Annotated in this window: 57 protein-coding genes, 1 tRNA gene and 1 pseudogene (1 of these 59 cut by a window edge); 32 read left to right on the top strand and 27 right to left on the bottom strand. The window is 70.6% G+C overall.

Annotation, left to right across the window (positions count from 1 at the left end):
* Positions 1-231: transposase (locus C4U03_RS23135; RefSeq protein ID WP_456119805.1), on the bottom strand; the 231-nt coding region annotated here is incomplete at its 3' end.
* A gap of 150 nt (positions 232-381) precedes the next feature.
* On the opposite strand from C4U03_RS23135, the gene C4U03_RS23140 reads away from it, so the two are divergent.
* Positions 382-843, top strand: coding sequence for a GNAT family N-acetyltransferase (locus C4U03_RS23140; protein ID WP_103940405.1), 462 nt, complete (start codon positions 382-384; stop codon positions 841-843).
* 222 nt (positions 844-1,065) lie between these two features.
* Here C4U03_RS23140 and C4U03_RS23145 read toward each other — a convergent pair whose 3' ends face one another.
* On the bottom strand, positions 1,066-1,542 hold the full coding sequence (locus C4U03_RS23145; protein WP_103939986.1) for a cupin domain-containing protein: 477 nt from the start codon (positions 1,540-1,542) through the stop codon (positions 1,066-1,068).
* Between the two features lie 373 nt (positions 1,543-1,915).
* Positions 1,916-3,112, bottom strand: a pseudogene (locus C4U03_RS23150) (RNA-guided endonuclease InsQ/TnpB family protein); the annotation flags it as partial.
* A 149-nt stretch (positions 3,113-3,261) separates the two neighbouring features.
* On the opposite strand from C4U03_RS23150, the gene C4U03_RS23155 reads away from it, so the two are divergent.
* A complete protein-coding gene (locus C4U03_RS23155; protein WP_103939990.1) occupies positions 3,262-3,900 on the top strand; it encodes a class I SAM-dependent methyltransferase in 639 nt (212 codons plus the stop codon).
* Between the two features lie 381 nt (positions 3,901-4,281).
* The gene (locus C4U03_RS23160; RefSeq protein ID WP_103940407.1) at positions 4,282-5,142 is read left to right on the top strand and encodes an LLM class F420-dependent oxidoreductase; all 861 of its coding nucleotides are present in this window, start codon (positions 4,282-4,284) and stop codon (positions 5,140-5,142) included.
* A 150-nt stretch (positions 5,143-5,292) separates the two neighbouring features.
* Here C4U03_RS23160 and C4U03_RS23165 read toward each other — a convergent pair whose 3' ends face one another.
* Positions 5,293-6,546, bottom strand: a complete 1,254-nt coding sequence (locus C4U03_RS23165; protein ID WP_103939992.1) for a YncE family protein — start codon at positions 6,544-6,546, stop codon at positions 5,293-5,295.
* Between the two features lie 260 nt (positions 6,547-6,806).
* Between C4U03_RS23165 and C4U03_RS23170 the strand changes: the two genes are divergently transcribed.
* The gene (locus C4U03_RS23170; protein ID WP_103939994.1) at positions 6,807-7,469 is read left to right on the top strand and encodes a TetR/AcrR family transcriptional regulator; all 663 of its coding nucleotides are present in this window, start codon (positions 6,807-6,809) and stop codon (positions 7,467-7,469) included.
* 220 nt (positions 7,470-7,689) lie between these two features.
* Complete coding sequence (locus C4U03_RS23175; protein WP_200827410.1) at positions 7,690-9,705, top strand: DUF7507 domain-containing protein; 2,016 nt, start codon at positions 7,690-7,692, stop codon at positions 9,703-9,705.
* A 90-nt stretch (positions 9,706-9,795) separates the two neighbouring features.
* Here the strand turns inward: C4U03_RS23175 and C4U03_RS23180 are convergent, their stop codons facing one another.
* Positions 9,796-10,635: an SDR family oxidoreductase gene (locus C4U03_RS23180; RefSeq protein WP_103939998.1), complete on the bottom strand. Its 840-nt coding sequence runs from the start codon at positions 10,633-10,635 to the stop codon at positions 9,796-9,798.
* Positions 10,636-10,814: 179 nt separating this feature from the next.
* On the opposite strand from C4U03_RS23180, the gene C4U03_RS23185 reads away from it, so the two are divergent.
* Positions 10,815-11,108: a hypothetical protein gene (locus tag C4U03_RS23185; RefSeq protein ID WP_103939999.1), complete on the top strand. Its 294-nt coding sequence runs from the start codon at positions 10,815-10,817 to the stop codon at positions 11,106-11,108.
* A gap of 364 nt (positions 11,109-11,472) precedes the next feature.
* Here C4U03_RS23185 and C4U03_RS40015 read toward each other — a convergent pair whose 3' ends face one another.
* The gene (locus C4U03_RS40015; protein WP_160147066.1) at positions 11,473-12,267 is read right to left on the bottom strand and encodes an IclR family transcriptional regulator; all 795 of its coding nucleotides are present in this window, start codon (positions 12,265-12,267) and stop codon (positions 11,473-11,475) included.
* A 103-nt stretch (positions 12,268-12,370) separates the two neighbouring features.
* Between C4U03_RS40015 and C4U03_RS23205 the strand changes: the two genes are divergently transcribed.
* From C4U03_RS23205 to C4U03_RS23250, 10 genes are all read left to right on the top strand, one after another.
* Complete coding sequence (locus tag C4U03_RS23205) at positions 12,371-13,141, top strand: SDR family NAD(P)-dependent oxidoreductase (RefSeq protein WP_200827411.1); 771 nt, start codon at positions 12,371-12,373, stop codon at positions 13,139-13,141.
* An 18-nt stretch (positions 13,142-13,159) separates the two neighbouring features.
* The gene (locus C4U03_RS23210; RefSeq protein WP_103940005.1) at positions 13,160-13,939 is read left to right on the top strand and encodes an SDR family NAD(P)-dependent oxidoreductase; all 780 of its coding nucleotides are present in this window, start codon (positions 13,160-13,162) and stop codon (positions 13,937-13,939) included.
* A gap of 44 nt (positions 13,940-13,983) precedes the next feature.
* A complete protein-coding gene (locus C4U03_RS23215; RefSeq protein ID WP_103940007.1) occupies positions 13,984-14,853 on the top strand; it encodes a fumarylacetoacetate hydrolase family protein in 870 nt (289 codons plus the stop codon).
* Positions 14,850-15,707: a fumarylacetoacetate hydrolase family protein gene (locus C4U03_RS23220; protein WP_103940009.1), complete on the top strand. Its 858-nt coding sequence runs from the start codon at positions 14,850-14,852 to the stop codon at positions 15,705-15,707. Before C4U03_RS23215 ends, C4U03_RS23220 begins: the two co-directional genes overlap by 4 nt.
* Positions 15,708-15,834: 127 nt before the next feature.
* A complete protein-coding gene (locus tag C4U03_RS23225) occupies positions 15,835-16,806 on the top strand; it encodes a TIGR03885 family FMN-dependent LLM class oxidoreductase (protein WP_103940011.1) in 972 nt (323 codons plus the stop codon).
* The gene (locus tag C4U03_RS23230) at positions 16,803-18,476 is read left to right on the top strand and encodes an alpha-amylase family protein (protein WP_103940013.1); all 1,674 of its coding nucleotides are present in this window, start codon (positions 16,803-16,805) and stop codon (positions 18,474-18,476) included. The genes C4U03_RS23225 and C4U03_RS23230 overlap by 4 nt, the downstream gene beginning before the upstream one ends.
* Positions 18,477-18,559: 83 nt before the next feature.
* Positions 18,560-19,150 (top strand): phosphatase PAP2 family protein, encoded by a 591-nt coding sequence (locus C4U03_RS23235; protein WP_146087483.1) that lies wholly within the window; start codon positions 18,560-18,562, stop codon positions 19,148-19,150.
* Between the two features lie 121 nt (positions 19,151-19,271).
* A complete protein-coding gene (locus C4U03_RS23240; RefSeq protein WP_103940016.1) occupies positions 19,272-19,982 on the top strand; it encodes a DUF3618 domain-containing protein in 711 nt (236 codons plus the stop codon).
* Between the two features lie 320 nt (positions 19,983-20,302).
* Complete coding sequence (locus C4U03_RS23245) at positions 20,303-20,659, top strand: OsmC family protein (RefSeq protein ID WP_160147067.1); 357 nt, start codon at positions 20,303-20,305, stop codon at positions 20,657-20,659.
* Between the two features lie 186 nt (positions 20,660-20,845).
* Complete coding sequence (locus C4U03_RS23250; RefSeq protein WP_103940020.1) at positions 20,846-21,592, top strand: hypothetical protein; 747 nt, start codon at positions 20,846-20,848, stop codon at positions 21,590-21,592.
* A 1,307-nt stretch (positions 21,593-22,899) separates the two neighbouring features.
* Here C4U03_RS23250 and C4U03_RS23260 read toward each other — a convergent pair.
* On the bottom strand, positions 22,900-24,042 hold the full coding sequence (locus C4U03_RS23260) for a methyltransferase (protein WP_103940024.1): 1,143 nt from the start codon (positions 24,040-24,042) through the stop codon (positions 22,900-22,902).
* A 723-nt stretch (positions 24,043-24,765) separates the two neighbouring features.
* On the opposite strand from C4U03_RS23260, the gene C4U03_RS23265 reads away from it, so the two are divergent.
* Entirely contained in the window at positions 24,766-25,722 is a 957-nt protein-coding gene (locus C4U03_RS23265) for a DUF418 domain-containing protein (protein ID WP_160147068.1), read from the top strand.
* Between the two features lie 187 nt (positions 25,723-25,909).
* Here the strand turns inward: C4U03_RS23265 and C4U03_RS23270 are convergent, their stop codons facing one another.
* Complete coding sequence (locus C4U03_RS23270) at positions 25,910-28,348, bottom strand: HelD family protein (protein ID WP_327373458.1); 2,439 nt, start codon at positions 28,346-28,348, stop codon at positions 25,910-25,912.
* A gap of 257 nt (positions 28,349-28,605) precedes the next feature.
* Here C4U03_RS23270 and C4U03_RS23275 point away from each other — a divergent pair, with 257 nt between their 5' ends.
* Entirely contained in the window at positions 28,606-28,842 is a 237-nt protein-coding gene (locus C4U03_RS23275; RefSeq protein ID WP_103940030.1) for a hypothetical protein, read from the top strand.
* A gap of 176 nt (positions 28,843-29,018) precedes the next feature.
* Here C4U03_RS23275 and C4U03_RS23280 read toward each other — a convergent pair whose 3' ends face one another.
* The gene (locus tag C4U03_RS23280; protein WP_103940032.1) at positions 29,019-30,182 is read right to left on the bottom strand and encodes an epoxide hydrolase family protein; all 1,164 of its coding nucleotides are present in this window, start codon (positions 30,180-30,182) and stop codon (positions 29,019-29,021) included.
* Positions 30,183-30,245: 63 nt separating this feature from the next.
* On the opposite strand from C4U03_RS23280, the gene C4U03_RS23285 reads away from it, so the two are divergent.
* Positions 30,246-31,229 (top strand): helix-turn-helix transcriptional regulator, encoded by a 984-nt coding sequence (locus C4U03_RS23285; protein WP_103940034.1) that lies wholly within the window; start codon positions 30,246-30,248, stop codon positions 31,227-31,229.
* Between the two features lie 84 nt (positions 31,230-31,313).
* On the opposite strand, the gene C4U03_RS23290 is transcribed toward C4U03_RS23285, so the two are convergent.
* On the bottom strand, positions 31,314-32,183 hold the full coding sequence (locus C4U03_RS23290; RefSeq protein ID WP_103940036.1) for an aldo/keto reductase: 870 nt from the start codon (positions 32,181-32,183) through the stop codon (positions 31,314-31,316).
* A gap of 299 nt (positions 32,184-32,482) precedes the next feature.
* Between C4U03_RS23290 and C4U03_RS23295 the strand changes: the two genes are divergently transcribed.
* Positions 32,483-33,481 (top strand): DMT family transporter, encoded by a 999-nt coding sequence (locus C4U03_RS23295; protein WP_103940038.1) that lies wholly within the window; start codon positions 32,483-32,485, stop codon positions 33,479-33,481.
* 97 nt (positions 33,482-33,578) lie between these two features.
* Here C4U03_RS23295 and C4U03_RS23300 read toward each other — a convergent pair whose 3' ends face one another.
* Together C4U03_RS23300 and C4U03_RS23305 are read right to left on the bottom strand one after the other, a co-directional pair.
* Entirely contained in the window at positions 33,579-34,370 is a 792-nt protein-coding gene (locus tag C4U03_RS23300) for an SDR family NAD(P)-dependent oxidoreductase (protein WP_103940411.1), read from the bottom strand.
* Positions 34,371-34,448: 78 nt separating this feature from the next.
* Positions 34,449-34,688: a hypothetical protein gene (locus C4U03_RS23305; protein WP_103940040.1), complete on the bottom strand. Its 240-nt coding sequence runs from the start codon at positions 34,686-34,688 to the stop codon at positions 34,449-34,451.
* 699 nt (positions 34,689-35,387) lie between these two features.
* Here C4U03_RS23305 and C4U03_RS41980 point away from each other — a divergent pair.
* The gene (locus tag C4U03_RS41980) at positions 35,388-35,507 is read left to right on the top strand and encodes a DLW-39 family protein (RefSeq protein WP_233358839.1); all 120 of its coding nucleotides are present in this window, start codon (positions 35,388-35,390) and stop codon (positions 35,505-35,507) included.
* A gap of 318 nt (positions 35,508-35,825) precedes the next feature.
* Here C4U03_RS41980 and C4U03_RS23310 read toward each other — a convergent pair whose 3' ends face one another.
* Together C4U03_RS23310 and C4U03_RS41205 are read right to left on the bottom strand one after the other, a co-directional pair.
* On the bottom strand, positions 35,826-36,572 hold the full coding sequence (locus tag C4U03_RS23310) for a peptidoglycan-binding protein (protein ID WP_235018062.1): 747 nt from the start codon (positions 36,570-36,572) through the stop codon (positions 35,826-35,828).
* Positions 36,572-36,739, bottom strand: a complete 168-nt coding sequence (locus tag C4U03_RS41205; protein ID WP_200827412.1) for a hypothetical protein — start codon at positions 36,737-36,739, stop codon at positions 36,572-36,574. The genes C4U03_RS23310 and C4U03_RS41205 overlap by 1 nt, the downstream gene beginning before the upstream one ends.
* Positions 36,740-37,110: 371 nt before the next feature.
* Between C4U03_RS41205 and C4U03_RS23315 the strand changes: the two genes are divergently transcribed.
* Positions 37,111-37,183, top strand: a tRNA-Ala gene (locus C4U03_RS23315).
* A gap of 59 nt (positions 37,184-37,242) precedes the next feature.
* Here C4U03_RS23315 and C4U03_RS41210 read toward each other — a convergent pair.
* The 10 genes from C4U03_RS41210 to C4U03_RS23370 form a co-directional block, all read right to left on the bottom strand.
* Entirely contained in the window at positions 37,243-38,598 is a 1,356-nt protein-coding gene (locus C4U03_RS41210) for a tyrosine-type recombinase/integrase (RefSeq protein WP_200827413.1), read from the bottom strand.
* Positions 38,598-38,750, bottom strand: a complete 153-nt coding sequence (locus C4U03_RS41985; RefSeq protein WP_235018063.1) for a hypothetical protein — start codon at positions 38,748-38,750, stop codon at positions 38,598-38,600. The genes C4U03_RS41210 and C4U03_RS41985 overlap by 1 nt, the downstream gene beginning before the upstream one ends.
* A gap of 103 nt (positions 38,751-38,853) precedes the next feature.
* A complete protein-coding gene (locus tag C4U03_RS23335; protein WP_327373463.1) occupies positions 38,854-40,509 on the bottom strand; it encodes a replication initiator in 1,656 nt (551 codons plus the stop codon).
* Complete coding sequence (locus C4U03_RS23340; protein ID WP_235018064.1) at positions 40,506-41,972, bottom strand: FtsK/SpoIIIE domain-containing protein; 1,467 nt, start codon at positions 41,970-41,972, stop codon at positions 40,506-40,508. The genes C4U03_RS23335 and C4U03_RS23340 overlap by 4 nt, the downstream gene beginning before the upstream one ends.
* An 86-nt stretch (positions 41,973-42,058) precedes the next feature.
* The gene (locus C4U03_RS23345; protein ID WP_103940044.1) at positions 42,059-42,385 is read right to left on the bottom strand and encodes a hypothetical protein; all 327 of its coding nucleotides are present in this window, start codon (positions 42,383-42,385) and stop codon (positions 42,059-42,061) included.
* A complete protein-coding gene (locus C4U03_RS23350) occupies positions 42,385-42,810 on the bottom strand; it encodes a plasmid replication, integration and excision activator (protein WP_103940046.1) in 426 nt (141 codons plus the stop codon). Before C4U03_RS23350 ends, C4U03_RS23345 begins: the two co-directional genes overlap by 1 nt.
* A 118-nt stretch (positions 42,811-42,928) precedes the next feature.
* Positions 42,929-43,660: a GntR family transcriptional regulator gene (locus C4U03_RS23355; RefSeq protein WP_160147069.1), complete on the bottom strand. Its 732-nt coding sequence runs from the start codon at positions 43,658-43,660 to the stop codon at positions 42,929-42,931.
* 103 nt (positions 43,661-43,763) lie between these two features.
* Positions 43,764-44,012 (bottom strand): hypothetical protein, encoded by a 249-nt coding sequence (locus C4U03_RS23360; protein WP_103940050.1) that lies wholly within the window; start codon positions 44,010-44,012, stop codon positions 43,764-43,766.
* 176 nt (positions 44,013-44,188) lie between these two features.
* A complete protein-coding gene (locus tag C4U03_RS23365; RefSeq protein WP_146087484.1) occupies positions 44,189-44,407 on the bottom strand; it encodes a hypothetical protein in 219 nt (72 codons plus the stop codon).
* Positions 44,400-44,723, bottom strand: a complete 324-nt coding sequence (locus C4U03_RS23370) for a hypothetical protein (protein WP_146087485.1) — start codon at positions 44,721-44,723, stop codon at positions 44,400-44,402. The genes C4U03_RS23365 and C4U03_RS23370 overlap by 8 nt, the downstream gene beginning before the upstream one ends.
* A gap of 430 nt (positions 44,724-45,153) precedes the next feature.
* Between C4U03_RS23370 and C4U03_RS23375 the strand changes: the two genes are divergently transcribed.
* From C4U03_RS23375 to C4U03_RS23390, 4 genes are all read left to right on the top strand, one after another.
* Positions 45,154-45,933, top strand: a complete 780-nt coding sequence (locus C4U03_RS23375; RefSeq protein WP_103940419.1) for an aminotransferase class IV family protein — start codon at positions 45,154-45,156, stop codon at positions 45,931-45,933.
* Between the two features lie 38 nt (positions 45,934-45,971).
* Entirely contained in the window at positions 45,972-46,949 is a 978-nt protein-coding gene (locus C4U03_RS23380; RefSeq protein ID WP_103940056.1) for an SUMF1/EgtB/PvdO family nonheme iron enzyme, read from the top strand.
* Between the two features lie 284 nt (positions 46,950-47,233).
* Complete coding sequence (locus C4U03_RS23385; RefSeq protein ID WP_103940058.1) at positions 47,234-47,701, top strand: hypothetical protein; 468 nt, start codon at positions 47,234-47,236, stop codon at positions 47,699-47,701.
* A gap of 305 nt (positions 47,702-48,006) precedes the next feature.
* Positions 48,007-48,498 carry a hypothetical protein gene (locus C4U03_RS23390; protein WP_103940060.1) on the top strand — a complete coding sequence of 164 codons (492 nt, stop codon included), beginning with the start codon at positions 48,007-48,009 and terminating at the stop codon, positions 48,496-48,498.
* A gap of 339 nt (positions 48,499-48,837) precedes the next feature.
* Here C4U03_RS23390 and C4U03_RS41990 read toward each other — a convergent pair whose 3' ends face one another.
* Entirely contained in the window at positions 48,838-49,209 is a 372-nt protein-coding gene (locus C4U03_RS41990) for a site-specific integrase (RefSeq protein WP_235018065.1), read from the bottom strand.
* 101 nt (positions 49,210-49,310) lie between these two features.
* On the opposite strand from C4U03_RS41990, the gene C4U03_RS23400 reads away from it, so the two are divergent.
* From C4U03_RS23400 to C4U03_RS23420, 5 genes are all read left to right on the top strand, one after another.
* Complete coding sequence (locus tag C4U03_RS23400) at positions 49,311-49,796, top strand: hypothetical protein (protein ID WP_146087486.1); 486 nt, start codon at positions 49,311-49,313, stop codon at positions 49,794-49,796.
* 248 nt (positions 49,797-50,044) lie between these two features.
* Entirely contained in the window at positions 50,045-50,308 is a 264-nt protein-coding gene (locus C4U03_RS23405; protein WP_146087487.1) for a hypothetical protein, read from the top strand.
* 357 nt (positions 50,309-50,665) lie between these two features.
* Positions 50,666-51,112, top strand: a complete 447-nt coding sequence (locus C4U03_RS23410; RefSeq protein WP_103940421.1) for a MarR family winged helix-turn-helix transcriptional regulator — start codon at positions 50,666-50,668, stop codon at positions 51,110-51,112.
* 108 nt (positions 51,113-51,220) lie between these two features.
* Positions 51,221-52,570 (top strand): Dyp-type peroxidase, encoded by a 1,350-nt coding sequence (locus C4U03_RS23415; RefSeq protein WP_103940068.1) that lies wholly within the window; start codon positions 51,221-51,223, stop codon positions 52,568-52,570.
* Positions 52,571-52,930: 360 nt separating this feature from the next.
* The gene (locus C4U03_RS23420) at positions 52,931-53,341 is read left to right on the top strand and encodes a DUF1330 domain-containing protein (protein WP_103940070.1); all 411 of its coding nucleotides are present in this window, start codon (positions 52,931-52,933) and stop codon (positions 53,339-53,341) included.
* Between the two features lie 72 nt (positions 53,342-53,413).
* Here the strand turns inward: C4U03_RS23420 and C4U03_RS40540 are convergent, their stop codons facing one another.
* On the bottom strand, positions 53,414-53,569 hold the full coding sequence (locus C4U03_RS40540) for a hypothetical protein (protein ID WP_160147070.1): 156 nt from the start codon (positions 53,567-53,569) through the stop codon (positions 53,414-53,416).
* A gap of 247 nt (positions 53,570-53,816) precedes the next feature.
* On the opposite strand from C4U03_RS40540, the gene C4U03_RS23425 reads away from it, so the two are divergent.
* Positions 53,817-54,491, top strand: coding sequence for a thiaminase II/PqqC family protein (locus C4U03_RS23425; RefSeq protein ID WP_103940072.1), 675 nt, complete (start codon positions 53,817-53,819; stop codon positions 54,489-54,491).
* Positions 54,492-54,615: 124 nt separating this feature from the next.
* Here the strand turns inward: C4U03_RS23425 and C4U03_RS23430 are convergent, their stop codons facing one another.
* Positions 54,616-55,642, bottom strand: the 3' portion of a protein-coding gene (locus C4U03_RS23430; protein ID WP_200827414.1) for a calcium:proton antiporter. Its footprint extends 14 nt past the window's final position; 1,027 of the gene's 1,041 nt are visible here — the last part of the coding sequence; its start codon lies off the right edge, out of view; the stop codon is at positions 54,616-54,618.

The following is a 55,642-nucleotide window of genomic DNA, read 5'->3' on the forward strand; positions in this document are numbered from 1 at the left end:
CGGCCCGACCTCGGTCGACACCGTCTTGGCCGAGCTGCCGTTGCGGTGATTGCCGGTCGGCGCGGCCGGGTGTTCACCGCGCTCATAGCCCAGATGCTCGGTCATCTCGGCCTCCAGCGCGGCCTGCAGCACGGTCTTGGTGATCCCGGCCAAGAGCCCGTCCGGGCCGACCAGCGACACCCCCTCGGCCTTGGCCTTGGCGACCAGCTCGGCGGCGAGCTGGACATCCAGCCCGCCCTGCGGCTCGTCCTCGTCGTGGTTGGTCACGTGTGATCCTTCCCGGCCGGGGCATCGGCCCCAGCCTTCCGGATCACCACCCCACCCACACGATCTTTAGGACAGTCCCGGTCCGCTCGTCCCGTGTGCTGCGACACTGCTCGGATGAACGTCAGACTCGCCTGTGGGCAGGATGTGCCTGGCTTTCTTGATCTGGCGGGGCAGGTCGAGCACTGGTTCGGCCCCATGGTGCAGGACCCGGGGTTTCACGCCGCCGTGGACAAGCACATCAGTCGGGCCACGGCGCTCGTCGCGGTGGACGGGGCGAACGTGGTCGGCGGTCTGCTCTTCGGTGCTGAACCCCCGACCTATCACGTGCACTGGCTCGTGGTTTGTGAGCAAGCGCGCGGGCAGGGGGTCGGCCGCGCCCTGATGGCGGACGTCATGGGCCGGTTCGTGCAGCGCCCTGCGACCGTGGAGGTCGTGACCTTCGGCGCAGACCACCCCGGCGCCGAGGAAAGCGGCGCCCGCGTCTTCTACGAAAGACTCGGATTCGTCCCCGCCGAGCCGGCGCCCCCAGGCCCTGAAGGCGGGTCCCGCCAGGTCTACCGCAAAAACGTCACCTGACCACGTGGTCCCAGCTTGTGGGCCAGGAGGGTGTCCAGGCCGAAGCGCTGACGGCAGTGACGGCGACACGGGCGAACACCGGCACACTCAGGAGGCCATCAGCGTCGGGACATCGACGCCGCACACCTTGTGATCACCTTGGGGCGGATCGAGCCGACAAGGGTGAGGCCGGTGGTCTCGTGGAGGTCGGTCTTTTGTTGGGCGTTGGAGTGCTCGGCCCGGTCAGAGGAATTCGCAGCCGTACTTGACGAGTGCGGCTTCCAACGTGGTGCGGGCGGGGATCTCGTCCTCCAAGCCGGGTGGGGGGAGGGCGGAGGGACCGGGGAGCGGGATGCCCGTCTCGAAGAAGTAGCCCTCGAAGCCGGCCGGTGTGCCCAAGACGAAGAAGCGGGCCTGCTGGGAGGTCGCGCGCCAGTCGTGCGGCAGGTGCCGGGGGGCGTAGGCGATGTCGCCCGGCCCCAGTTTCAGAGTCCGGTCGTCCACGCGTACGGTCAGCTCGCCGTCGGCGACCATGAACGTCTCGTCCTCGCGGGTATGCCGGTGCAGCGGGGCGGAGCTGCCCTGCGGGGCGGTGACGTCCGCGAGCCAGAAGTGACCTTCGGTCTGGTCGCCGGTGGCGATGAATCTCATCATCGAGCCCAGATGCCAGACGTGCTGTCCCTCGGCGGGGCGGACCAGGAGAGGCGCCGTGGTCGTCATCGGGTTCCTCCCTTCCTGTGCTTGGTGCGAGCCTGAAAGGGTCAGCGGCTTGCCCTCAACTCCGGTGGGGCGATCAGCCCAACGGCCGATGCCGTGTCCGATGACACTGCCCTACCCGTTTCCGGCACCGCCACCTGCCCGATGTCGCCGAGGCTCGTGCCCGGTGGACCACCGTCATGGTGCGCCTCTCGGCCAACCCGCCGCCCACCGCGGCGTCGCCGTGTCCGGCGGCGGTCTGAAGCCCGGCTTCCTCTGCTATGTCCGGCAGTACGGCACCTTCCCTGGATCCGCACGTTCTGCTGTGGTTGAGGCGGTGGGGGCTAGGGTGGCCCGTCTTGACCTCTTCCCCTGCCTGAAGGCGGGGGGTTCCAACCGTCGCCGGTTGGTCTTCCTGTTTCACCGCCGGTCGCCCCGCCCGAGAGGACTCTCGTTGAGGTCTTACACCAGCTCCACAGGCGTTTCAGCTCTCCGCCAGCCCGGCGGCGAGCACGTTCTTGGCGGCGTTGACGTCGCGGTCGTGGATGGTGCCGCAGTGCGGGCACTGCCACTCGCGGACGTTCAGCGGCATCGTCTCCTGCAAGGTGCCGCACGCCGAGCACAGCTTGGAGGAGGGGAACCAGCGGTCCACCGCCACCAGCGTGCGCCCGTACCAGGCGGCCTTGTACTCCAGCATCATCCGCAGTTCTCGCCAGGCCGCGTCCGAGATCGCGCGAGCCAGGCTGTGGTTGCGGACCAGGTTGCGGACGGTCAGGTCTTCCACGGCGATCACTTGGTTCTCGCGAACAAGCCGTGTGGTGACCTTGTGCAGGTGATCCCTCCTGCGATCAGCGATGCGGGCGTACACCCGCGCCACCTTGAGCCGGGCCTTGGCCCGGTTGTTCGACCCCTTGGCCTTGCGGGCAAGGGCACGCTGCGCCTTCGCAAGCCGCTTGCGGTCGGCCCGCTCGTGACGCGGGTTGACGATCTTCTCTCCGGTGGACAGCGTCGCCAGCGCCGTGACGCCCGCGTCCACGCCCACCGACTGCTCCACCGGGACAAGCGGGGCGATCTTCTCCTCGACCAGGATCGACACGAACCAGCGTCCAGCCGCATCCCGACAGACCGTCACCGTGGACGGCTCCGAACCTTCCGGGAGGGGACGCGACCACACGATGTGCAGCGGCGTGTCCATCTTCGCCAGCGTCAACCGGCCGTCCCGCCAGCGGAAGGCGGAGCGGGTGTACTCGGCGGACGCGCGGGACTTCTTCTTGCTCTTGAACGTTGGGTACTTGGCCCGCTTGGCGAAGAAGTTCGCGAATGCGGCCTGCAGGTGCCGCAGCGCCTGCTGCAACGGCACCGACGACACCTCACCCAGGAACGCCAACTCGGGTGTCTTCTTCCACTGAGTGAGCGCGGCCGAGGACTCCACGTAGGAGACGCGGCGGCCCTCCAGGGTGTAGGCGCGGGTGCGCTCCTGTAACGCCTTGTTGTAGACGAGGCGGACGCAGCCGAACGTCCGGGCAAGCTCTTCGGCCTGCTCGCAAGTCGGGTAGAAGCGGTACTTGTAGGCCCGCTTCACGATCTGCGCCACGCCTTACATCATACCGCTAGATCAGTTAAAGACTGCTCTGCCGTGGTAGACGGCGGTCCGCCTGGCGGCGAATCGCCTACCCCTGTCCTGCTCCGCAGGGGTCCGATTCCTCCCCCGCCTGAAGGCAGGGGCTTCCTCGGAGGTTTCTGATGACCGCGAGTTCCTCTTATCTCCGTGTGACGGCGGAGGCCTACGACGCCGTTGCCGCCCTCTATGCCGATCTCTTCCGGGGGGCGCTCGATGACCAGCCGCTGGATCGTGCGGCGCTGGCCGTGTTCGCCGAGGTCGTACGGACCGCCGGTGGCGGGCCCGTCGCCGAGCTCGGATGCGGCCCCGGACATGTGACGGCGTACCTGCGGAAGCTGGGACTGGACGTCTCGGGCCTCGACCTGTCGCCGGTGATGATCGACCTTGCCCGCCGGGAGTATCCCGACCTGCGCTTTGAGGTCGGTTCGATGGACGCCCTGGACCTGGCCGACGGGGAGCTGGGCGGCATCGTGTCCTGGTACTCGGTCATCCACACGCCGCCGCAGGAACTGCCGGCGTACTTCAGCGAGTTCTGCCGGGTCTTGGCCCCGGGCGGCCACCTGCTGCTCGGCTTCTTCGAGTCCGAGGGTGCGCCGGTGACGCCCTTCGACCACAAGGCGGCGCCGGCCTACCGGTGGCCGATCGACGACCTGGCCGCGCTGGCACGCCAGGCCGGGTTCGTCGAAGTCGGCCGGGTGCTGCGCGAGCCCGGCGAGGGGGAACGGTACCGCCAGGGCCGTCTGCTGATGCGCCGACAGTAGGTCCGGTCTGGGGCGCGACGACGTACCATCTCCCGGCCCGATCCTGCCGACAGTGACCGACCCGGGCTCCGAACGGGGCACTGAGACACCCCACCGCCGATCCCGATGGAGCAGACGCCTCCGGCGGGAGTGCTCCGGCTCCGGGAAGCCCGGGGCGGGCCGGTACCGGTGGAGGCTGCTGCCCCTGTCGGCGCTCGACGGGCTCTGAGGGCTCTGCGGGCTCTGCGGCGCGGCCGGGTGGATCGCCCACCAGGGCGGACACCCGTTCGGGTGATGCTTCAGCGGCGTGCCGGAGCTCTGGGGCTAGGGTCCTGTGCCAGGGCAGGTATCTGGGCCGCGGAGTGCGGCCGGGTTGGTGTCGTGGAGGAAAGGGGCGTGCTGATGGAGCTTTCGGGGGTCGGGATCTGGAGTCAGCAACTGCGGTACGGGGACCCGGGCGAGGCCGCTGAGGCAGCCGCGGAGCTGGAGGAGCTGGGGTTCAGCGCGCTGTGGGTGCCCGATGTCGGCGGGCCGTTGTTCGATGCGGTCGGCCGGTTGCTGGCGGCGACCCGCAGTGCGGTCGTCGCGACCGGCATCCTCAACCTGTGGATGCACGCACCGGCGGACGCTGCGGCGTCGTACGCGTCGCTGACGGACGCGCACGGTGCGCGGTTCCTGATGGGCATCGGGGTGAGCCACGCTCCGCTGATCGACGCTGACGAGCCCGGCCGGTATCGGCGGCCGCTGGCGGCTATGGCGGGCTTCCTCGACGGTCTGGACAGCGCGGATCCCCCGGTGCCCGCCACGGAGCGGGTGTTGGCCGCGCTGGGTCCGAAGATGACGGCGCTGGCGGCCGAGCGGGCTCGCGGAGTCCATCCCTATCTCGTGACGCCCGAGCACACCCGGAGCGCCCGTGAGGCGCTGGGCGAGGGGCCGCTCGTCCTGCCCGAGCAGACGGTCATCCTGTGCTCGGGGGCCGAGGAGGCGCGGGCGATCGGGGTCGACTGGCTGCGCGGCTATCTGGGGCTGCCGAACTATGCCAACAACCTGCTGCGTCAGGGATTCACGCCCGAGGACGTGGCCTCGGTGAGCGACCGTCTGTTCGACGCCCTGATCGCCTGGGGCGATGAGGAGGCGATCATGCGCAGGGTGGACGAGCATCGCGCCGCCGGCGCCGACCATGTCTGCGTGCAGGTACTCACGGCCGACTCCCGGACGTTCCCGCGGGAGCAGTGGCGCCGCCTCGCCGCCGCCTTGCGCTGATCCCGCCGCGGAGACTCCGGCGCCCTACCGCGGAGACTTCCGTGCCCCGCCACGGAGACTCCCGCGCGGACCGTGCCGAGGCCTCTCCTGGGCCGTGCCCGGTGGTGCCGGGACGGGGCGTTCCGCCGTCCCGTCCCGGCACCGGCGGGGTCAGCGGCCGGCCGGGCCGGTCCAGCCGGCCGGCAGGTGGGCCAGGCGGACCCGCTGGGGGTGGTCGCCGACGGGGACGGAAGTGATCTTGCGGCCGGTGGCGAAGTCGATGGCGGTGACCTGGTCGGCGCCGCTCTCGGAGATGACGCAGGCCCGGCCGTCGCCGCTGACGGTGGCCCAGTACGGCTTGGCGGCCGTCACCAGCGGGCCCTCCTGCAGGGTGGCGCGGTCGACGATGGTGGCGTAGTCGTCCATGGTCCCGGCGATGCACAGCTTGGTGCCGGCGGGGTTCATGGACATGCCGTGGTGGCGGGAGTCGTTGACGAACGTGGTGCGGTCGTCATCGGTGGCCGGGTTCTCCGGGAGGGTCTTCATCCGGGTGATCCGGTCGGCGGCCACGTCGTACTCGAAGAAGCCGTTGAAGAAGGAGACCTGGAAGTACAGCGTGGACTCGTCGGGGGTGAAGGCGACCGGCCGTACCGCGTCGGACATGTCGCGGCGGCCGAAGGCGTCCAGGCGCTGCCGCATGTCGATGACCTTGACCTGCCGGAAGGTCGCGGCATCGGCGATGGTGATCTTGCGGTCGCCCTTGAGGAAGTCCTGCCAGGGGGCGTCGAAGTCGTTGTTGACCTCGCCGATCGACATGTTCCAGATGTACCGGCCGCCGTTGGTGAAGACGTTCTCGTGGGGCTTGTCGCCGGTGGCGAAGGAGCCGACCTGCTGGCCGGTGTTGATGTTCAGGACGTGGACGGTGTTGCCGGTGGAGGCGGACACCGCCACCTTGGTGCCGTCGGGGGAGACGGCCATGTGGTCCGACCGGTAACCCGAGACGGGGAAGCGCCACTTCAGCGCGCCGGTGGCGGTGTCGATGGAGGCCACGTCGGCGAAGCTGGGGCGGGAGACCACGATGGCCGAGCCGTCGGGGGTGGTGTACATGTCGTCGACGTACTGGTCGTGGCCCTCGCCGACGGTCTCCCGGATGCCGAGGAAGAAGGCCAGCCGGATGGGGTTGAGGTAGATCTCGCGCAGCCGCTGGTCCTTGTCGGGGATGAGGTTGATCCGGCCGATCTTGGCGAAGTCGCCGGTGGACTTGATGACGTCGGCGGTGCCTTCCCAGTTGTTGCCGACGAGCATCACCTCCTGCAGCGCGGGAGCGGCGTTCACGGGAGCGGCGCAGACGCCGACGGCCGTCATGGCCGCCACGGCGCCGCCGAGCAGGGATCTACGCCAGCGCGCAGGGAGCGAGGCCTGCATGTTCTTCCTCCAGGGGGGTGGGAGGTACGCGGAACTGGAGAACGGTGCGGGGCCCGTGGGCCTCCACACGGAGGGAACACGGCGATCGGGCACGGCCGGCCGGAGAGCCCGCGGGCCTTGGGGCCTTGTGGGCCTGGCGCACGGACCCGGAAAGTCTGAATATGGAGATATTCAGACTTGTTACTCGATGGTAGGCACACGTGACGTCCACCACAAGACCCGATGGGCGAAAATCGGGACAGCGTGGAACGGAGGACACGGTGGCGGGCAGGATCACGCCGGCGGCGGGCCGGTACGGGGGCAGATCGGCGGCCGAACGGCAGGCCGAACGCCGCCGCCGCTTTCTGGAGGCGGGCCTGGACCTGTTCGGCGCCGGCCCCGGCTACCGTGCCACCAAGATCACGGACGTGTGCCGGGCCGCCGGGCTGTCCACCCGCCAGTTCTACGAGGAGTTCCGCACCCTGGAGGACCTGCTGGCCGAGTTGCACCTGTACGTCAACGACGTCGCCGCGCAGGCCGTGGTGGACCTCCTGCCGCAGGTGCAGCACCTGGACCCCATCGACCGCTACACCCGGCTGTTCCGCGCCTACGCCGCCGGGGTCACCGCCGACCCCCGCCACACCCGCATCGCCTTCGTCGAGATCATCGGCGTCAGCCCCCGCCTGGACCGCCAGCGCCTGGACCGCCGTGCCCGCTGGATCGACTTCCTGTGCGAGCAGGCCGAGGCCGCCGCCGCCCGGGGCGAGATCCCCGCCCGTGACTTCCGCGTCCCCGCCGCCGCGTTCATCGGAGCCATCAACGGCCTCATGCACGACTGGGCCGTCGGCTGGGTCGACGCCACCCTCGACCAGATCATCGACGAACTCCTGCAGATCCTGCTGGGCAGGCTCCAGTTCGCCGCCGGAGAAGGCCCCGCCCGCTGACCCCCGTACCGCCGTCATGCCCGCCGTGGTCGGGTCGGCGGGAGTCCAGGGGTGACGGCGGGTTCTTGGTGGAGGGTTGGCGGGGGCGGTGTGTTGGCCTTCGCCTCGTGGAGCACGCGTTTGCTTAACAGTCGGTACCCGTGCAGATGCTGTGGGTATTCGCGGGGTGGGATGTGCCGGACCCGGTGCATCAGCCGTTCATGCATGGAAGGAGATGGTCGTGTCCGGCAGTACCGACACCGTCCCTCAGCAGTCCCCGATCGTGCAGCAGCCGGTGGTGGCGACGCCGGCGCGGCAGTACCCGAGCGCGCAGGACGTCCCGCTGCGGGTGGCGCTGGTCAACGGCGGCTTCGAGGAGCCCGCGATCACCGCCCGGGAGGACTGGCAGTACTTCGGGGAGGACCAGGTGCCGGGCTGGCGCACCACCGCCGTCGGTCGCCAGATCGAGTTGCGCAGGTCGGGGGCGGAGGGGGTCGAGACCGAGAGCGGCGCGCAGTACGGCGAGCTGAACGCCGAGGAAGCCGCCACGCTCTACCAGGACCTGCCGACCACGCCGGGCACCAAGCTGTACTGGAGGCTGTCGCACCGGGGCCGGCGGGGCATGGACACGATGGCGCTGGACATCGGCGCCCCCGACAACCCGGTCCAGCAGCGGACGATGACCGACGGCAAGGACAGGTGGGGCCACTACTCCGGCGAGTACGTGGTGCCTCCCGGGCAGACGATCACCCGGTTCGCCTTCCGTGCGGTCTCGGCGGCGGGCGGCCACCAGCACGAGGGCAACCTGCTGGACAACGTCGTGTTCGGGACGGCGCCGTGCGTGGTGGTCACCAAGACCGCCGAGCCGGTCTCCGGGGCCCGGGTCGGGGAGATCGTCACCTACCGGGTCAACCTCAGGAACGAGGGCGGCGCCCCGGCCGGCAACGTGATGCTGATCGACGGCATCCCGGACGGCACCAGCTACGTGCCCGGCTCGTTGCGCATCATCGACGGCCCCGGTGGCGGTGGGCTCGGCGGCTACGACCCGCACGCCCGCCAGTTGACCCTGCCCGTCGGGGAGGGCGCCACCGCCAACCGTGGCGGCTCGCTGCCCTCCACCATCGACGTCCCCAACGGCGTCACCGCCGAGTTCCGCGTCCGTGTCGAACGTGAGGGCGCCGGTCGTACCATCGCCAACCAGGCGACCGTCACCTACGACAACACCCTGGGCAAGCAGGTGGAGCACCTGCACTCCACCTCCGACGCCGCCGCCTTCACCACCGCCCAGCCCGTCACGCTGGCCCTGGTGAAGGCCGCCGACCGGTCCAATGCGGGACTGGGCGAAGTCGTGACCTTCCACCTCAGTGTCACCAACCAGGGCCCCACCCCGGCCACCGGTGTCACCGTCACCGACCGCCTGCCCGCCGGCAGCCTGGCCTTCCTGGGCGCCACCGCCAGCCTGGGCCGCTACGAGGCGGCGGGCGGTCAGTGGACCATCGGGGACCTGCCGGTCGGGGGCACCGCCAGCCTGCAACTGCAGGCCAAGGTCACCGCGCTCGGCCCGATCCGCAACACGGCCATGGCCACCGCCAACGAGACCAGCACCGAGGCGACTGGCACCGTCGAGGTGACCTTGTGCGGGCAGCCCGCCGCCACCGCCTGCCCCGTCCCCATGTCCCTGCCGATGCCCGGCCCGGTTCCCGGTCCGATGCCACAGCCCGTTCCCATGCCGGGGCCTGGCCCGTACGGTTCAGGAGGGTGGCCATGGCCCGGGTACAGCCTCTACCCCGGGGCCTACGGCCAGGAGATGCAGCACGGCGGTCAGCAGCCGGGTGGACCCCAGCCCGGCGGGCAACAGGCCGGCGGACAACCGCACGGCGGTCAGCAGCACGGATACTGGGCCTGGTACGGCCCCGCCCCTGAACAGCACGGCCACCCCGGCCCTGGCCACGAGGCCCCTCAGGAGGCCGCCGCCGGACCGCCGTACTACCCGCAATACCAGTGGTACTGGGTCGCCAACGGCGGATCGGGCCACCACTCCGGCCCCGGCTCCACCCCCACCGGCCAAGGCCAGGCCCCCGGCCAGGCTTCCGGCCAGGGTCAGGGCCAGGGTCAGGGCCAGGCCGCAGGTCAGGGACAGGCTCCCGGCATGTGGTCGATGCCGGCCCATGGACCCTGGGGCTGGTACCAGCCCGGCCCCGCCCCGTACGGGTCCGGCCCCGGCGGCGCCATGAACTGCTCCTGTTCCTGCTCCTGACACCAGCCCATCCACCCCTGTACGCCCGGCTCCGCTTTGTGCGAAGCGGTACATCGAGCGACGCGAGTGCGAGAGGAGGGGGCCGGGCGGCTAGCCGTTCCCGGTGGCCTGGCGGTGTACGGCGGCGCACACGCCACCGTCGATGAGGATGTCCGTGCCGGTCAGGAAGCCGGCTTCGGCCGACAGCAGGAAGGCGACGACGGCGGCGACCTCCTCGGGGCGGCCCGCGCGGCCGAGAGGGGTCTGCTGGACGAGCCTGTCCATCGACGGGTGGTTCGCCGCCTCCTGCCGTCCTTGGGGCGTGTCGATGATGCCGGGGGAGACCGAGCAGACGCGGGCGCCCACCGGGCCGAGCCTCGTGGCCTCCTGCTGCACGAAGCGGTGCACGCCGTGCTTGGCGAACGCGTAGGCGGCTCCGGGGTCCTCGATGGCCGGGCCGAGGGCCTCGTGGAGCCGGTCGAGGAACCGTTCGTGCAGCGGGGCGTCCAGGATCGCGGCGACGGCCGGATCCGGCCGGGTACGGGCGAGCACCGGTGCCATCGAGGCGAAGCACACCATCGCCGTCCCGGCGGTGGCCAGCGGGCGGAGCGCCTCGGCGAGCAGCGCGGTCCCGACGAGGTCGACGGTGAGGATGCGGCGCCAGTCGGCCATGGTGGGAGAGATCCCGGCGGCGTGGGCGACGGCGCGCAGCGTGCCGAGTTCCGAGACGCGGGCGGCCAGCCGGGCGAGGCCGTCGCGATCGGTGATGTCGAGGACGAACGGCTCGACGGCCGTGCCGCCGCCGGAGGCCGACAAGTCCTCGGCGGCCGCGGCCACGGTCGCCTCGTCCCGGTCCACCAGTAGCAACGTGTCGACCATGCCGGTGAACCGGCGGGCGCATGCCAGCCCCATCCCGCGCCCGGCTCCGGTCGCGATGCCCACGGTCGTCATGCGTTCTCTCCTCCGGCGGTTCGTTCGGCGGACGCGCAGGCCCGGTACCGTTCCAGGCTCGGGTTTCGGCGGCGGACGGTGGTGGCCGGCCGATCGGCCCTTCCGCTCGCGACGGCCGAACCCGACGGCGGGCACGCGACTCTCATCCTTTGTCCGGAATGAGACCCCAAAGGAGCCGTATGTCCTCCGACTATCCCGACGCGGTCGTGGCGATACTGGCCGAGAGCTTTCCCAGGCTCGCCGAGCCTGCCGCCGCACAGGCCGCGGCCGAGGCCATCCGGCGCCATACCCTGCAGCCCGACGAGGCGTTCGAGTACATCGTGGACGATCAAGAACAGGCGGACTGGCGGATCCACGCCGACCGGCGGAACCCCGGACGGGTGATGCTGTCCTGCTTCCGGTACACGCTGACGGCCTTCGACTACCACCGCGAAGAGCGCGTGAACACCGCCTTGGCCGAGTTGCCCCTCTGACCCGACCGCAGACCCCGGCCTTTCGAGCCGGCGGTGTTCTCCCGAGCGTGACCCCGGCCCTGAAGTGACGGCGAGACAGGCCACGGTTGCCGGCCGACCACATCCATGACGTCGGCGAGCCCGGCCCGGAAGACGTGGCGGCCTGGAGAGACCGTCGAGGGTGAGGAGGCCCGAGCCGCTCACCCCTGCCATCGCGTCTCCCTCTCGCCGCGGCCAAGGCCAGAAGACCGTTCGGAGAAGTGAGAATAACCCTCTCCTTGGCAAGAGTGATATTTCCATAGGCCAGGCGGGGTCGCAATCCCTCAGGGCACGGCCGGACGGGTGCTCGCCGCCGGGCCGGCGGGGTGAACGGACGCGGCCAAGGTCAGCGGGTCCGTAGTTTCGCACTGATGTCGGCGGCGGTGCCGCGGAGCCGTTCCAGGATGGTGCCGTGCAGGGCGCTCTCCGGGTGCCGGGCGGTCGAGACCGCCACGTTGACCGCGGCGACCGGCAGGTCGTCGGCGCCGAAGACCGGCACCGAGACCGACCGGAGGCCCTGGGCGAGCTCCTGGTCCTGGATCGCGTACCCGTCCCGCCGGATCTGTTCCAGCCGGTCGCGCAGCTCCGGGACGCTGGAGACGGCGTTGGGGCCGGCACCCGGCGTGAAGGAGGCCGCGGTGATCCGGCGGTCGAACTCGTCGGGCGGCAGGTAGGCCAGCAGCAGCTTGCCCATGGAGGTGTACGGGGCGGGCAGCGTCGAGCCCACGTGCACGTTCGCGGTGACGAGGTCGGCGTTACGCAGCCGCGCCAGGTACAGCACGCGGTCCTCGACCAGGACGCCGAGGTTGACCGTCTCGCCGGTCGCCTCGGCCAGCAGCCGCAGCGGGCGGTCGCTGAGCTGCACCAGACCCGAGCCCCGCATCGCGGCGGAGCCGAGGGTCAGCACCTTCACCCCGGGCTGCAGCGCGCCGTCGTGCGTGCGTTCGAGATAGCCGAGCTCCTCCAGCGTGGAGACGATCCGGAACGTCGTGGGCATGGGGATGCCGGTCCGGGCCGCGATGTCGCTGGTGCGCAGGGACAGCGTGGTGCCGTCGAAGAGGCTGAGCACCTGCAGGCCCTTGGCCAGCGCCGCGATGTGGTACCGCGACCTGTCGCCGTCGGCGGTGCCGCGAGCGCCCATGGTCCCCCCGAGCCCGGATGCGTTGACGAGATCATCTGTGTCCCACAATACTCTTCCTGGGTGAAAGTAGCTTTCATGTAGTGAAAGTCGTAGGGAGTCGCGGGTGGCGCAGGCATCACCGGACGGGACGGCGGGCTGGCTGGGCCTCGACGGCGCTCGGGTCCTCGTTCTCGGGGCGGGCGGCATCGGCGCGGAGTGCATCCGCGGCTACCTCGACGCCGGGGCGCACGTACTGGCGGTGGACCGGGACGCGGCCCGCCTGGACGAGCTGCGCGTACGGCACCCGGAGTTGCACGGCCGCACCGCCGACCTCACCGAGCCGGGCGCCGGCGCCGACGTCGTCCGGCAGGCGCTGGAGACGCTCGGCGGGCTCGACGTGCTGCTGCACTGCGTCGGCGTCAACGACCGCCGGCCGATCCTGGAGTTCACCGAGGACGAATGGGACCGGGTGCTGCGCGTCAACCTGTCGACCGCGTTCAGGGCCGCGCAGGCGGCGGGACGCCACATGGTGGCGGCCGGCGCCGGGCGCATCGTCTTCCTGTCCTCGGTCTCGGGCCACCTGGCGCACCGCGATCACGGCCCGTACGCCGCCTCCAAGGGCGGGCTGAACCAGATGATGCGGGTGATGGCCGCCGAGTGGGCCGCCCACGGGGTCACCGTGAACGCGGTCGCGCCCGGCTACATCGAGACGCCGCTGACGGCCGCCCACCTCGCCCGGCCCGGAGTGCGCGAGGGCCTGGTGCGCCTGGTCCCGGCCGGCCGGCTGGGCACCCCGCAGGAGGTCGTGGGGCCGGTGCTGTTTCTTTCCTCACCGCACGCGGCGTTCATGACCGGCCATGTCATGTACGTCGACGGCGGACGCACGCTCGTCTGAGCAGGGACGGAGAACACGATGAGTCGGATCTTCCCCCGGTTCGCCGGGAAGTCGGTGCTGGTCACGGGGGCCGGTACCGGGTTCGGCGCCGAGATCGCCTTCCGTGCGGCGCAGGAGGGCGCCCGGGTCGGGGTGCACTACAACCGCTCGAAGCAGGGCGCCGAGCGGACCGCCGAACGCATCCGCGAGATCGGCGGCGAGGCGTTCACCGTGCGGGCGGACATCTCGTCCTGGGAGGCCATCCAGCGGCTGACCGAGGAGGTCTTCGACCACTTCGGGGTGCTGGACGTCCTGGTCAACAACGTCGGGGACGTGGCGACCGAGCAGATGTCGTGGCGTCAGCTCACCCAGGAGTCGCTGGACCGCGTCATCGACGTGGACCTCAAGGGGACCCTGCTGATGACGCACGAGTTCGGGTCCCGGATGCTGGAGCAGGGGCACGGCTCCATCGTCAACATCGGGTCGACCGTGGTGGTCCGAGGCAGTGCGCGCGCCCCGCAGTACGCCGCCGCCAAGTACGGGCTGCTCGGCGTCACCAAGTCGTACGCCGCCGCGTTCGCGCCGACCGTGCGGGTCAACACCTTCGCCCCCGGCTTCATGGAAACCGGGGCCACCCTGGAACGCGAGGACTGGAAGTCCGGGCGCCGCGAGAAGCTCATCGCGCAGACCCCCATGGGGACGATCCCCCCGCCGGAGGCGGTGGCGGGCACCGCCCTCTTCCTGGCGACCGAGGAGGCCTCGCACATCACGGGCGCCTACATGCTCGCCGACGGCGGCTTCAACATGGTCGGCGCCTGACGGCGCGGCCGGCCACGACCCGTCCAACGACCGGAAGGACCCGCATGAAGCTGATCACCTTCGACGAGGGCCGGGTCGGGCGCCTCGACGGCGACGACGTCATCGAGCTCGACGTCCCCTCCACCCGCGCGTTCTTCGAACGCGAGGGCCGAGTCGGCGAGACCGGCGAACGGCTGAAGCTCGACCAGGTGAGGCTGCGCGCGCCGATCCGGCCCCGGAAGTTCTTCCACACCGCCGGGAACTTCGCCGACCACCACGAGGAGCTCCAGGCGGTCAACTGGTCGCACCCGGTGCACAAGGGCATCGTGTTCTTCCAGAACGTCGACGCGATCATCGGCCCGGACGAGCCGGTCGTGCATCCCGAGCACCTCACCGAGGAGCTCGACTACGAGATCGAGCTGGCCGTGATCATCGGCAGGCCCGGCAAGTTCTTCGGGCCCGAGCAGGCCACAGAGCACATCGCCGGTTTCACCGTCTTCAACGACATCACCGCCCGCGACATCCAGCGCCGCGAGATGGAGTCCGGGGTCTTCTCCTTCAGCAAGGCCATCGACACCTTCTGCCCGATCGGCCCCTGGATCGTCACCGCCGACGAGATCGAGGACATGCAGGACCTCGCGCTCCAGCTCAGGGTGAACGGTGAGGTCCGGCAGACCGGGCACACCGGCCAGATGCGCGTGTCGATCCCACACCTGGTCGCCTACCACTCGCCGCAGGTCTACAGCGCCGGCGACATCATCACCACCGGCACGGTGTCCGGTGTCGCGGCCGTCCAGCCGAACCCGTTCGACTTCTACCTGCGTCCCGGAGACGTGATCGAGGCGGAGATCGAGGGGGTGGGGGTGCTGCGTAACCCCGTCGTCTCCTGGCAGGACGCCTACGGCGAGCCCGCTCCGGAGCGGGTCGGCTGGTGAGGACGGCCAATCTCGGCGGCCGGCTGGCCGTCATCGTCGGGGACCGGGCGGTGGACGTCGCCCGGGCCAGCGAGGGCCGCTTCCCCGCCGACCCGCAGGCCGTCTTCGCCGAGTGGGACGCCTTCGCCCGCTGGGGCGGGGACCTGGACGCCGCGCTCGGGAGGCCGTTCGACCCGGAGGAGCTGGGGCCGCCGGTGCCCCGGCCCGCCCAGGTCTTCGCCATCGGCATCAACTACGCCGAGCACGCGCGCGAGGCCGGCTATCCGCCCGAGTCGCCGCCGGTGACGTTCACGAAGTTCCCGAGCTGCCTGGCCGGGCCCGTGTGCGAGGTGGAACTGCCCACCGGCACGGTGGACTGGGAGGTCGAGGCGGTGGTGGCGCTGTCCCGGCCGGCCTTCCGGGTGAGCCGGCAGGACGCCTGGGACCACGTCGCCGGCATCACGCTCGGCCAGGACCTGTCGGAACGGACCTCGCAGCTCGCCGGTGCCAAGCCGCAGTTCAGCCTGGCGAAGTCGTTCCCCGGGTTCGGTCCCACCGGGCCGTGGCTGGTCACCCCCGACGAGTTCGACGACCCGGGGGACCTGGCCATCTCGTGCAGCCTGTCGGGCGAGGTCGTGCAGAGCGCGCGCACCTCCGCCATGATCTACGACATTCCCGAGCTGGTGTTCCGGCTGTCCCACGTGTGCCGGCTGTACCCGGGAGACCTCATCTTCACGGGCACGCCGCCGGGCGTCGGCAACGCCCGCTCCCCCAAGCGCTTCCTCCGGCCGGGCGAGGTCCTGGTCAGCGAGCTGGAGGGGGTCGGCTCCATCACCCAGCGGTTCACCGCGCCTCGGCACGGCCCGGACACCTGATGCCGTTCCGGCTCGACCGGCCGCACCGCGGGCCGAACGAGCCGATCCCCGACGGCCTGGCGTGCGGGAACGCGGCAGACGCGTTCTTTACCCGGGTATGAGGATTTTTTGAGGGTAAGGGGCGCGCATGACCGTCTACGGGATTCATGCGTCCCACGAGCAGATCGCGCCCGGTGCGCTGCTGGCGGCCATGGTGCACGCCGAGGAGGCCGGGTTCGCGGCGGCGATGTGCTCGGACCACTTCTCGCCGTGGAGCGCGCGGCAGGGGCAGTCCGGGTTCGCCTGGTCGTGGCTGGGGGCCGCGCTGCAGGCCACCGGCCTGCCGTTCGGCGTGGTCAACGCGCCCGGCCAGCGGTACCACCCGGCCATCATCGCGCAGGCCATCGGAACGCTGGGGGAGATGTTCCCCGGCCGGTTCTGGGCGGCGCTCGGCAGCGGCGAGGCCAGCAACGAGCACATCACCGGCGAGCCCTGGCCCCGCAAGGAGGTGCGCAACGCGCGGCTGCGCGAGTGCGTCGACATCATCCGGGCGCTGCTGGCCGGGGAGGAGGTCAGCCATGACGGGCTGGTCACCGTGGACCGCGCCCGGCTGTGGACCCGCCCGGACACCGTACCGCCGCTGATCGGGGCGGCGGTCAGCGAGGCCACCGCCCGCTGGTGCGCCGAGTGGGCCGACGGGCTGGTCACCGTGAACGCCCCGGCCCCCACGCTCCGGCGCATCGTCGCCGCCTACCGCGACGCCGGAGGCCGCGGGCCGCTGGCCCTCCAGGTGCACCTGAGCTGGGCGCCGGACGAGGAGGAGGCCGTCCGCATCGCGCACGAGCAGTGGCGCAGCAACGTGTTCCCCCCACCGGTCTGCTGGGACCTGGAGATGACCGACCACTTCGACGCGGTCTCCGAGCGCGTCACCGCCGGGCAGGTCGCCGAGGTCGTCAACATCTCCTCCGACCTGGGCCGGCACACCGCCCGGCTGCACGAGTACGCCGAACTCGGCTTCGACCGCGTCTACCTCCACCACGTCGGCCAGGACCTGGGCCCGTTCATCGACGCCTTCGGCGCCAAGGTGCTGCCCCAGCTCACCGGGGACCGTCCGTCATGAAGCTGACCCGCACGGCCGACCTGTGGTGGAAGACAGCGGTCGTCTACTGCCTGGACGTGGAGACGTTTCGGGACGGCGACGGGGACGGGTGCGGTGACTTCCGGGGACTCACCCAGAAGATCGACTACCTTGACCGGCTGGGTGTCACCTGCATCTGGCTGATGCCGTTCTATCCGTCGCCCGACCGCGACGACGGCTACGACATCACCGACTTTTACGGGGTGGACCCGAGGCTGGGCACGCTCGGCGACTTCGTGGAGTTCGTCCGCACCGCGCGGGACCGGGGCATGCGGGTGATCGCCGACCTGGTCGTCAACCACACCTCCGACCGGCATCCGTGGTTTCAGGACGCCCGGTCCGGCCGCGACTCGCGCCACCGCGACTGGTACGTGTGGGCGGACGAGCCGCCCCCCGACGGGCCCAAGGGCGTGGTCTTCCCCGACAAGGAGGACAGCCTGTGGCAGTACGACGAGCACACCGGGCAGTACTACCTGCACCGTTTCTACAAGCACCAGCCCGACCTCAACGTCGCCAACCCCGAGGTGCGCGACGAGATCGCCCGGATCATGGGCTTCTGGATGGAGCTGGGGCTGTCGGGTTTCCGGGTGGACGCGGTTCCGTTCATGCTGGAGACCGACGGCCAGGCCGACGCCTCGCGGCTGCCCGACCCGCACGACTACCTGGCCGACCTGCGAGCGTTCCTGTCGCGCCGCAACGGTGAGGCGGTGCTGCTCGGCGAGGTGAACCTGCCCTACGCCGACACGATGGCCTTCTACGGCGGCGAACAGGGCGACGAGCTGACGATGTGCTTCGACTTCGTCGGCATGCAGAAGATGTACCTGGCGCTGGCCCGCCGGGTCGCCCGTCCGCTGGCCGAGGCCCTGCGGGAGCGGCCCGCGCCGCCCAAGGACGGCCACTGGGCCACGTTCGTCCGCAACCATGACGAGCTGACGCTGGACCGGCTGTCGGACGCCGAACGCGAAGAGGTCTTCCAGGCGTTCGGCCCCGAGGAGAACATGCAGCTCTACGGCCGTGGCCTGCGCCGGCGCCTGCCGCCGATGCTGGACGGCGACCCGAAGCGCCTGAAGATGGTCTACAGCCTGCTGTTCTCCCTGCCCGGCACTCCGGTGCTGTTCTACGGCGAGGAGATCGGCATGGGCGAGGACCTGCGGGCTGAGGGCCGTCTCGCGGTACGTACGCCGATGCAGTGGCGGCCGGGCCCGGGGGCGGGCTTCTCCGACGCGGACCCGTCACGGTTCCCGGGCCAGGTGGTCGAGGGCCGGTACGGGCCCGACAGGGTCAGCGCGGCGGCCCAGCGCCGCGACCCCGGTTCGCTGCTGTCGTGGATCGGCATGCTCACCCGGCGCTACCGGGAGAACCCGGAACTGGCCTGGGGCGATCTCGACATCCTCGACACCGGGACCGATCAGGTGCTGGCCCACCGGTGCTCCCGCGAGGGCGGCACCGTCGTGGCGCTGCACAACTTCTCCCAGGACCCGGTGGAGGCCCGCCTGACGCTGGACGAGCTCGACTCCTCCTGGCTGCTGACCGACCTGCTGGTGGACGGCACCACCGAGGTCGCTTCGGACGGCACCGCCGTGGTCCGCCTCGACGGCTACGGCTGCCGGTGGCTGCGCCCCGTTCCCCGCGACCAGGCTCTGCCGGACTGATCGCCGTGTCCGTATCGAGGGCCGTGCGTTCGGGACGCCACGGGGCCGGCGCGGCGGTACGCGAGGCGACCGTGGACCTCCCCGTGCCGGACGGTGTACGTTCGACCGCCGACCTGGCACGACGCGTCGACCGGCGGCTGCTGCTCTGGGTGGTGGGGCACTCCCGCCCCGTCCTGGACCGGTGGATGCCGCGAGCCTCACGGGCCACCGACCACCTGCTGGGATGGTGGGCGGTGGCGGCGGTGATGACCGCCGCCGGCGATCCGGCCGTACGGTCGGCCGCACGGCGTGCGGTGGCCGCGATGCTGCTGGCCGAGCCGGTGTGCAACAAGGCCGCCAAACGGGTGGTGGACAGGTCCCGGCCGCCCCGCTCGTTGCGTGGCCGGCGGCCCGGCCGGATCCCGGACACCGGAGGGTTCCCCTCGGGTCACACCGCCGCCGCGGCGGCCTTCACCACGGCGGTGATTGCGACCACACCCCGGGTAGGGGTGCCGGTGGGGCTGCTGGGCGCCGTCGTGGCCTATTCGCGTCTCTACACCGGAGCCCACTACCCCAGCGATGTGGCCGCCGGTGCGCTGGCGGGGGCCACGACCGCGCTGGCCCTGCACTGGAGCGTCACACGAGGGTGGCCGGACCGGATACTTCGCCCGCACGTTCGGGGTGCCCACGTTTAGGACGCCAAGGCCGGGCATGGACTTGTCCTGAGACAAGCAAACCGGACTGCCGACAGTCCAAGGCACCGCCAGGACGGACGACCGTGCAGGTCATTGCGGAGATCGAAGGGGAGAGACACCGATGGCGACCAGTGAGTCGAGACCGACGGCGGCACGTTCCCAGCAGAACGGCAGCGCGGGTGCCCACCAGGCCGAAGCGAAGGACGGCGCCCAGGAACTGCGGACCGACATCGAGCGCACCCGCGCCGAACTCGGGGAGACCGTGGAGGCGCTGGCGAGTAAGGCCGACGTGAAGACCCGCGCCAAGGACAAGGCCGGGCAGTTCAAGGAGAACATCACCGCGCAGGCCCAGCACGGGATCGAGACCGTCCGGGACAGGACCGCCCCCGCCGCGCAGAAGGCCCAGGAGAAGACCCGCGAGTTGGCGGCCAAGGCCCGGGAGACCTCCTCCTCGGAGGAGGTACGGGCGAAGGCCGCCCCCGGCGGCGCGGCCGCGGCCGCCGGCACCGGTGCGGCCGCGGTGGCCGTGTGGCTGTGGCGCCGCCGCCGGGCCCGCCGGACGACCCGCTGGCAGGCCGCGATGCAGACGGCCCAGCAGGCCGGCGTCCAGGTCCGCGACCAGCTCCGGAGCGGGGCCGCCGGCATCTCCAGCGCCTCCGGCGACCTGATGAACGCTCAGGTGCCCGCCAAGGTGGCCGCCCAGGCCCGTACCGCCATGTCCTCGCCGACCACCCGACCGCGGGTCCAGGGTGCCGCCGCGGCGGCGCTGGTGCTGCTGGCGGCCGGCCGGATCCGGCGGCGCCGCGCCCGCAAGGCCGCCATGCCGAAGTGACCGAAAGCCCGGCAGACGGCTGACGCCACCCGTTCACCGAACGGGTGGCGTCAGCCGTTTTACGACACCCGCCTCAAGGAACCGCTCTCCTCTCCGCTCTCGCCTCACCGGCGCCCGGCACCGCCACCTCAAGGCGCCGCCCTGCTCTCCGCCGTCGGCTCACCGAACGGGCGGCGCATGCGGAGCGTGGAGCGGGTATCCCTCTCCCGGTGGGGCGCCGGTCACCGGTATTTCGGGGAGAGACCATGAACAGCACCGCCCTTCAACTCACCGTCCGCTCGCGGTGCGGAGAACATTGCGAAGCACGGATCCGCCGGCATGTGATCCACATCGACCAGCCCCCGGACGTGCTCGATCACGACACCGGCCCGACCCCGGTGGAGCTCTTCGTAGCGGGGGTCGCGGCCGACCTCGCCCAGCACGCCCGGCGCTACCTGAACCGACTCGGCCTGCCGGCCTGCGTGTCCGTCACCGCCCACTACCGAACGGAGCTGCAGCCCGCCCGCCTCGGCGGGATCGAGATGGAGGTCGCGGTCACCGACCTCCCCCTCGGCCTGCGCGCCTCGCTCCTCAACGTCCTGGAACGCTGCACCCTCTACGAAACACTCCGCCTCCAGCCGGACCTGTCGATCAAACTCACCTCCACCACCCCGCACATGGCCACTGAGAAGACCTAGGCGGTGGTGGCTTGACCGGGGTAGGGGGCGCTTACGCGGCGGCTGCTGTGGGCGGGTGGCGGCCGGAGTTAGGCTGCCGGTGCAGGTGTTACAGGCGGGATTTGTAGGGCATGCGGACCAGGCGGCCGGATGTCGGCGGCCGGATCGTTCGTTCTCCATGGCGGCGCTCGTTCAAGCGGAGAGACCATGCCTCGCAGCGGCGGAGTGCCGGCGGCCAGGGCCGCCGGAGTCCTGGTGGGATTCCTCGGTGCCGCCGCGTTGCTGCCGGGCTGCGGCGGTGCCGGCGGCGGTGACCCGCAGGGCGGGATCACGACTCCCGGCGTCTTTAGCCCGGCGGTGACCCAGGCTCCCACGACGGCGCCGAATCCCCCGGTGGCGCCGGACACCTCGAAGACGGGACGAGACGACGGGGACGACGCCCGTTACACCTACTTCGGCCTGCGTCTTCGGCTGCGGCCGGAATGGCGGGTGGCCGGTGCCGACCGGCGTGGCCGCGGGTATTCGGTCGAGGTCCGGACCGGTGACTGCGTACGGACCACCAAGGGGGACGAGAAGTGCCCCGGCTTCCTGCTGGTCGGCCCGGAGGGCGTCCAGCGTGCCTACGATGACGACGACGTGACGCGCAACCCCTACACGCCGGCCCGCCCGTACCATCCCCGGACGGACGTGCAGGTCTGCCTCGATCGCAATGCCGCTCCCGCGCTGGAGGCCGGACCTGCCCGGCTGACCAGGGCTTCCATGGCGAAGGTGGCGGGCAGGGAGGCGACCTACCGGCAGTGGCGGGTTCCCTGCCGGGACGAGAGCACGGGCCGGGTGGGAGAACGGTTCTACGTCCAGCGGGAGTGGTATCTCGCCGCGGAACGGATACTGATCGTGGACCGCTGGCAGACCCCGGGGCTCGACGAGGCGCTGGCCGGAGCCGACTGGGGGTGACGGAATTGGCGTTCGGAGTCGCCGCCGAGCGGAGGGCAAGGCGTAACCGGGGAGTGGCCCCGTATTCAGCTTCCGCTGCGAAGAGAACGGCTGGAAAGGCGCCCGGTCAACGGCCGGATACGCCTTGGCCAGGGTGTCCGGTCACGCGCTTCGGCTCGGCCGCGACCGTATGCTCTGGGCGGCCTTGCGCTGGGCGGCGGCAAGGCGTGCCCGGACCATGCTTTCCCGTACCTGGGCCGCGCCCCGGGCCGCCGTGGAGGCGTCCTTGACCCGATCCGCATAGGCGGCCAGCACCTCCCATACGGGAGGTGGAGACCATTCCTCCCGGACGGGCAGTGCCGGCGAGTTCCCGTTAGCGGTGGCGAGCGTGAGTGGCGTGCGGCAGTGGGGGCACCGCACGCCCGATTGGGCTTCTCTGCTCATACCACGAATCATTCCCCGGGGGTCTGACAAAACAACCCTTTCCCATACCGGTGGTCGTCCGGCCATAGGACGTCATGTGCGGATTGCGCGACGCGGGTGAGGGCGCCGCGACGGGGCCTGCCGGGGAACGACGAGTTCCGGGGCTCCGGCCGGTCCGTACCGCGGAAGGGCAGAGGACGAACCGAAGGAGACCATGGTGGCTCAGGAGCCAGTGACCGAGGCGGGCCCCAGGTTCAGCGATGCGAAGGCGACCGCGACCCGCTGGCGGTTCCGGACCTGACGTCCTCGGCCAACGGAGGTCCGGGCGAAGACCCGGCGGTGCCGGAAGGCGCCGCCGGCGGTCCATTTGTGAACCAGTGCGTTGAAGAACCGGTCAAGCCGGTAATCGCCTGGTGTCTTCATCTTTGCGCCGGGCCGGTCCGATGCCGACGAGGCCACGGCGAGGTGGGCCCTTCCGGGCGCACCACCGTGGCCTCGCTCCCCCGGCCCTGTTTTCGGCTCACCGATGCGGGCGTTGGGACCGTCGTGCGATCCCATCCCCCGGTCACCCGCCATCGAGCGCCCCCACTGGGTGCGAAAAAGCTAACTCCTACTCCTGTGTAGGTTCGCCCCAACGACAGGGGCGTCGACGAGCGGTCGGCGCCCTGCGACGAGCGGGCCGAGACCTGCCACGAACGTCGGCCCGACACCTGCGACGAGCGGCAGGCCAAAGCCGTGCCGCGAGTGTCGGACCGAGACTTGCTGCGAGTGCCGGGCCGCGGCCTGTCGCGAGCGCCAGGCCGGAGTCGTGTCGCGAGCGGTGGCCGAGGTCTGCTGTGACGAGCGGCGGGCCGGAGCCGTGCCCGAGCGCCGGTCCTGAGGAGTGACCCGGGCAAGTGCGGGTGTCAGGTGGCGGCCAGGCGCCACAGGGAGGTCGTCTCCGCAGCGCGTGCCGCGTGCAGGGGGTCGGTGCTGTCGGAGACCTTCGGGTGACGGGGCCTGATGTCCAGCCGGTCCACCGGGGTCAGTCCTGCGGTGGTGAACGCGGCCATGAGTTCGGCGCGGGACCGTAGCCCGAGGTGTTCGGCGATATCCGACAGCACCAACCAGCCCTCGCCGCCCGGCTCCAGGTGATCGGCCAGCCCCTCGACGAAGCCGCGCAGCATACGACCGTCATGGTCGTAGACGGCGCGCTCGATGGACGTGGTGGCGCGGGCGGGAATCCAGGGCGGATTGCACACCACCAGCCGCGCCCGGCCCGGTGGGAACAAATCCGCCCGGACGAGTTCCACCCGGTCGGCCAGTCCCAGCCGGTCGAGGTTCTCCCGGGCGCAGCCCAGCGCACGCGGGTCTGCGTCGGTGGCCACGACGCGTGCGACGCCCCGGCGGGCCAGGACGGCGGCCAGCACGCCCGTACCGGTGCCGATGTCGAACGCCGGGGCCGGCGCAGAGGGCAACGGCGCCCGCGCGACCAGATCCACGTACTCGCCCCGGACGGGGGAGAACACGCCATAGTGCGGGTGGATGCGGTCGCCGAGCGCGGGCACCTCGACGCCTTTCCTGCGCCACTCGTGGGCGCCCACCAGGCCGAGCAGCTCCCGCAGGGACACCAGCGACGGCTCGTCCGCCGGTCCGTACGCCTCCAGGCACGCCTGCCGCACGTCGGGGGAGCGCCGCAGCGGGACGCCATAGCCGGAGTCGAGCGGCACCAGGAGCATGCCGAGCGTGCGGGCGCGCTGCGCCTGCGCCATCCGGTGCAGGTGGAACGCCTGGGCCGGGGAGGGGACTTCGGACGCGCCCGGCCGGCGTCGGCGCCTGGGCCGGTCGAGACGCCGGGACATCGCCTGCAGGAGCTGGCGTGCGTTGTGGAAGTCGCCGCGCCACAGGATCGCCGTGCCCTCACAGGCCAGCCGGTACGCGACATCGGCCTTCATCCGGTCGTCGGCGATCGTCACGCGCTTGGGCGGCGGCGCCCCGTTCTCCGAGCGCCAGCGAGCGGAGCGGGCCTGGCCCGCTTCGGTCCAATGAACGAGCTCTTCGGTGCGCACAGGGGCTCCCCGGCAGGTTGCGACCGAACCTACCCGGATTCTCTCCGCCGACCGAGACCTTCGTACGGCGGGTCCTGCCCTGTACGGGCCGCGTCGGCGGTTGAATCAGAGGGTGGAAAACCGGGGCCTTTCTGGGGATCTCCCTGGGGACATCCGGTGTACGACCACGACTCTCCGCTGGTCGAGCCCTGTGCAGATCGGTTATCCACAACCTGTGGACATCGCTGTCGCCTCCGAGTATCCACAGCGCCTTCCCCAGGGCGACGCCGGGGCGTGGACAACCACTGCGAATCTGGGGACTGCCCTGGGGAAACGCAGTGGACACCCGGGGGGTTCCGCAGCTCACCTACTGTGGGCGAACGTTGTCCACTGCCTGTGGATAACTCGCACCCCGGTCCGGGTCGCTCCCCGCAGGAAGCACCTGTGGATATCCCTGTGCATTGACGCCCGCCCGCGCAGCGCGTTACCTGTCCTCCGATGCCCGATATCCCCTCCCCCCTCCCCAGACGCCCCGAACGCCCCGACGCCCGCCCGGCACAGCCACCTCCGGACGGCCTGCAAGCCGCCCACCGGCAGGACGGCCACGAGCAGGACGATCATCGGCGGGGTGGTCGTCAGCAGGACGGTGACCGCCAGGGTGATCGGCAGGACGGCTCTGGGCGGGGTGATGGGCGGTGGAGCGATCGCCGAAAGGACGGTCGGGGCCGGGTCGGGGAGATCGACGTGGTGCGGGGGCTGGCGTTGTGCGGCATCCTGTCGGCCAACATCGTCGCCATCACCGGAATCCAGGTGTGGGGGACGGCCGGAGCCGATCCGGGGCTCGTCGGTCATCTCTACGAGACCCTTGTGCACCAGCGGTTCTTTCCGGTGTTCTCGTTCCTGTTCGGCCTCAGCGCCGTGCTGTTCTTGGGCGCCGCGCGGGGAGGGATGGAGCCGCCGCGCACCGTGCTGTTGGCCAGGTTCGGGTTCCTGCTTCCGTTCGGGCTGGCCCACCAGGTCCTGCAGCCGGGCGAGGTGCTCGTGTCCTATGCCGTCATCGGGATCGTGTTCGGGCTGCCCGCCTCGTTCCTCCCCCGGCGGGCCGTCCTGGCCGGCGGGACGGCCGCCACGCTCGCCTCTCTGCTCATCGCGGAGGGCGGCGTCACCCTCATCCCCGGCCTGTTCCTGCTGGGGATGGCCGCGGGCGCCTATGACGTGCCCGGCCTCATCGCACGCAGGAGCGGCCGGATAGCGGCGGCCTTCTATCCGACGGCGCTCCTGGCGGCCGGGCTGAACGTCTGGCAGGTGACGATGGGCGCGGCGGCCTTCGACTCACCGCTGCCCGCGGCCGCCGGAGCCGTCACCGGGGCCGCCTATGCCATCGGGCTGCTGATGCTGTTGAGACGCGAACGCCTGCACGCGGCCCTCTCGTTCGTCCTGCAACCGCTGGGCAGGCTGGCCCTGACCAACTACATCACCGCCACACCCCTGGTGATCGCGGCCGACCACCTGCTCGACCTGGGCGGCCACCCCCGCGTCGCCGCCGTGGTCGGCACCGCCCTGGCGATCCTCGCCCTCCAGGTGCTGTTCAGCCGGGCATGGCTGCGCCACCACCGCTACGGCCCACTGGAATGGGCATGGCGCTGCCTCACCTGGTGGCGCCTCGTACCCAACCGCCCCCGGCCGGCAGCCGAACGCTGATCTTTCGGTGGGCGTCTGCCCGGCCGTCTCCCCCGGCGCGTTCCGGCGGCGGAGGTGACTCGGCGGACTCCTCCATGTGAACGATGCCCGGCCGCACCGGATCAGGGCGGCGGCCGGGCGCTGATTCATCGGACTCCTAAAGCTGTGGAGACCCCTGCCTTCAGAGGGAAGCCAATCGGGCGACCGCTCAGATGGGTGGGAGCAGTGCGGCGAGGGCGGTGGGCAGCGGATGGCCGTCCGTGTGGACGATGCCGAGCCGCTTCGTCGCCCGCGTCAGGGCGACGAAGAGATCGTTGGCTCCGCGTGGGCCCTCGGCCAGGATCCGGGCGGGCTCCACGACCAGGACGGAGTCGAACTCCAGGCCCTTGGCCTGGCCGACCGCCAGCACCACGACCTGGTCACGCAGCTCCGGGTCTTCGCCCGGTTCGGGGGAGGGGACGGCGACCGCCCGCGCCAGCTCGTCCCGCAGGCTTCCCGGCGTCAGCACCGCAAGGCGTCCCTCGCCCAGTTCCGCGACCTCGGCGGCCACCAGCTCGGCCAGACGTCCGGGCAGTTCACCCGGGGAGACCTCCAGACGCCACGGGTCCGAGCCGATCTCACGTACCGACACGAGCGTCTCCGCCGCGAGGCGGCCCGACGTCTCCTCGGCGGAGGGGAGCCCATGACCGTCTGCCGGGTCGTCCCGATGGCCGTTCGGCAGGTCGGGGGCGGTGGTCAGCTCGGCCCGTACGGTGGTGGCGACCTTCAGGAACTCGGCGGGCATCCGGTAGTTGACGGTGAGCCGCTCCAGGCGCCAGCGGCCCGGGACATGAGGGTCGAGCACCTGTTCCCAGGAGGACGCCCCGGCGGCGTCGCCGGTCTGAGCCAGGTCGCCGACGAGCGTCATCCAGCGGGTCGGGCAACGCCGGAACAGCAGCCGCCAGGCCATCGGCGACAGCTCCTGCGCCTCGTCCACGATGACGTGCCCGAACGCCCACGTCCGGTCGGCCGCCGCGCGTTCGGCGGTGGTCCGCGGGTCGTGCTCGTCGTGGCGGCCGGCCAGCATCTCGGCGTCCACCAGGTCGCCCGGCATCAGCGCGGCCTCCTCGTCGTCCTCCAGGTCGATGGAACGCGAGCCGAACGCGACGTCCAGCACGCCCTGCGCGTAGGCGATCCGGCGGCGGTGGGCCGCCTCCGCCTGCGCCTTCGCCGCGCGCTCGTCCTCGCCCAGCAACTCGGCGGCCTCGTCGAGCAGCGGAACGTCGGCGGGCGTCCAGGGCGCGGCGGGATCCCGCAGCAGCAGATCCCGCTCGTCCTGGGTGAGCTCGGGTGCGGCCGAGGCCAGCCGCTCGGCGGAGGAGTACAGGCCGGCCAGCAGCTCCTGTGGGGTCAGCGCGGGCCACACCTGGTCGAGGGCGGCATGGACGGCGGGGTCGTGCGCGAGTTCCCGCCGGAACGCCGCCACGTCGTCGGCGTCGAACAGGTCGGTGACCTCCTCCTCGCCGGGCTCCAGACCCAGGTCGGCGAGCACCTCGGGCAGCAGGATGCTCGCGTTGAGCCGGTCGGCGGCCTGGCGGGCGAGCACGTCGAGCAGTTCGCGGACCACGATCGGCCGGGCCTGGTTGTGCAGCAGCCTCGACCGGCGGGCCAGATCCCGGACGCGTTCGCAGGTGGCCCGGTCGAGGTGCAGTGTGCCCTGCTCGGCCTTGACCTCCAGGACGTCCGGCGGCACCCACTGCCGGTCGCGCACGGCGGCGGCGACCACGTCCACCATGACGGCTCGGCCCTTGATGGCGGCGGCCTGTGGGGACTCAGTCCCATCCGCCCGTACCCCGGGGAACAGGCCGCCGATGGTGGACAGCAGCACCCCGGTCTCGCCCAGCGCCGGCAGCACATCCTCGATGTACCGCAGGAACGTGGTGTTCGGCCCGATGACCAGCACCCCGCGCTTGGCCAGCAGGTCCCGGTACGTGTAGAGCAGGTACGCGGCACGGTGCAGGGCGACGACGGTCTTGCCGGTGCCGGGGCCGCCCTGGACCACCAGCACGCCCCGGTGCCCGGACCGGATGATGACGTCCTGCTCGGCCTGGATGGTGGCCACGATGTCGCCCATCCGGCCGGAGCGGTCGGCGTTGAGCGCCGCCATCAGCGCCGCCTCGCCGATCAGTTCGGTGTCGGCGGGCTGCCCGTCCTCCCGCAGGTCGAGGATCTCGTCGTTGAGGTCGATGACCTGGCGCCCCTTGGTCCTGATGTGGCGGCGTCGGCGTACGCCGTCGGGGGCGAGTGCGGTGGCCAGATAGAACGGCCTGGCCGCCGGTGCCCGCCAGTCGAGCAGCAGGGGCTCGGCGTCCTCTTCGGTGTCCTCGCCGTCCTCGGCGGGCAGGCCGATCCGGCCGACGTAGCGGCTGGGCCCGTCGCGGAAGTCGAGCCGGCCGAAGCACAGCCCCTGCTCGGCCGCCGCCAGCCGGGCCAGCCGCTCGGTGTGGCGGGCGGCGGTGGCCTCGCGCTCCCACAGCTCCGTGGCGGTGCCGTCGGAGTGCCTCAGCGTGCCCGCCAGCCGGGCCGAGGCCTGCTCCCGGAGCCCGTCCAGCCGCCGGTAGAGCCGCGACACGTACGCCTGCTCGCGCTCCATTTCGGCATTCGACAATTTCTCCTCCATCTGCTATAATGGAGACAGAGGATTTGAATCCTCTGAATATGGCGACGAAATAACGAGAATATCCCGCCGTGTTGTTCCCGGCGGCCCAAAAGGGGCGTCGTCGCCGTGGCCGATCGCCGCACAGCAGCTCTTACCAGGGCAAATGCTGTTCGTCCGGTTCCGGCCAGCTGGCTCGGCGACACGAAGGTAAAGCCCGGCCCGTCGAGTCGAATACCAGTTCGATCATCCGATAGGGTCCGGTGCGCATGGGCCACCTGTACAACGAGTCGATCGATGCCGAGACGGACCCTTCAGGGCGGCTCACCGCCTATCGGTGGCGCGGACTGCGCTACACCGTCCACCAGGTCCTGAAGGCGTACGGCCCGGAGGAGGACGTCCGCGTCTACCGCGTCAGAGTGAGCGGCGAGGACGAGGCCGTCGCGGTAGCCGAACTCGCCCGCGACGCCGACCGGTGGCGGTTGCGCCACCTGTTCTCCGCCTGACCACGACGGCCTCGGGAACGCCCGTCGAGGTGCGTTCCCGAGGCCATGCTTCCCGATGGCCGGCGAGCCCGACCGCCTCCCCGTCCGGTACGCGTGGACTGCCGGGCAGCCCCTCGGCGGTCCGGCGTCGGTGCCTGGGCCGGACCCGGTTCGGGGAAGTCCCGCCCGGTCGGGGGCTACCGGGTGAGTGTGCGGAAGAACTCCCGGATATCGCCGGCCAGCAGGTCCGGGGCTTCCAAAGCGGCGAAGTGACCGCCGCGGTCGAACTCCGACCAGTGCACGATGTTGTGGGCCTTCTCGGCGAAGCGCCGGATGGACACGTCGGTGGTGAAGACCGCGACCCCGGTCGGCACGGGCGAACGCCCGCTCGGAGCCCACATGGCCGGGTCGTTGAACCGCTCGTAGTAGGTGTGGGCGGCCGAGCCCGCGGTCCCGGTGAACCAGTAGACGCCGACATCGGTGAGGATCCGGTCGCGGTCGACGGCGTCCTCGGGCAGGTCGGCGGCCGGGTCGGTCCAGTCCTTGAACTTCTCGACGATCCACGCCAGTTGCCCGGCCGGCGAGTCGGTCAGCGAGTGCGCGAGGGTCTGCGGCCGGGTGCCCTGCAACTGCAGATAGGCGCCCATCTTCTCCTGCCACTGCTTCATCAGGGCCAGCCGTTCGCGCTCGGCCCCGGTCAGCGCGGCCATGTCGGCCGGGTCCCCGGTCGGGAACGTGACGAGCGCGTTCACATGGACGCCAATGACGTGCTCCGGGGCGACCCGGCCCATCAGCGGGGCGACGAACGCGCCCACGTCCCCGCCCTGCACCCCGTACCGCTCGTACCCCAGTCGGGACATCAGCTCGGTGAGCGCGGTGGCGGTGCGTCCATCCGTCCAACCAGGACCGGGCAGGGGGCCGGAGAATCCGTAGCCGGGCAGGGACGGGATGACCAGGTGGAACGCGTCGGCGGGGTCGCCGCCGTGCGTGGCCGGGTCGGTGAGCGGCCCGATCAGGTCCGTGAACTCCACGACCGAGCCGGGCCAGCCGTGCAGCAGCATCAGCGGGGTGGCCTCGGGCTCGGGCGAGCGCACGTGCAGGAAATGCACGCCCGCCCCGTCGATGGTGGTGGTGAACTGGGGGAGGTCGTTCAGCGCGGCCTCGTGGACGCGCCAGTCGTAGTCCCCGGCCCAGTACTCGGCCAGCTCCCGCAGGTAGGCGGTGGGCACCCCGCGCTCCCAGCCGGTGCCCGGCAGGTCGGCGGCCCATCGGGTGCGGGCCAGGCGCTCGCGGAGATCGTCGATGTCGGCCTGCGGGATCTCGATGCGGAACGGGCGGATGGCGGTGTCGTTCGTCGTCATGCCCCTGACGCTAGGAACGATTGGTGACAGGTCCCGGCACCGATCGACGACAGAATCTCCTTCATGCTGGAAACCTCGGCGAGGCTGTTGCGCTTGCTGTCCCTGCTCCAGTCACGCCGCGACTGGACCGGCGCCGAACTGGCCGAACGCCTGGACGTGGGATTGCGGACGATACGGCGCGACATCGACCGCCTGCGCGACCTCGGCTATCCGGTCGACGCGACCCCCGGTGTCGCAGGCGGCTACCGGCTCGGCGCCGGAGCGGCCCTGCCTCCGCTGCTCCTAGACGACGAGGAGGCCGTGGCCACGGCGATCAGCCTCCGCGCCGCCGCCACGGGTCCGGTGGCCGGCCTGGCGGAACCGGCCGTACGAGCACTGGCCAAGCTGGAACAGGTGCTTCCGTCCAGGCTGCGGCACCGGGTGACCGCGCTCCAGGCGGCCACCGTTCCGCTGACCGGCCCGGCGGGCGGGGATGAGGCGGTGGACCCCGGGCTGCTGGCCGCGATGGCGGCCGCCTGCCGGGACCACCGGCGGCTGCGGCTGCGCTACCGGGGCAGGGACGGCTCCACCACCTTGCGGACGCTGGAACCGCATCGCCTGGTGCACACGCCGCGCCGCTGGTACCTGCTGGCCTGGGACGTCGACCGCGAGGACTGGCGGACGTTCCGGGTCGACCGGTTCGACGGTCCGCCGGGTCCGCCGGGCGCGCGCTTCACCGCCCGCACACCACCGGACGAGGACGTCGCCGGGTACGTGTCGCGCTCCATCTCGTCGGCTCCGTACCGCTACCGGGCGCGAGTCCTCATGCACGGGCCGATCGAGGAGGTCGGCCGGCACGCCTCCCCCACGGCAGGACGGCTGGAGGCGGTCGACGCTGACACCTGCATCCTGCACACCGGCTCCGACTCCCTGGAGGAGCTGGCGATCTACATCAGCGCCAAGGGCTTCGACTTCGAGGTCCTCGACCCTCCCGAACTCACCGGCGTCCTGCGTGCGATGTCCGACCGCCTGCGCCGAGCCGCGAACGCCTCGCGTCCCTCCCCATGAGCCACCGACGATCCGTGGTCACGTGCACGGCCCGGCCTCGTGCGCCGGCCGCCCGTGCCGGATCGCGGCCTCCCGGAGAGGGCGTCAGGCCAGGTCGCCGAGCTGTTCGACCTCTTCGGGGGTCAGCGAGATGGTGGCGGCGGCGACGTTCTCCTCAAGGTGGGCGACCCGGGACGTACCGGGGATGGGCAGCATGACGGGGGACCGGTGCAACAGCCAGGCCAGCGCCAGTTGCGCCGGGGTGACCCCGTGCCGGGCCGCGGCCTCGGCCAGCCTGCCGCCGGGCTCGGCCAGCTTGCCGGTGGCCAGCGGGAACCAGGGGATGAACCCCATGTCGTGCCGCTCGCAGTACTCCAGCACCGGCTCGGCCTGACGGTGCGAGAGGTTGTAGAGGTTCTGCACGGAGGCGATCTCCACGATCCGCCGGGCGGCCTCGATCTCCTCCACATCGACCTCCGACAGCCCGATGTGCCGGATCTTGCCCTCGTCGCGCATGTCGCGCAGCACGCCGAGCTGGTCCTCCAGCGGCACCTCGGGGTCGATCCGGTGCAGCTGGTACAGGTCGATGCGCTCCAGCCGCAACCGGCGCAGGCTCATCTCCACGCACTGGCGCAGATACTCCGGCCGCCCCACCGGCTGCCAGATGTTCGGCCCCTGCCGGGTGAAGCCGCCCTTGGTGGCGATCACCAGATCCTCGGGATACGGGTACAGCGCCTCGGCGATCAGGTCCTCGCTGACGAACGGGCCGTAGGAGTCGGCCGTGTCGATCAGCGACACACCGAGCTCGACGGCGCGGCGCAGCACCCGGATCGCCTCGTCACGGTCGGCGGGCTCGCCCCACACCCCGGATCCGGTGATCCGCATCGCGCCGAAGCCGAGTCGGCGCACCCGCAGGTCACCGCCGATGGCGAACTCGCCGCTCTGCGCGGCGGGACGCTCGGTCAACTCTGTCATCTCTCTCCGCCCCCTGCCTCGGCCCCGCGAACGGGGAAGATCATCAGTGTTACAGGAAGATCATCAGTGTTGCAGCCCGTGGACGGAGGACCACCGTCCACCCCGCCCGGACGGACGGCAACACCGGACGTTATGGGCTTCCCCCGGCAGCGAGGAGGTATCGCCTCAAGCGGCGATGACCGGGAGGCGCGGGAGGGCGCGGTCCGGCTGACATTGGTGCCCGGCATGTCCGGAGTGCGAGTGTTGGTGCTCGCCGTTCTCGCGCTGCGACGGGGTCCGTCCCCGGCTGGAGGTCGTCCGTGAGCCGCCGTGGCTGGGTGCTGTTCGCCCTGATGAGCGTGATCTGGGGCATCCCCTATTTGATGATCAAGGTAGCGGTGGAGGGCGTCTCGGCGCCCGTGCTGGTGTTCGCGCGGACCGCGGTCGGCGCGGCGGTGCTGCTGCCGCTGGCGCTGCACGCGCACGGCCCGCGTGAGCTGCGGGACCTGCTGCGCCGGTACTGGCTGCCGATGCTGCTGTTCTCCGTCGTGGAGATCCTCGCCCCGTGGCTGCTGCTGGCGGACGCCGAGCGGGTGCTGACCAGCTCGATGACCGGGCTGCTGATCGCCGTCTCCCCCGTCGTCTCGGTGCTGATCGTCCGGCTGACCGGCGGCGCCGAACGGCTCGGCGCCTGGCAGTGGGCCGGCCTGGCGGTCGGGTTCGGCGGCGTCACCGTGCTGGCCGCCCCCGAACTCGGCGGCGGGGACACCTGGTCGATCATGGAGGTGCTGCTGACCGCCTGCGGCTACGCCCTCGGCACGCTCATCACCGCCCGCTGGCTCAAGGACGTCCCGGCGCTGCCGATGACCGCGCTGTGCCTGACCTTCGCAGCCCTGGTCTACACGCCTCCGGCGGTGATGACCTGGCCGGACGCGGTGCCGTCCGGACGGGTGCTGGCGGCCCTGGCGGGCCTGGCGCTGATCTGCACGGCGCTGGCCTTCCTGGTGTTCTTCGCCCTGATCAGGGAGGTGGGGCCGTCCCGGGCGCTGGTGTTCACCTACGTCAACCCGGCCGTGGCGGTGCTGGCGGGTGTACTCCTGCTCGGCGAGCCCCTCACCGTCACCATCGTCGTCTCGTTCGTACTGATCCTCGGCGGGTCGATCCTGGCCATGACCCGCCGGCCGGACCCGGACACCACCGACCCGCAGCCGGAGCCCCGGGCCGCGGCCCCCGAGGCGGCGATCTCCGCAACGGCGACTTCCGAGCACGTGGACTCCGAGAATGGGGGTTCCGAGGCGGTGGACTCCGAGACCCGCTGACGGTCGTCCGGCCCGGCGTCGATGGCCGCAGTAAGTCTCGTCGACGTCGGACCGCCGGGTTCGCCGACGGCGCCGGGCCCGCCGGCGGGGGACGTGGTCAGCGTTTGGTGCGCTGGCCCTTGGCCAGGGCGCGGGTGACCTCGGCTCCGCCGAAGTGGCGTTGCACGAAGGCGTTCAGGCCGGGGGAGACCTGGGCGACCAGGACGCCGAGCCGCAGGCCCAGCGGGGCCACGTCGACCTCGGCCCGGTTGCGCTCGACGGCCCTGATCGTCGCTCGCGCCACGTCCTGCGGTGAACGGGTGCCGACGCCGCGCGGCAGGGTGACGTTCGCGTCGGCGAACATCCCCGCCTCGCGGATGAACCCGGGGAAGACGGTGGAGACCCCCACGCCGCGGGGCCGCAGCTCCTCCCGCAGCGCCAGCGCGAAACCGCGCATCCCGAACTTGGTGGCGTTGTAGAGGGACGCCCCGCCCGACGCCGACTTGCCCGACAGCGAGGAGATGAACACCAGGTGGCCGCGGCCTCGTTCGGCCATCCGTTCCCCGGCCAGCCGCGCCATCACGATGGGGGCCCGCAGGTTGACGTCGAGCGCCCGGTCGATCTCGCCGACCGTGAAGTCCGGCAGCCGCCCGGAGGCGGGCAGCGCGGCGTTGGCGACCAGGATGTCGATCTCGCCGGCCCGGTCGAGCAGGTCCCCGATGACCGACCGGTCGGTCAGGTCGGCCACGACGGCCCGGCCGCCGAGCCGCTCGGCGAGCGGCTCCAGCACGTCGGCGCGCCGCCCGGTGAGTATCACGTGCGCGCCTCGGGCGGCGAACGCGGCGGCCAGCGCCTGCCCAATCCCACCGCTCGCTCCGGTCAGCAGCACCCTCGCACCACGGACGTCCATGGCCGCGATGATCGCACCGTCACCGCACCGGACGCCAGACGACACCGCCCGGTGTCAAAAGCCGCTCAAGGACGCGGCTCAAAACCCTATTCGCCAGAACAGCAGAATGAGCCCGGACAGCGTCAGCCCGGCGACGCCCAGCGCGGTACAACCCAGGAAGAACGACAATGCGCAACCGAGCGCGATCACCGCGGTGACGGCCAGCATGGTCCAGCCCCCGGGGCGCCGGTCGGCTGCATCGTCCATCTCCGCCTGCGACTCGCCCGGACCCCCGGCCTCCTCCCTCATCCCGTCCGGCCCCTTGACCTCCGCCCTCAACTCGTCCGGACCCTTGGGTCCTGTTCCGCGCTTGCCAGGGCTTCCGGGAACCGTTCCGCGTCTGTCCAGGCTTTCGGGATCCGCTCTGAGCTCGTCCGGGCTTCCAGACTCTGTCCCGAGCTCGTCCAGGCCTCCGGAACCTGCCCCGAGCTCCTCCAGGCTCCCGGGATTTGCCCCAGGCTCGTCCGGGCTTCCGGAATTTGCCGCGAGTCCGTCTGGGCTTTCGGGATCCGCCCCCGGCTCAGGTCCTCGTCCAAGCTCATCCGGGCGTTGGGGGCCCGTTCCAGGGGAGCCCTCCGCCACCGTATCCGGCCGCCGACCGCTCGTACTCCCCCGGCTCCCTCGGCTCCGCCGCGGATCATCGGCCGGCTCGGGCCCGTCCGTGCCCGCGGCCTCGGACCAGAGGTCGTCCGCGCCGCCGGTCTCCGGCGGCGCGGCCGACGGCCCCCGCAGCTCACGCTCCCAGAGGTCGAAGTCGTCCTGTACGCCCATGGGACTCCCTGACCGTCGCACGGACACTTCCCGTAATCTCCATCATCAGACTTTCCCGTCCTGATGGCCACGCCAGGTCCGGCACAGGGGGCGAAATTGGGTGACGGGGTGCGGAGCCGGCCGTCCCGGTTGCTAGGCTGCGGAGAGCCCGTGGAAGCGGCCACTTGCCGTCCTGGGCGCAAATCGTCGAGGTGAAGAGGTCCCACCATGAAGAAGCTGATTGTTCTCGCTGTCATCGCTCTCGGCGGCCTGGTGGTGTGGCGCCGTCTGCAGCAGGACCGTGCCGAGCTGGACCTGTGGACCGAGGCCACGTCCTCCGACAGCTGATCCGAGAGTTCACGGGGGTGCGGCGCCCCCACACCTTCCCGGCCGTACGCGGACGCTCCATCCGCTGAGCCCGGCCGGGACACGGCGCGCGGCGGTGGAGCGGCCGGCGCCATCGCTGCGGCGGCCCCGGCGATCCGCCGCAGCGGCCGGACTCCACAGGATGCGGCCCGTTCACGGACGATGCGCGCGTACCGGGAGTATGCGCGTCATCATCCGTGCGGGCCCCGCATCCGTCACACATGCCGGCTCGCGCGCGCCCGCACCCATCCAGACCCCGTGTCGGGACCTGGATGGGCGGCGCGCCTGTCCTGGCGTTTCTCAGGTGATGGGCGACTCCCAGGCCTCCCGCCATGTCTGCGGCCCGACGATGCCGTCGACCTCCAGTCCCTTCTCCTCCTGGAACGCGCGGCACACCTCCTCCGAACGCGGGCCGTACGCCCCGTCCACGGTGATGTGCCAGCCGCGTTCGCGCATCCGGGCCTGCCACTGCCGGACGTCGTCGCCGACCATGACCGGGGGCTGGGTGATGTACCGGCCCGGCCAGCGCGGCGCCGGCGTTCCGGGCTTGGGCGGCGCGGGCTCGCCGCCGTCGCCGGATCCGTAGGCGGGCCGTCCGTACCCGGCGATCACGCTCGCCGAGCGGACGCGCCGCTTCACCGCGTCACCGGTGTTGCCCTCGATGGTCTGCAGCCGGCCGCCGCCGAGCACCTTCTCCACCACGCCCACGTGGTCGATGGCGCCGACCGAGTTGGAGGCGCCCCAGTCGAAGAAGACGATGTCCCCGGGCCTGGCCCGGTCCACGTTGGCGGTGGTGCCGGTGTGCCACCGGCCGATCTTCTGGAAGTCCTGCGCGTGCCAGACGGTGTACGCCCGGTCCCCGCCCGGCAGGACGGCGGCCCGGTTGCCGCTTTGGCGCGCCCAGTACGTGACGGCCATGTCGCACCAGGCCGCCCGCAGGAACTCACCGCCGTGCCGGGCGGCGTAGTCCCGGGTGATCGTGTTCGGCCGGCCGGTCATTCCCAGGGACGCCCGGGCCGCCGCCAGCATTCCGCTCGCGGTGCCCACTACGCCCCCTCTCCACGGAAGATCCCGTCCGCGTCCGGCGCGCCGTACAACTCGCGCAGCACCTGCTCCTCGTCCGGCTCGGTCGCCCGGTGGACGTCCGGATGCACGTCCACCTCATCCATGTGGGCGAGCTCGGGCGAGCTTCCCGCCTCGTTAGGCTCGGGCATGTTCGTCTCTCCTGGTCTTCGAGATCGGGGGGTGGCGGCACGGCCAGGACATGGCCGGAAGGATCACGGCCGGTACGACGTGCCGCCTGGTTCGTCAACGGTGACGATGCACCCTGACACCTTTGCCCGGCGCACGGCGAAGCACACCCCGTCCCGCGCGAACCAGGCCCGCTCCAGGGAGCGGCACACTACGAGTCCATCCTGCGACCCCAGGAGGCGACCTGTCCGGCCATTCACCCAAAGTTAAGCTCTTCGGACACATCGATCTCACGCCTCCCCCCACCCCCGGACGCTCCGCCATCGCAGGTCCACGGTGTACGATCGGTCGCGTTCTCTCGCAGCGGAGCCCGCGGCCACCCACCGGAGAACAAGGGGCCTTAGCTCAGTTGGCAGAGCACCGGCTTTGCAAGCCGGGTGTCAGGGGTTCGAATCCCCTAGGCTCCACCTGCGACAACGCCCCTGTCCCGATCATGGACAGGGGCGTTCGTGCCATTAACGTGCCATTAGGCCACCGGCACCAGCGCACCGGCCGCCCCGTCCTCGTCGTCGTCCTGGCCGTCACCGTCCGTGGACATGACCGCCCCGATCCGGGCGTCGAGCGAGTCGGCGATGGCCTTGTCCGCTTCGGACGTCGCGTGCTGGTAGATCATCGCCGCGCGCACCGAGTCATGCCCCATCCGGTTCATCAGGTCCCGCAGACTGGCCCCGCTCTGGGCCGCGATCGTGTTGCCGGTATGCCGAAGATCGTGGAAGTGCAGGCCCGGCACGCCCAGCGCCGCCACCGTCTCAGCCCACCGGGAGGCCCGCCGGAAGTTGCCCCGCCGCAGGACACCGCCGTTCGCACCGGTGAAGACCAGGGCCGCCGGGTCGTCCGCGGCGTACCGGTCGAGGTGATCCCGGATCGCCGGAACGATCCCCGCCGGGAACACGACGGTACGAGCGCCGGCCCGTGACTTGGTCGGCCCGAGCACCAGGTCTCCCGAATCCATCTCCAGGTATTGGCGCCGTACCGTCACCGTCCGCGCGGCAAGATCGATGTCCCTGCGCTGGAGAGCCACCGCCTCACCCCATCGCAGACTCGCAAAAGTGGCCAGCAGGACCAGCGCCCGGAAGCGATCATCACGGCGCACGTTGGCGTGTCCGTCGTCGGCCATCTTCGAGAGCACCTGTTCGGCCGCTTCCTTGTTCGGAAAGGTCATCGGGAAGGCCCGCATCTCCCCGTTGCCGAGCTGGTAGCGGAGCCGGTATTCACCCGTGGGCAGCTTGCGGACGTTGCCGACCGGCCGCCGGCCGATCCGTTCCGCCAGGTCGAAGACCTGAGCGACGGTCAACACCGGACGCTCGTCCGGTTTCTCGTCACCGGCACCGCGGATACGGCATGGGTTGCGCGGGATGATCCGGTCGTCCTCGGCCGCAGTGGTCAGCACCGCCCGCAGGAACCGGTAAGCCTTGGCCGTCACCGAGGCCGACACGCCCTCACCGAGCAGCGTCATACGCCACTCCCGGATCATGGGAGTGCTGAGCTTGCCCAGCGGAACCCCGCCCAGGTGCGGAGCGATCTGCCGCCGGAGAAGCCGCCGGTACAACTCCACCGTGCGGGGACGCAGGCCCGGACGCTGTTCGATCCACTTGGCGGCGTATTCGCCGAGCTTGACCTTGGCCCGCTCTGGGTCCGTCCACTCCCCGTTGAGGATCTGCGCCTCGATCAAGGTCAGATACCGATCGGCCTCACCCTTGGTGGCGAACGTGTTGGGCGCAGTCCGCATCCTGCCGTCAGGCCCCGGATAGCGAACCTGATGACGCCCGGACGGCAGCTTGCGGATATTGCCGAAACGCCGGTGGCCATCCTTGTTGGCCATCAGGCAGCACCTTTCCAGACCTTAGAGGCCGTCATCGGCTCGACCAGGCCATCCGCGATGAACTCCCGGAGCGCGGATTCGGGGATGCGAACGTGCCCACGCTTGCCCTCTTCGCCGAGCCGCACGAACCGGATACGCCGTTCGGCGATCAACCCCGGGGGAACCGCTGGGAAGTGTTGAGCAGTTCGGCCGCCTCCGCCACGGTCAGCAGCCGATCACCGGCCGGAAGGGGACTGATCTGGTTGCGGTTACTGGTCACGCTGCCTCCGGGATTGCCGAAAGTTGGGTGGCCGTCTGGGTTGCTTGGTCGAGTTGGGCGCGTCGTTGGATGCGTTCGTCGATCAGGTGGAGGAGTCGTTCGTCCAGGGGTCTGACGTCGGGGTCGCCGGGTCCGGCGCGTTCCCAGGCGTAGACGCCGGTCGGGTCCTCGGTGCGGGTTGCCGAGATCCCGGCCTCGGCGAGGCGGGCCAGCACCCACGCCTTGCGGTCGGCCTTGTGGTCGGCCAGCGTCTTGCCGGACCAGCGCCGAGACACCAGCACCCGCCGGCCGCCGTAGCCGAGATGTTCGCGGCGGTGTGCCTTGCCCTTGCAGAAGCCGGGGACCAGGCCGGGCCGGGGGTTCTTGGGCTGGACGCCGTAGCGCAGCCAGTTGGCGCACGTCGGCGAGCAGGGTTCGTAGCGCAGGGCGTCGGCCAGCCGCTCGACGTGCGCTCGCTGCGCGTCGGTCTCGGCGGTGTGGCAGTCGGCGACGCTTTTGATCAGGTACTTGGTCAGGTAGCCGATGCACCGCCGCGCGTCCGGCGTGTCCGCAAGCACGCCCTCCGCATGGATCTGCTCGCCGAACCGGGCCACGTGCAGGGGTTCGGCCGCGTCGTCCTGGCCGATCGCGTCGAGTGCCTCATCCCAGGTCGGCAGGACCGCGCCGGTGTCCCGGTCGATGTAGCCGCCGGTCTCCCCGGCCGCCGCGTCCCAGACCGGCAGCCGCCCGTTCGGATAGACGACGTGATCGGTCGAGGGCCACCACACCTGGTGGTAGGTGGCCGCCGCCACCTGCCGCAGTTCCGCGCGGGAGATGGTGCCGCGGATCGCCATGTGCAGGTGCGGAGCCAACCGGCGTTGGGGTTCGACGGTGGCGAAGTACTGCACGTCGAAGCCGACGAACCGGCGCAGGTTCTGCACGAACCGGTCCACCAGCTTGGAGAAGTGCAGCGCATCGCGCGCCGCCCGCCGGTAGTCGTAGGTGGCCGGATCGACCGGCGTCCCGTCACTTTTGACCTTGCCGTAGGAGTCGAGGGTGAGGGTGAGGAAGATCGACGGCCGGAACGTCCTACCGCCACGGCCGAGGAAGGTCCGCCCGACGGTGCGGTTTTCGACCGGCCGCCGGGGCAGGTCGGGCGCGTCCTGACGCCGCCGGGTGGATCGGGTCCGCCGAGCGGGCTGGTCACCGGTCTTGAGAGTGCCGGCCACCCCCGCCTTTTCGATTTCGCGGTCCAGTTCGCCCAGGAGGCCGTCCCACCAGGCCAGGTCTCCGCCGTCGTCTGGCCCGTGGACCTCGACCCGATCCCGCCGGGCTTGGGCCTTGGCCCGCAGTTCCATCAGGTAGCGCTGTTCGGCATCCGGGTCGGCCCGCTCGATGACCGGCTCGGAATCGAGGTGCCAGCCCTGGGCGCACTGCACGGCCCGGAGCTTGCGCTTGCGTTCGGCGCAAGTGGGGCAGACCGAGGCAAGGGTGTGCCCGCAGGGCACGTCCACCCGTTCGGTCTCGCCGGTGTGCAGGTTGACCCGCCGCATCGGCACCGGCCGGATGCATACCCCGTGTTCGATGGCGACGGCCTTGACGACCTCCCGGGCCAGCGGAGGCCGCACCTTCACCGGCACCGACCCGGCAGCAGTCTCCGCAGGAGCGGTCACGCGACCTCCCAGGCGTCCACACCGCCTGTGGCCCAAGCGACCATCGCGCGGATGTCGGTATCGGAGACATACGCCGCACGCACCCGCACCGGGTCCGGGCAACTCTCCAACCGGACGAACCCGACCCCGGCGCCGATCTCCGGAACGGACGAGATCTGATCGGCCAGCGCGCCCCGATCGCGTGCCCCGTCGCCGAGGACCATGTCCACCTGTTCGTCTTCGTCCAGCCGCAGCGCGATCCGGTCGGGGAACAGGTTGCGCAGGTTGTTGACCTCCTTGCGCGCGTCCTGCTGCGCGCCGATCACGCAGTACCCCACCGACCGGCCCTGTGTGGTCAGCACCGCCAGCGCCGATTCGGCGCGTTTGCGGAGGTCGCGTTCGGGGCTGTAGGCGGTCAGGAACGCCAGCTCATCGACCACGACGATCCGGAACGGATGCTCCACCGACGGCGCGAACGACCGGGTCAGCCCGGCGAACTCCTCCGCCCGCGCGTTCATGTCGCTTGCGGCCTCTTCCAGCAGGGCGACCATGCCGCCGGACGGGTCGGAGGAGTAGCGGCCGTAGCGTTCGAACAGGGCGCGGCCGTAGGACAGTTCCATGCGCTTGGGGTCGATCGCCCATACCTCGACCAGCCCGGCGGCCATCAGCGGCAGCACCCCGCGGATCGCCGACCACAGCACCGAGCCCTTGCCGGAGCCGGTCGCGCCCGCGATCAGGACATGCGTGCCGAGCAGCCGCAGCCGCCAGGGCGAGCCGTCCTCTTGTCTGCCGACCGGCACCGCCCGCAGATCCACCGCCGCAGCGTCGAGCAGCGGCAGTGCCGGGAGCGGGGAGGCCAGGGCGTCGATGCGGACGAACTCCAGCCACAGGCGGCCGGGTCGGTCGCCGTCACGGACGCGGACCAGGGTGGCGCCGAAGCCGTGCGCCAGGTTGGCCGCCGCCTTCTCCCAGACGTCCGGGGCCTGCCCCTTGAGCATGACCACCAGGACGCGATCCGACGTGGGACCGGCCATGACCGTGCGCAGGGTCGGCAGGTACTCGCGGCCCCGGTGGGTCTTGGTGAGTCCGGCGGTGACGAGGACCGGTTGCCAGTGCCGCCGGTACACCCACCAGGCCCGCCACCGCGACCGGACCGGGCGCACGACCCAGCGGGCGAAGGACGGCCGATCGGCCACCGCCCAGGCCGACAGACCCAGTCCGGCCAGGACGGCCAGGAGCGCGGGGACGTGCCAGCCGTAGCGGACGCCCAGCCAGCCGGCCCCGGCCGCCGCCCCGACCGTGATCGGGTGCCGGACGCAGAAGGCCAGCAGCCGGGCCAGGACGCGCAGCAGGCCGACGAGCAGGACCAGGCCCTCGGGCATGTGCCACACCGGCGGCGCCCACTTGGGCGCGGCGAACGGGTCGCGTTGCGCCTCGACCGCCACATTCTCACCCGGCTTGACCTTGCGGAACTCCCACGACATACGCTGATCACCTCTCTTCGAGTTGCGGTTTGGGGAGAGAGACCGGGGCGGCTGGAGGTGCCAGCTCCAGCCGCCCCACCTGTTCGTCAGACCGCCGACCGGCCCGCGCCAGGCGACCCGGAGGAGCGCGCGTTCTGGTCGTGCAGGCGCTCGACGTCGGTGACGTAGGAGGTGACCGCCTCCAGCAGCGCCCGAGCCACCGCGACGTCCCCGGCGGTCACCCGACCCGGCTTGTCCGGGGTGAGCATCACGTTGACCCCGCCGTGGGAGATGGCCAGCACCGGTTCCGCCCCCTCCGGATGGGTCACGCAGAAGGCCCGGCAGTTGGCCCGCTCGTCCAAGGGCAGCGTGACCGAGGCATTGGGGTCACGGCCGGGAAGATCGACGTTCACCGAGATCCGCGAACGCCCCATCAGGCCGCGTCCTTACCAGCCGGACGAGCGGCCCGGCCCGCGCCGCCGGGAGCCTGCACACCGGTCGCCCGGTAGGAGTAGGCCACCCGGGTGATCGGCTCACCCTTGGGGTTCTTGCCGGCCACCTCCACATACGGGGTAACCGTCATCCCGGTGAACTCCACCGGCCGGAACGGCCCCATCACCGGCTCCGGCAGCACCGGGCACACCTTGGCCAGCACCCGCACCCGAATCGCCGACGCCTTGTGCTTGGCCGTCGGGTCCGCGTCGTAGACGTTCACCACCCACACCGGCAGACCGGTCTCCTTGTCGATCTTTTGCTGCTTGGTGTCGTAGTTCTCCAACGGCTGAGCCGCATCGGTCGCGAACACCCCGTGCGGGAACACCTGACCGAACTCCACCGGGATACGTCCCTGGATCCCCACGTGACCACCTCCAATCAGTCAACTGGTCGTCAGTTGACCTATCAAGTGACTTGATCGGAGGTTACCCGCTTGCTCTATCAAGTGACCCGCTCAGATGTGGCCGAATCCGGCCAACGCCTCAACGCAGCGGATATGCGTCTTCCAGCTCATGCCGGTCGGCGGGCAACACCGCCTCGACCACCAGCAGCGGACGCCCCGTGGCGTCCCGCACCGCGGCGAACACCACCAACACCGGCACATCCCTGCCCAGCCCCAGAGTCTGCGCCTCTTCCGTCGTGGGCATACGTGCGGTGATCTGCTCCAACACGTGATCGAACACCACGCCCTTACGGCTCTCCAGGTGTTCGCGGATGCCCTGTCGCAAAGGCTGGTCACTGGTCAGGCCGGTTCCCTCCGCCAGTTCCAGCGGCAGCCACAGCGACAGCAGCTCTGACGGCTCATCCTGGTAGGTCAGCAGCCGCCGCCGTAGGAACACCCGCCCTGACGCGGGGACGTCCAACAGCGCCGCGATCCGCTTGGGCGCGGTGACCGCGCCGGCCTCGACCACATCCCCGGCAAGGTCGATCTCTGGACCCGACAGCCGGAGCTGTCCCGCCCGCACGTGCTCCAGTGCCGACAGGACCGGACGCCCCCGCACGAACCGGCCTTTGCCCTGCCGAGCCTCGATCCAGCCCTCTTCCCGCAGCACCCGCAGCGCCGCCACCACGGTCGGCCGGGACACCGAGAACTCGGCGATGAGCTGATGTTCACTGGGCAGCATCTCGCCGGGCGGGTACTGGCCCGCCTCGATCCGCCGCTTCAGCTCCGCGACCAACTGGGCGTACTTCGGTGGCACCGACTCAAGAGCCATCACGACCATCCAACATTCGACAGGTTGTCTTACCAGGTAGGACGCTACCGGCACACTCGCGTCCTGTCACCGACCGATCTTCAACCGCCCAGCGGCAACGTCCTCAGCGTGCACGTCCCCGTAGCAGCCGGAACCACAGATCCTCCGCCGCTTTGGCCGGGATCGCCGGGGACTCCTCGACCACCGGTCCACCAGGACCACGGGTCGTCCGGCGGATCAGGTAGGCGCCACCCCGCCCGCACAACTCGAACACCGTGGCCAGGCACTCACAGGTGTGCGCCACCACCCGCACCCGCTCCAACGGTGGATGCACCCGCCGCCACTCGATGCCCTCACACCCAAGCCGCCGCATCTGGACATGCGGTCCGTGGAACTCCTCCGGCCTGTCCGGACTCCACTGCGGCGACCGTGCCCAAGCCCACATCCGCTCACCCCGTGCGTCAGCGGACGGGTCAAGAGAGGAAGGCGGGACCGGCGGCACTCCCGGGGGGTCGGTCGCTGGAGCATCCACGCCGCCGGCCCCGCCGCTCATGACCCCTCGACCTTCGCCGGGTCACCCCCGGCCGGATCGGGGGAAGCCTGATCGATCCACCGCAGCGCGTCCCGCAGCTCGACCGCCGAGGCCCGTACCACCACCGGCCCACCCTTACGAGCAGCGATCCACTGGCCGGTCACCTCACGGACCCGCCAGCCCGGGAACTGCTCTCGCAGCACCGCTTCCCGCCGAGCGGTCAACGCCCTACTCACCGGCCCCACCGCCCGCGGATCGCGCATCGGAGGACAGTGAACCGCCGCAGTCGCGCACCAGCGTCAACACCGCCTCCACAGCGCCCGGCACGTCCTCGATCGAATGCCGCCGGAACGACGGCCGGAACACGAACTGCGCCCCGTCCTCGTCCATCCGCACGTCGATCACGACACCGGAAGGCCCGGTCACCTCCAGGCGCGGAATCGCGTCCCGGAACGCCACCTTCACCGCAGGCCAGGAAGCCCGGACGAGCTGTAGGAACAGCGCCGACAGCACCCGCACCGCGTGCGTCTCGACTTCATACGGATCACTCATCACACCCACACCCGCCCCCAGGCTGGACGCGGGACCGGTGACGCGGCGATCCCCTGGCCGCCCCCACCTACACGGCCGCCCGGGAAAGGCCGGCCCCACTCCGGCCACATCCGGACCACGCCACCGGCCCCGCAGCTCATCACGCCGCCTCAGCGGCCAGACCCGACCCGCCGCAGTCCAAGCACGCATCCACCCGAACCGGCACCGAGTCACCCTCCACCGGAGCGACCACGACCAGCCGCCGGGAGCTGCGCAGCTTCTCGCCACGCCCACCGCACGACTGGCACGGATTCACGGAACGCTCATCCCTCATGCCTTAAAGGCTTCCGAAGAGAGTGATGTAACTCCCATGTCCTAGTGCTGCCTCAGCACTGAACTTCCACTGCACTTAGGGATGTCCGTTGATCAACTGCGGTGTCAGACTGAGGACATGGCGGAACTCGACGGCGCACCTGTCGCCCCCGAAGCGCTCCAGGCCCTCGGATTGATCAACTACGGCCACTTCACGTCCATGCGCGTCGATGAGCAGCACATACGCGGCCTATCGCACCACCTTGACCGGCTTGTCCGCGATTGCCGAGAACTGTTCGATGCCGACCTCGACCGGGAGCGAGTGCGCGAGTACGTTCGGCACGCCATCGCAGGCAGGCCGGGATCATTCGTCGTCCGGGTGACCGTCTTCGACCCCGCCCTAGAGCTTGGACATCCCGGATCCGCAGCCGAGCCGCATGTTCTGGTCACCACCCGGCCGGCGGGAGCATGGCCGCCGCCCCCGATGCGCGTTCAATCGGCCGTCTACCGGCGAGATCTTCCGTTGGTCAAGCACATCGGCCTGTTCGGCGCCCTATGGTGCCGCCGGAACGCCCAGCTCAACGGGTACGACGATGCCCTGTTCCTGGACCCGTCGTCATTCATCTCCGAAGGCGCGACCTGGAACATCGGTTTCTATGACGGAGAGCGGGTCATCTGGCCGAACGCCGACGTCCTCCCCGGCGTGACCATGCGCCTGATCACCCAAGTGCACGAGCAGACCATCACGGCACCGGTCAACCTGCGCAACGTCCCGAACATGCAGGCCGCATTCGCGACCAACACCACCGTAGGCGTTCGCCCCATCACCGCCATCGACAACATCCAGCTACCGGCCGAACACCCGATCTTCGACGCCCTCCGCAAGGAGTACGAGGAAATCCCGCCGGAAAGCCTCTGACGACCAGCGATCCCCTTTCGCCCCCGAAGGAGATTCGATTGACCCCCACCGTCCAACTCTGGTCAGGCCGCGAAGTGCGAGCGCTCCGTGAGGCCAAGCGGATGAGCATCCGAGCGTTCGCCGCCCACCTGGGCGTCAGCGAGCGCATGGTGTCCAAGTGGGAGAAGGGCGCCGAGAGCATCCATCCCCGCCCCGTCAATCAACAGGCCCTCGACTCCTCTCTAGCCGCGTCGAGCGCCGACGTCCAAGCCCGGTTTGCCAACCTCGTCGGCCCGACCGCAGTACCCGCCCCAGCCGCCAACCCCGCCCGCCAGGCCACCCAACCCGCCGTGCCCGCTCCGCTCCCATTGAACGAGCCGCACCAGGTGCGCCACCCCATCGACGGCAAGCTCATGACCCTTGTCGAAGAAGGCATCTTCCTGGCCGGAGAGAACAACGAACCCCTCCACCTCCCCGCCTTCTACATCGACGTCTTCCCGACCACGAACGCCGACTACGCCCGCTTCGTAGCCGCCACCGGCCACCCATCCCCCCAGCACTGGAACGGCAACAACCCACCGGACGGCATCTTTGATCACCCCGTCGTCTTCGTCACCTGGCACGATGCCACCGCTTACGCCCAGTGGGCAGCCAAGGCACTCCCCACCAGCCAGCAATGGGAAAAGGCCGCCCGAGGCACCCGAGGCGACACCTACCCCTGGGGCAGCCAACTCACCCCCGCCAAGTGCAACGTCCGTGAAAGCGACCTCCGCACCACCACCCCCGTCAACCGCTACCACAGCGGCGTAAGCCCCTACGGCGTCTACGACATGTGCGGCAACACCTGGGAATGGTGCTCCACCGAATCCGAACCAGGCCGCCACGAACTCAAGGGCAGCGCCTTCACCAGCCCGTTCCTCCGCTGCACCCCCTCCACCTTCAACGACGCCTCAGCCGACATGCTCGACGACGACACCGGCTTCCGCTGCGTAACCCCCGCCGAAACACTGCGTGCCTTGCTCAGGATGAACGGATAGCTAGATGGATAGTGAGTTATCCAGTCCGCTCAGGCGTCACGCTCAGGCGTCACGAACACTGCCGAATTCAGCTTTTTAGGATCAAGAGCGGCGGCGCTGCGCGCCGCCGCCACGGCCCGCCGGCCACGCCGCCCGGCGCGTGCGGCGTGGGCGCCGGTCCCCGGGCGGCGAACCGCCGGGCCGCGCACCACGACACCGCCACATGCCCCCTCCACCAGCAGCCACCAGGTACCCGCCGCCACAGCCCGCTTCGGTCCGTCCCATGTGCCGCGATAATCAGCCGCGTGCATCTACAGATCGACCCTGATCGCTATGTCCGTACCGACACCTGTGGCTGCTGCGGCACCCCTTTCGAACAGGTGACAGGGTTCATCAACAGCGAGGCCGGGGCTCATGCCATCTACTACGCACGGTGCTACCACCACCAGGGCATACACGAGGCGTACATCGATGTGGTCCTCGACGACTACTGGGACCCCGATGACGTCGCGGACCGCCCCAGCCCCAACCGCGTCACGTTCGGATGCCGTATCGGCCCGATCGAGGGCCATCCGAACATCGCATGTTCCCTGGTCACCGGGGCGTCCGTTGCCCCCGACAGCCCGCTCTACGGCCGCAAGCTCGACCCGGACCAGGCCCGGGAACACCCCTGGCTGACGACGTACTGGGAAACAATCGATCACATCCTGGAACACGACGAGACAGTCGCCCGCCACTTCCAAGGACCCACCGCCGCAGAGCATCCCAAGTAGAAACGCCTCCGGCGGGGGCACTCCGGCTCCGGGAAGCCCAGCCCCACGGGCACCGGTGATCTGTGGTGAGGGTGGAAGCCTGGTCTTCCCGCCTACCGCCATCCCAGGGCGAGCCGAGCAGACCAGGGCCAGGGCGCGAAGGTCGTTCGTCCGGTGGGGCGCTCCACCTTCACGCCCTGGCCCCGGCCCGCTCCCCGCAGGGTGGGACGACGGCAGACGGGAAGACCAGGCAAGGCGGTATGTGCGCGTCGCGCAGAGCAGGGCATCCGTGTGGTCTACACGTCGCCTGCCGGAGAATGCGGGCCATGGAGCGTTTCGAGACTGAGAGCCTGGCGCTTTTGCCCGGTCAGCGGGTCCGGGCGAAGATCCTCAGTCATCAGCCGTGGGGCGTGGTCGCTGAGATCGTCGGCCATGAGCGTATCGGTGCGTCGGTGGACATGATCCAGCAGTTCGGCTCAGCGACCGGCAGCTACGACGAGTTGAAGGCGATGTACCCGCCGGTCGGCTCACAGGTCGATGCCGTGGTCGAGCAGGTCCACAGGTATAACCCGCCGGCCTGGGTCCGGCTCAGCATCCATCCCGAGGACTTCGAGTCGTTCGGGTGGCCATGCGACTTCTGCGGGAAGCCGGCCGTCCTGAGCCTGGGAGGTGACGGTCTCGTCCTAGACGTGCGAAGCAACGACGGCCCAGGAAGCCATACGGTCATCTCTCACCGGACGTGTCTGGCTGACCGCATTCGCCCAGACAACAGCGGCGAACGAGCACGGGCACTCAAGGTCGGGAAGCGCGATGGCTGACGGCAACGGTGACGGCAACGCAGGCGAACACCACCGCACCCAGACGACGGTCAGCCGCAGGGCATCAACACAGCGGACGTTGATCACCTTGGGGCGGAACGAACTGATAAGGATGAGGCCGACTGTCCAACCTGCTTGGCGCGCACGAGGCTGAGGCCATGCCAGGGACATGGTGTACGAGCAGGTCAGCAACCTGCCGCCGTGCCATTAGCGTGCCATTAGGGGTGGTGATCAGGGGGCAATCACGGTCACTTGCGGATCATGGGATGTGCTGGTCAGAGGGGTGATCGGGGGTGATCTCCGCGGATTTGCAAGCCGGGTGTCAGGGGTTCGAATCCCCTAGGCTCCACCCACGACGAAGCCCAGGTCAGAGACCCTTTCTCTGCCTGGGCTTTGATCATTTACGGGGTCCTCTTCCGCTTGCGTGTCCGATTGGTTCCGGCGTGCCTGTTTCAGCTCCGTCTTGGCCATGGCGCTGAGCGTGTCCGCGATCTCCCGGTGCCGCTCGTCGGTGGCGTGCAGGTAGATCATCGCCGCCCGGTCGCTGGCGTGGCCCATCCGCTGCTTCAGCTCCGGGAGCGTCGCGTCCGCGATGGCCGCCAGCGTGTTGCCGGTGTGCCGTAGGTCATGGAGCCGGACGTCCTTGATGCCGGGCTTGTCCAGTGCCCGCAGCCGGTTGGGCCGGAAGTTTTGCGCGAAACGGTCTGTCACGCGGTGTGCGTCGTTCGCGCGAACGAGTACCCCGGAGCGATGCGGTGGCGCACCCGTCCCGGGCACGGGAACCGGCGATCAGTATCCACCGTCTCAGCGGGATGAGCGTGTCGACGACAATCCTGCCGCTGGCGGGGGTGGCTCTCGGTTCCGCTGGAACTCTGATCGGTCAGTATCTCTCTACACGTGTGGAGGCACGACGCGCGCGATTCGAGCAGGCCAGTGCGGAACGCGCGGAGCGCAAGGAAGCGCTCATGGAGTTCCTGTCCGCGGCCCAGCAGGTGGAATTGTGCTTGGACCGCCTCTCCATGGGAGAGCAGCTTGAGGAGTCCGAGAAGTGGGAACACCTGCACACGCTTTGGCTTGCCAAGAAGGTCCCGGAACTCGTGTGCACCCCTGCAGTCGCCCAGGCCGCCCACGACTACACACTGGCCCTCCACGCGCTGCTTCGGGGGCAGGCCACCGAGGCGGGCGCGCCGCCCAAGCGTGAACTCCGCTTCGCGTTCATGGAGGCCGCTCGTCAAGAACTCGGTATGGCAAGCGAGCCGCTGAGGAGGGATCTCCCCGCACGAGAACTCGGCCAGTAGCCATCTCCGGTGGAGTTGCCGACGGCGCTGACGGCAATACCAGCGGACGCGACCGAACATCGTCAGCACTCAGCAGAAGGTCAGCACGGCCGCTGAGCCACCAGCACCAGCGCACCGGCCGCCCCGTCCAGCAGGGTTCCCCGCCTTCAAGCCCTGGCCCGCTTTTCGGAAGGTGGGGACGGCGGCGGACGGGAAGGTCGGGCGGCCGAACGCATGCCTGGCGGTATTGGCTGACCTAGACTGCGCGCATGAATCTCACCGATGCGACCCGCATGATCATGGCGGAGTCTGCGGCCTTTCCGGAGTTGATGAGGGCCGCGCGCGACGTCTACGACGAGTTGTCCGCTGGTCGCCGGGTGCATTACACCGCCCTCAACTGGATACTCAGGGAGGCCGGCCGCAAGGACCTCTACGGTGTCCTCAGGCAGAAGCACGGTACCGGCGCCTTCGAGGACATGGTCACCGCTCTGTGCCGTGAGATCGATCGGCAGGCACCGGTCCCCAGTCGCTGACGGCGATGACGGCGGCGGTGACGGTGACAGGGGCGAACACCGGTGCACGCCGGCAGCAGTTCAGCAGCCTGCCATCGTGCCATCAGAGGTGGTGATCGGGGGGTCGGCCGCGGTCGCTTGCGGGTCATGGGGTGTGCTGGTCAGAGGGGTGATCTCCGCGGGTGTCAGAGGGTGCGAATTCCCTGGGCCCCCCACGTCGGACGCCCTTTCCCGGGAGACGGGGGTCGTATCCCGGATCGAGAGACGATCTCCCCATGGGTCGTCATGTGGTGTGGCGAGCAGATCGTTCGGCAGCGGCATCATCGTGGCCGGCTCGTCCGCGGCGTCGGGGCCGCTGATCTGCGGGACACTGGAACGGTGACTGCTGAGAACGGCCGCCCTGGTCCGCCGGTGACCAGCATCTCCATCGTGGTGCTGATACTGGCGCGCCGGGTCGAGGCCGAACTCAACGCCGCCCTTGGGCCGCTGGGGCTCACCGTCGGCAGGCTCGGGCTTCTCGGCCACATCGCCAGGGTGCCGGGCGCGTCGTTCACCGAGTTGGCGCGGATGTCAGGGGTCACCGTCCAGAGCGTGCACGGGGCGGTGAAGGCGCTCACCGCCGCCGGGCTGGTGCGCGATCACAACGCTCGTGCCGGATCGGCTTCGACGCTTGAGCTCACCCCCCAGGGGGCCCGCCTCCTGGAGGAGGCCGAGCGGGCGGCGGCCGAGGTCGATGACCGGATGTTCGGCCCTGACGCCGATCCGGCCCGGCGGCGGATCGGTGCCGCCGTACGTGCCATGTTTTCAGCTCAGCCTCCCTCCTGACCTGGGAGCGGGCGACGCCCTCGCCTGCTCTCCCACCCCAACCTTCAGGGTGCCTGAAGGTTGCTCTAAGCTTCAGGCATCCTGAAGATAACAGGCAAGGGGTTCCACATGCCCGATCGACCGGAAAGCCGTTTCTCCCGCCGTGGCGTCATCACCACCTTTGCGGCGACCGCCGGTGTGGCAGCCGGCGGAGCGCTGCTGGCGAACGGCGGTGGCACCGAGGCGTCGCCGCGCTCCACCGAGGAGGGACGGCGGACCGAACCGTTCCACGGAGCGCACCAGCCGGGCATCGCCACACCACAGCAGCGCTACGCGCTCTTCGCCGCCTTCGACCTGGAGGCCGTCCACCCAGTGCGCAAGCGCCCCCTGACCACCGAGCAGGTCGCGGCCAACTTCCGTACGCTCATGGAGCAGTGGACGGTCGTCGCCGAAAGCCTCATGCAGGGCCGCCCGCCCCGCCTGCGACCTGTCGGCTCGCCCCAGGCGCCGCTGGACTCCGGCATCGCCGACGGCCTCGACCCGTCCCGGCTGACCGTCACCTTCGGCCTCGGACCGGAACTGTTCGAGCGCATCGGACGGCAACGGGAACGGCCTCACCGGCTGCGCCCGCTCCCCGCCTTCCGGACCGATCGGCTGGAGGACGCCTGGAGCGGCGGTGAACTCCTCGTCCAGGTCTGCGCCGATGACCCCCAGGTCGTCAGCCGGGCGTTCCGCTCTCTGCGCACCCGCGCCCCGGGCGTGGCCCGGCTGCGCTGGAGCCAGCAGGGCTTCCTGGGCGTGTTCGGCGACTCCACCCCGCGGAACCTGTTCGGCCACAAGGACGGCACCGCCAATCCCCGCCTGGGGAGCGCGGAGTTCGACGCGGCGGTCTGGGCCACCCCACAGGACGAACCGGCCTGGTTCTCCGGCGGCACCTACCTGGTCTTCCGCAAGATCCGCATGGACCTGCCGAAGTGGGACACCTCCCCGGCCCACACCCAGGACCAGGCCATCGGCCGCCGCCGGGACAACGGGGCCCCGCTCAGCGGCGGGCACGAGTTCACCGATCTCGACCTCACCAGGACCGGGCCGGACGGCAAGCCCCTGATCCCGGCCGACTCCCACGTGGCCCTGATCCGGGACATTCCGATGCTGCGCCGCTCCTACAACTACGACTACGGCTTCCAGGGCATCACCGAGCCGATCGTGACCGCCCCTCACGATGACGGGCACGCCGATCACGACCACGGCCCGGGGATGCCGAAGCACGCCGGCGGCGGGCACGACATCTACGACAGCGGCGTGCTCTTCTGCGCCTACCTACGCGACCCCGAGGAGTTCGTCCGGGCCCAGCGCAAGCTGGCCGAGTCCGACCGGCTGAACGACTTCATCCGGCATACCGGCAGCGCCGTCTTCGCCGTCCCACCGGGGGTACGCCCCGGCGGGCACCTTGCCGCCGGCCTGTTCCCCACTCGGTGACACACCCGTCATCTCTAGCCAGGCAACTGTGACCTGAGTGCATGTCTTGGCGGCCCAGAGAGAAGGTCTTCCTGGTGAAGGCGGTCTCCCCGGTGCGGCTCCAGGTCGCCCGGTGCTCCGGGATTCCGGTGGGTGAGTCGGACAGTCCGTAGGCGAGCGGAGCGCGTGCACCGACACGAGCAAGACGCGGTCACGGTGATGCGCTGTTGTCAGAGTGTCCGGGACGCGCCGCCTTCAGCACGACGCAGGCCACAGCGGGATTGTGCGCGCCCACAGCGAAAGATCCAAGCCTGGCGCGGAGATCGATCTCGTTCTTAGGCTGAGCGGCGTTCGGAGTCGTGGAGAGGAAAGGGGCGGCCGATGGCGATCGATCCGAGGGCGGACGACCTGGAGCGGTTGATGACCGAGGACCCCGGTGGGCCGGTGGTCATGCTCAACCTCTTGAGGTTCGCTCCGGACGGGCAGGCGTCGTACCAGGAGTACGCGCGCAGCACGGCCCCCTTCCTGAAGCGCTACGGCGGTGAGGTGCTGTACGCCGGGCAGGGGTCCACCGCCCTGGTCGCCGAGGCCGGGCAGGCATGGGACGCCGTCCTGCTCGTGCGTTATCCGAGCCGGGAGGCGTTCATCCGGATGGTCGCCGACCCCGAGTACCGCAAGGTGACGGCGCTGCGCAGGCAGGCACTCACCGAAGCCGTCCTCCAGGCCACCGAGCCGTGGCTCAGCCAGTCGCCCGCACCGGACGCCGACCCTGGAAACGATCCGCGGGCTTGAGGAGTCTCCGGGGAACCCGGCCGCACGGGTCACCGGACGCCGATCAGCGTTGGCTGCGGCGCTTGCGACGGCTCATCCCGAACGGCGCTTGGACAGCACGACCAGGCCGAGCCATGACCCCACAAGGGTCCCGAGAAGGGCGTTTCCGATCACACCGGTCCCGCTGACGGCTCCCCAGAGCACCCCCACCGTTCCACCGACCAGCAGGCCGACCAGTCCACCGTTCACCGGAACACCTCCGCCGATCGCCGATCCCGATGATCGTCCATCCCGCGCACCCGGAGGACAACGCCTCCGGCTCGCCGAGGGTGTCCGAGAACGGTGGGACTCGTGTCGGCGCCGCTTACGCGATGCCGGTCCACCTGCGCGAACGTCTCGCTCGGCGAGTCGGCCGTACGGAAGGCCGGGCGCTCCCAGGGCGGGTGGCCGTTTGTGGGCGGTTGACGGGCGGCGGGGCGGGTGCTGGCGTGGAGGCATGGGAGAGCGGGTTGCTGATGAGCTGGTGGCGCGGGCGTTGCGGGAGAGTGCGGGGCGTGCCGGAGAGAACCGGTTCCTGGAACTGCTGGAGGCCGGTGCGGTGCCGGCCGAACGGTTGAGACGGCTGGCCGGGGAGGAGTACCGGATCGTCAGCAGTGATCGGCGCAGCTTCGCGCTGCTGGGCGCCCGGTTCGCGGACGGGGCCGCCGGGGAGATGTTCCTGTCGCTGGCGGCGGGCGAGGGGCAGGCGCTGGGGCTGCTGAGGGAGTTCGCGGCGGCGCTCGGGATGGGGGACGAGGAACTGCGCGGGTACGAGCCGCATCCGTTCGCGCAGGCGTACCCGGCATTCCTGGCCCAGCGGGCCGCGTTCGGGACGAGCAGCGAGGTGGCGCTGGCGATGCTGGCCAACCTGGAGGAGTGGGGGGCGTACTGCGGCCGGGCGGCCGTGGCGCTGCGCGAGCGGTACGGGCTCACAGAGGAGGCGGTGGGGTTCTTCACCTTCTTCGCCCAGGCGCCGCCCGGGTTCGCCGAGCAGGCGACCGAGGTGATCGCCGCCGGGCTGGCGGCGGGCGAGGACCCGGACGAGGCGCTGCTGGCGGCCCGCCTGCTGCACACCTACGAGACCGCGTTCTGGGACAGCCTCGCCGAAGGCCTCGACGATGTTGAAGCCTAGAGAAAAGGCTCGACGATGTTGAAGCCTAGAGAAAAGGCTCGACGATGTTGAAGCCTAGAGAAAAGGCTCGGCGAGGTCGGAGCCTAGAGAAAAGGCTCGGCGGCTGACGTTCGGGGGCTGAGGCTCAGGGGCTGACGGCCAGGAAGAGGAAGCCGGCGAACAGGACCAGGTGGACGCCGCTCTGCAGCAGGGTGGCGCGGCCGGGCACCACGGTGAGGGTGGTCACGGCGACGGTGAGCGCCAGCAGGACCATGTGGGTGGCGCCCAGGCCCAGGGTCAGCGGGCCGGACAGCCAGATCGAGGCGATGGCGATGGCGGGGATGGTCAGGCCGATGCTGGCCATCGCCGAGCCCAGGGCGAGATTGAAGCTGGTCTGCAGCCGGTCCCGGCGGGCGGCGCGGACCGCGGCGAGGGTCTCCGGCAGCAGCACCAGCAGGGCGATGACGACGCCGACGACCGCCGGCGGCAGCCCGGCTTCGATGACCACCTTCTCTATGATCGGCGACTCGACCTTGGCCAGCCCGACGACGGCGATGAGGGCGATCAGCAGCATGCCGAGGCTGATCAGGGCGCGGCGGGCGGTGGGGGCGGCGGCGTGCTCCTCGGCCTCGATGACCGTGCCGCTGGAGTTGACCGGCAGGAAGTAGTCGCGGTGCCGCACCGTCTGGGTGAGCACGAACAGGCCGTACAGGATGAGCGAGGCGACCGCGGCGAAGGCGAGTTGGGCCGGGGAGAAGGACGGGCCCGGCTTGCTGGTGGTGAAGGTCGGCAGCACCAGGCTCAGGGTGGCCAGGGTGGTGACGGTCGCCAGCGCGCCGCCGCTGCCCTCGGCGTTGAACACCGCCACCCGGCGGCGGATCGTGGCGAACAGCAGGGACAGCCCGACGATCCCGTTGCAGGTGATCATCACCGCGGAGAACACGGTGTCGCGGGCCAGCGTGGCGGCCTTGTCGCCGCCGGAGATCATCAGGCTGACGATCAGCGCCACCTCGATGACCGTGACGGCCACCGCCAGGACCAGCGATCCGAACGGCTCGCCCACCCGGTGGGCCACCACCTCGGCATGGTGCACCGCGGCGAGCACCGATCCGGCCAGGAACAGCGCGACGAGCACGGCGAGCGCGGTGGGCGGTGTCCGCCCCCAGGACAGC

This window comes from Thermomonospora echinospora (assembly GCF_900108175.1).
Taxonomy (GTDB): domain Bacteria; phylum Actinomycetota; class Actinomycetes; order Streptosporangiales; family Streptosporangiaceae; genus Thermomonospora; species Thermomonospora echinospora.

What these genes read in the sequence shown, in the direction of transcription:
- C4U03_RS23140 (WP_103940405.1), top strand. Translation starts at nt 382, where the DNA reads ATGAACGTCAGACTCGCCTGTGGGCAGGATGTGCCTGGCTTTCTTGAT.
- C4U03_RS23145 (WP_103939986.1), bottom strand. Translation starts at nt 1,542, where the DNA reads ATGACGACCACGGCGCCTCTCCTGGTCCGCCCCGCCGAGGGACAGCAC.
- C4U03_RS23155 (WP_103939990.1), top strand. Translation starts at nt 3,262, where the DNA reads ATGACCGCGAGTTCCTCTTATCTCCGTGTGACGGCGGAGGCCTACGAC.
- C4U03_RS23160 (WP_103940407.1), top strand. Translation starts at nt 4,282, where the DNA reads ATGGAGCTTTCGGGGGTCGGGATCTGGAGTCAGCAACTGCGGTACGGG.
- C4U03_RS23165 (WP_103939992.1), bottom strand. Translation starts at nt 6,546, where the DNA reads ATGCAGGCCTCGCTCCCTGCGCGCTGGCGTAGATCCCTGCTCGGCGGC.
- C4U03_RS23180 (WP_103939998.1), bottom strand. Translation starts at nt 10,635, where the DNA reads ATGACGACCGTGGGCATCGCGACCGGAGCCGGGCGCGGGATGGGGCTG.
- C4U03_RS23185 (WP_103939999.1), top strand. Translation starts at nt 10,815, where the DNA reads ATGTCCTCCGACTATCCCGACGCGGTCGTGGCGATACTGGCCGAGAGC.
- C4U03_RS40015 (WP_160147066.1), bottom strand. Translation starts at nt 12,267, where the DNA reads ATGGGCGCTCGCGGCACCGCCGACGGCGACAGGTCGCGGTACCACATC.
- C4U03_RS23210 (WP_103940005.1), top strand. Translation starts at nt 13,160, where the DNA reads ATGAGTCGGATCTTCCCCCGGTTCGCCGGGAAGTCGGTGCTGGTCACG.
- C4U03_RS23215 (WP_103940007.1), top strand. Translation starts at nt 13,984, where the DNA reads ATGAAGCTGATCACCTTCGACGAGGGCCGGGTCGGGCGCCTCGACGGC.
- C4U03_RS23225 (WP_103940011.1), top strand. Translation starts at nt 15,835, where the DNA reads ATGACCGTCTACGGGATTCATGCGTCCCACGAGCAGATCGCGCCCGGT.
- C4U03_RS23230 (WP_103940013.1), top strand. Translation starts at nt 16,803, where the DNA reads ATGAAGCTGACCCGCACGGCCGACCTGTGGTGGAAGACAGCGGTCGTC.
- C4U03_RS23240 (WP_103940016.1), top strand. Translation starts at nt 19,272, where the DNA reads ATGGCGACCAGTGAGTCGAGACCGACGGCGGCACGTTCCCAGCAGAAC.
- C4U03_RS23250 (WP_103940020.1), top strand. Translation starts at nt 20,846, where the DNA reads ATGCCTCGCAGCGGCGGAGTGCCGGCGGCCAGGGCCGCCGGAGTCCTG.
- C4U03_RS23275 (WP_103940030.1), top strand. Translation starts at nt 28,606, where the DNA reads ATGGGCCACCTGTACAACGAGTCGATCGATGCCGAGACGGACCCTTCA.
- C4U03_RS23280 (WP_103940032.1), bottom strand. Translation starts at nt 30,182, where the DNA reads ATGACGACGAACGACACCGCCATCCGCCCGTTCCGCATCGAGATCCCG.
- C4U03_RS23285 (WP_103940034.1), top strand. Translation starts at nt 30,246, where the DNA reads ATGCTGGAAACCTCGGCGAGGCTGTTGCGCTTGCTGTCCCTGCTCCAG.
- C4U03_RS23290 (WP_103940036.1), bottom strand. Translation starts at nt 32,183, where the DNA reads ATGACAGAGTTGACCGAGCGTCCCGCCGCGCAGAGCGGCGAGTTCGCC.
- C4U03_RS23300 (WP_103940411.1), bottom strand. Translation starts at nt 34,370, where the DNA reads ATGGACGTCCGTGGTGCGAGGGTGCTGCTGACCGGAGCGAGCGGTGGG.
- C4U03_RS41980 (WP_233358839.1), top strand. Translation starts at nt 35,388, where the DNA reads ATGAAGAAGCTGATTGTTCTCGCTGTCATCGCTCTCGGCGGCCTGGTG.
- C4U03_RS41205 (WP_200827412.1), bottom strand. Translation starts at nt 36,739, where the DNA reads ATGCCCGAGCCTAACGAGGCGGGAAGCTCGCCCGAGCTCGCCCACATG.
- C4U03_RS41210 (WP_200827413.1), bottom strand. Translation starts at nt 38,598, where the DNA reads ATGGCCAACAAGGATGGCCACCGGCGTTTCGGCAATATCCGCAAGCTG.
- C4U03_RS23340 (WP_235018064.1), bottom strand. Translation starts at nt 41,972, where the DNA reads ATGTCGTGGGAGTTCCGCAAGGTCAAGCCGGGTGAGAATGTGGCGGTC.
- C4U03_RS23345 (WP_103940044.1), bottom strand. Translation starts at nt 42,385, where the DNA reads ATGGGGCGTTCGCGGATCTCGGTGAACGTCGATCTTCCCGGCCGTGAC.
- C4U03_RS23355 (WP_160147069.1), bottom strand. Translation starts at nt 43,660, where the DNA reads ATGGCTCTTGAGTCGGTGCCACCGAAGTACGCCCAGTTGGTCGCGGAG.
- C4U03_RS23360 (WP_103940050.1), bottom strand. Translation starts at nt 44,012, where the DNA reads ATGCGGCGGCTTGGGTGTGAGGGCATCGAGTGGCGGCGGGTGCATCCA.
- C4U03_RS23370 (WP_146087485.1), bottom strand. Translation starts at nt 44,723, where the DNA reads ATGAGTGATCCGTATGAAGTCGAGACGCACGCGGTGCGGGTGCTGTCG.
- C4U03_RS23375 (WP_103940419.1), top strand. Translation starts at nt 45,154, where the DNA reads ATGGCGGAACTCGACGGCGCACCTGTCGCCCCCGAAGCGCTCCAGGCC.
- C4U03_RS23390 (WP_103940060.1), top strand. Translation starts at nt 48,007, where the DNA reads ATGGAGCGTTTCGAGACTGAGAGCCTGGCGCTTTTGCCCGGTCAGCGG.
- C4U03_RS23400 (WP_146087486.1), top strand. Translation starts at nt 49,311, where the DNA reads ATGAGCGTGTCGACGACAATCCTGCCGCTGGCGGGGGTGGCTCTCGGT.
- C4U03_RS23405 (WP_146087487.1), top strand. Translation starts at nt 50,045, where the DNA reads ATGAATCTCACCGATGCGACCCGCATGATCATGGCGGAGTCTGCGGCC.
- C4U03_RS23415 (WP_103940068.1), top strand. Translation starts at nt 51,221, where the DNA reads ATGCCCGATCGACCGGAAAGCCGTTTCTCCCGCCGTGGCGTCATCACC.
- C4U03_RS23420 (WP_103940070.1), top strand. Translation starts at nt 52,931, where the DNA reads ATGGCGATCGATCCGAGGGCGGACGACCTGGAGCGGTTGATGACCGAG.
- C4U03_RS23425 (WP_103940072.1), top strand. Translation starts at nt 53,817, where the DNA reads ATGGGAGAGCGGGTTGCTGATGAGCTGGTGGCGCGGGCGTTGCGGGAG.